Genomic DNA, 57671 nt, shown 5'->3' with positions numbered 1-57671 from the left:
GCAGCGTGTTCGTCCACACCAGGAACCGCGGCCAGTCGGCGTCGGGCACGCCCATCAGCTGCGCGATGGTGATGATCGGAAGTGGTTCGTTGAGCCCGGAGACCAGGTCCCGGTTGTCCGTCCGGACCATCTCGTCGAGCAGGTCGTCGACCACCTTCTCCCAGCCGTCGCGCAGCCCCCTGACCCGCTTGGGGGTGAAGGCGAAGGTGAGCGCCTTGCGCAGCGGGGTGTGGCGCGGCGGATCGGAGTTGGCCAGGTGGTTGCTGATCTCGTCGGCGGGCTTGATCTCCTGGCCGAGCTGCTTGCCCAGCGCGGCGTAGAGCTTGCCGATGTCCCGGCCGAGCCGGGGGTCGGAGAGCGCGTCGCGGACGTCGTCGTAGCGGCTCACCACCCAGGCCCGCACCCCGTCCGGGGTCTCCACCCGGCACACCGGCTGTTCCGCGCGCAGCTGGGCGAGGAAGGGATAGGGGTCCTGTGTGTACTCGTCGCTGAACATCCAGTAGCGGGACAGCGTGCCGGTGTTGGTCACCAGTACTCCCTGAAGTCGCGGTGCGGGTGGCGGGCCCGCGGGCGCTTGACGGCACGCGGCCGAACCGATGACAGCACGGCCGGACCGGGTCGGTCAGCGGCAGTGCGAATTCTTCGAAGTGGGCCGCTGGAGCGCCACGCGCCGCGCAAAACGAAGTTTTTGCAGCGCCGTTGTCGGGCGGACCGGCCGGAGATGAGACTCGGCGATCCAGGCTGGTGGCAGGCGACCGAGCCCTTTTGTCGGCGACCCCGGAATGACGAGTGGAGATTTCCATAATGACGCGAGCAGCCATCGACGACGTCCTTCCGCTGTGGCCACTGCAGGAAGGTCTGCTGTTTCAGACCCTGTACGGGGAGCAGAAACTCGATGTCTACGTCGCCCAGATCCTGATCGACCTCGACGGCCCCCTGGACGCCGGGGCCATGCGCGACTCGGTGGCCACTTTGCTGCGCCGGCACCCCAATCTGCGGGCCAGTTTCCGGTACGAGAAGCTGAGCCGGCCGGTGCAGGTGATTCCGCGGGAAGTCCTGCTTCCCTGGCGGGAGTTCGACCTCACCGGGCTCGACGAGCCGGCCCAGGAGCGGGAGCTGGAGCGGCTCGCCGCCGAAGAGGCGGCGCACCGGTTCGACCTGGGGACCGGGCCGTTGCTGCGCTTCACACTGATCAAGCTGGGTCCGCGCACCAGCCGGCTGATGTTCAACTCGCATCACATCCTGCTCGACGGGTGGTCCACCGCCCAGCTCATGTTCGAGCTCTTCGAGATCTACCACCGTCGCGGCGACGGCTCGGGCCTGCCGCCGGTGACGCCGTACCGCGAAGCCTTGAGCTGGCTGGAACGGCAGGACCGGGCGGCGGCGGAGAACGCCTGGCGCACCGTGCTCGCCGAGGTGGAGGAGCCCACGCTGATCGCGCCCGGCGACACCGGGGCGCGGATCGCGCCGGCCGAGCAGGTCATCGCCATGCCCGATGAGCTGGCCGCCCGGGTGCGGGAGACCGCCCGGCGCAACGACCTCACGCTGAGCGCGGTGTTCCAGGGCTGCTGGGCGCTGCTGCTGGGGCAGTTGACCGGCCGTGACGACGTGGTGTTCGGCTCGACCGTATCGGTGCGCCCCGCCGAGCTGGCCGGCGCGGACCAGATGGTCGGCCTGTTCATCAACTCGGTGCCCGTCCGGGTGCGGATGCGCCCGCAGGAGAGCCTGCTGTCCCTGCTGACCGGGGTGCAGCGGCAGGCGGCCGGAATGGTCGAACACCACCACCTCAGCCTTCCGGACATCCAGCGCGCCGCCGGGCACGGCACCCTGTTCGACACGCTGACCGTCACCGAGAACTACCCCATGGGCGGGGACGACCTGCCCGAGCTGCCCGGTGACCTCACGCTGACCGCCGCCAAGGGCACCGACGCCAACCACTACCCGCTGAGCATCGCGGCGCTGCCGGGCGACGGGCTGCGGCTGCACTTCGGCTACCGGCAGGAGATCTTCACCCGCGAGGACATCGAGGTGCTCGGCGAACGCTTCCGCCGGCTCTTCGCGGCCTTCGCGGCCGACCCGGAGCAACTGATCGGCCGACTGCCCCTGCTGAGCGACGCGGAGTCGAGGCGCATGCTCGCCCTGGGCATGCCCGCTCAGCCGCTGCCGGGCGGTGACGTCATCCCCGCGCTCTTCGCCGAACAGGTACGGCGGCATCCGGACGCCGTCGCCCTGGTCCACGAGGACACCACCCTCTCCTACGCCGAACTGGACCGCCGCGCCAACCGCCTGGCCCGCACCCTGATCGAGCGGGGCGCGGGGCCGGAGCGGGTCGTCGCGCTCGCCCTGCGGCGCTCTCCCGAGCTGGTCGTCGCCATGCTGGCGGTGCTCAAGGCGGGCGCGGCCTATCTGCCGGTGGACATCTCCTATCCGGCCGACCGGATCGCCTATCTGCTCACCGACTCCGACCCGGCGCTGGTCCTGGCCACCTCCGCGTCGGCAGAGGTGATTCCGGACGGCTGCGCCGCGCCGCGGGTGCTGCTGGACGACCCGGCCACCGTCCGCGAGACCGACGCGAGGCCGGACAGCGATATCGAGCCGGGCGAGCGGCGGGGGGCGATGACGTCCGCCAACCCCGCCTACGTCATCTACACCTCCGGTTCCACCGGCCGTCCGAAGGGCGTCATGGTGACGCACTCCGGTCTCGCCGGTCTGGTCGCCACCAATGTCGAGCGGTTCGAGGTGGGGCCCGGCAGCCGGGTGCTGCAGTTCTCCTCGCCCAGCTTCGACGCCGCCGTCTGGGAGACCTACACCGCCCTGCTCACCGGCGCCGCGCTGGTGCTCGCCCCCGCGACACGGCTGCGGCCCGGCCGGGCGCTGGTCGACCTGGTCGCCGAGCACCAGGTGACGCACGCGCTCATCCCGCCCGCCGCGCTGGCCGTGCTCACCGAGGGCGATCTGCCGTCGATACGCCTGCTGGTGGTCGGCGGTGAGGCGTCCGCGCCGGAGCTGGTCGAGGCGTGGTCCGGCGGCCGGACGATGATCAACGCCTATGGGCCGACCGAGAGCACCGTCTGCGTCACCCTCAGCGAGCCGCTCTCCGGCGCGGTGGCGCCGCCCATGGGCACCGCCCTCGGCACCGCGCGGCTGCGGGTGCTCGACGGTGCGCTGCGGCCGGTGCCGCCGGGTGTCACCGGGGAGCTGTACGTCTCCGGCCCCTGCCTGGCGCGCGGTTATCTGAACCGGCCCGGTGTGACCGCCGAGCGCTTTGTCGCCGATCCGTATTCGGGCGGCGGGATACGGATGTACCGCACCGGTGACCTGGTGCGCTGGAACACCGAGGGCGACCATCCCGTGCTGGAGTTCGCCGGCCGGGCCGACGACCAGGTCAAGATCCGCGGATTCCGGATCGAGCTGGGGGAGATCGAGTCGGTCCTGGCCGCGCACGAGCGGATCGACCGTGCGGTGGTCGTGGTGCGTGAGCCGACCCCGGGCGACAAGCGGCTCGTCGCCTATCTGGTGCCGGTCAGCGGTGGAGAGGTGCCCGCCCCCACCGTGCTGCGCGAACACGTGGGCGCCTCGCTGCCCGAGTACATGGTGCCCGGGGCGTTCGTCGCCCTGGACGCGCTGCCGCTGACTCCCAACGGCAAACTGGACCGCAAGGCGCTGCCCGAGCCCGGCGCGGCCGGGCCGGCCGGGCGCGGACCGCGCACCCCGCAGGAGGAGATCCTGTGCGCGCTCTTCGCGGAACTGCTCGGCGTGGCCGAGGTGGGGGTGGACGACGACTTCTTCGACCTCGGCGGCCACTCGCTGCTGGCCACCCGGCTGGTCACCAGGACCCGCGCGGTCTTCGGCGAGGAGCTGTCGCTGCGCGCGGTGTTCGAGACGGCCACGCCCGCCGGGATCGCCCGCCGGCTGCACCAGGCCGTGGACGGCCGGCCGGCGCTGGAGGCGGGGCCGCGTCCCGAGCGGGTACCGCTGTCCTTCGCCCAGCGCCGGCTGTGGTTCCTGGACCGGTTCGACGGCGCCAAGCCGATCTACAACGTCCCGCTCACCGTGCGGCTGACCGGTGAACTGGACCTGGACGCGCTGCGCCATGCCTTCAGGGACGTCGTGGCCAGGCACGAGAGCCTGCGGACGGTGTTCCCGGACGTGGACGGCGACCCGTATCAGCGGGTGCTGGATCCCGCGGAGGCCGAGCTCGACCTGTCCCTGGTGGATCTGAGCGCGGCACCGGAGCGGCTGGACGAGGCACTGAAGGAGGAGGCGGCCGCCGGGTTCCGGCTGGCCGACGAACTCCCGCTGCGGGTGCGCGTCTTCCGCACCGGCGACCGTACGTACGTCCTGCTCGTGGTGATGCACCACATCGTCGGGGACGGCTGGTCGCTGGGCGTCTTCGGCCACGACGTCTCGCTCGCCTACGCGGCCAGGCTGAAGGACGCCGCGCCGTCGTGGGAGCCGCTGCCCGTGAGTTACGTGGACTACACCCTGTGGCAGCAGCGCGTACTGGGTGAGGAGGCGGACGAGAACAGCGCGATCGCGAGGCAGTTCGCCTACTGGTCGGATGCCCTGGCCGGGATCCCCGACGAGCTCAACCTCCCGGTGGACCGGCCGCGCCCCGCGGTGGCGAGCTACGCGGGCGACACCGTGACGTTCCACCTCACCGAGGAGCTGCACAAGCGGCTGCTCACCATCGCCCGCACCTCCCAGGCCAGCCTGTTCATGGTGGTCCAGGCCGGTCTTTCGGTGCTGTTGTCGCGGTCCGGCGCGGGCACCGACATCCCCGTGGGCACGCCGATCGCCGGTCGTACCGACGACGTCCTGGACGGACTGGTCGGGTTCTTCCTCAACACGCTGGTGCTGCGCACCGACACCTCCGGCAACCCGACCTTCCGCGAGCTGGTCCAGCGGGTGCGGGAGACCGACCTGGCCGCGTACGCCAACCAGGACGTGCCGTTCGAGCGGCTGGTCGAGCAGCTCAACCCCGAGCGCTCCCTGGCGCGCCACCCGCTGTTCCAGGTGATGTTCACCGTGCAGAACAACCGCCCGGCCGAGCTCGTGCTGCCGGGCCTGCGGGTGGACCCGTACGACCACCTCGGCGACATGGCCAAGTTCGACCTGTTCGTCGGGCTGATGGAGCGGCGCACACCCGACGGCGCACCGGACGGTATGGCCGGGTGGATCGAGTACAGCACCGATCTGTTCGACCGGGAGACGGTCCAGCGGCTCGCCGACCGTCTGATCCGGGTGCTGGCCGGGGCGGCCGAGGACCCGAAGCGGCCGATCGGCGCCCTGGACCTGCTCGACCCGATCGAGCGGCACCGCCAGCTCACCACCTACAACGACACCGGGCACCAGCTCGACGGGGCCTTCCTCCCGGAACTGCTCGAGCGGCAGGCCCACGCGCTGCCCGACGCCCCGGCCGTGGTGCACGGCGACACGCGGATGTCGTACGCCGAGCTGAACGCGGCGGCGAACCGGCTGGCACATGCGCTCATCTCACGGGGCATCGGGCCGGAGAACACGGTCGGCATCGCGCTGCCGCGCTCGGCGGAGCTGCTGGTGGCGGTGTGCGCGGTGCTCAAGACCGGAGCGGCCTATCTGCCCATCGACCCGGAGTACCCGGCCGAGCGGGTCTCCTTCATGCTGGCCGACGCGGCGCCCTCGCTGGTGCTGACCAGGGACGGGGTGCTGCCGGGCGGCCACCGGGCCCCGGTCCTCGCCCTCGACACACCGCAGGCCGCCGACCTCCTGGCCGGCCAGGCGGAGACCGACCCCACCGACGCGGATCGCACCCGTCCGCTCCACCCGGCCGCCCCGGTCTACGTCATCTACACCTCCGGCTCCACCGGCCGCCCCAAGGGCGTCGTGATGCCCGCGGGCGCCATGGCCAACCTGGTCGCCTGGCACCACGGTGAGATCGGTGGCGGGGCCGGGACGCGGGTCGCGCAGTTCACCGCGATCAGCTTCGACGTCTCCGCCCAGGAGATCCTGACCACCCTGCTCACGGGCAAGACGCTGGTGGTCCCGGACGACGCGGTGCGCCGCGACGCCGCCGCCCTCACCCGGTGGCTGGAGGAGCACCGGATCAACGAGCTGTACGCCCCCAACCTGGTGGTGGACGCCGTCGCGGAGGCCGCCCTCGAGGGCGGTGCCGCCCTCGGCGAGCTGCGGGTGATCGCCCAGGCGGGCGAGGCGCTGGCGCTCACCCCGCGGCTGCGCGCCTTCTGCGCCGAACGCCCGTGGCTGCGGCTGCACAACCACTACGGCCCCACCGAGAGCCATGTGATCACCGCCACCACCCTGCCCGCCGACCCGGCGGAGTGGCCCGCCGCGGCGCCCATCGGCCGCCCGGTGTGGAACGACCGGGTCTACGTCCTGGACGACGCCCTCGGCCCGGTGCCCCCGGGGGTCGTCGGAGAGCTGTACCTGGCCGGCGCCGGGCTGGCCCGCGGCTATCTGCGGCGGCCGGGCCGCACCGCGGAGCGCTTCGTCGCCGACCCCTTCGGCCCGGCCGGGTCCCGGCTGTACCGCACCGGTGACCTGGTGCGCTGGGGCAAGGACGGAGCGCTCCAGTTCATGGGGCGGGCCGACCACCAGGTCAAGGTGCGCGGCTTCCGGATCGAGCTCGGCGAGATCGAGACGGCGCTCGCCGCCCATCCCGACCTCGCCTCGGTGGCCGTCCTGGCCCGGCAGGACCGGCCCGGCGCGCCCCAGCTGGTCGGCTATCTGGTCCCGTTGGCCGACCGGACCGCCCCGGCCCCGGCCGAACTGCGCAAGCACCTGGCCACCACCCTGCCCGAGTACATGGTGCCCAGCGCGTTCGTCGCCCTGGACGCGCTGCCGCTGACCCCCAACGGCAAGCTGGACCGCCGGGCGCTGCCCGCTCCGGTACGGGTGGACGCCGAGCGGCGGGAGCCCGCCACGCCACAGGAGGCCGCGCTGTGCGGGCTGTTCGCCGAGGTGCTCGGGGTGCCCGAGGCCGGGGTGGACGACAACTTCTTCGACCTCGGCGGCCATTCGCTGCTCGCCACCCGGCTGACCAGCCGGATCCGTACGATCCTGGGCGCCGAGCTCAGTGTGCGCGACCTGTTCGAGTCGCCGACGCCTGCCGGCCTTGCCGGGCTGGTCGGCGACGCGGGCGGGGCGCGGCGGGCGGTGACCGCGCGCGAGCGGCCCGAGGAGGTGCCGCTGTCCTTCGCCCAGCGCAGGCTGTGGTTCCTGGGCCGGTTCGAGGGGCCCAGCGCCACCTACAACCTGCCGATGGCCCTGCGGCTGACGGGTGAGCTGGACCGGGAGGCGCTGCGCGCGGCGCTGGCCGATGTGGTCGCCCGCCACGAGAGTCTGCGCACCGTCTTCCCCGAGGTGGCCGGCCGCCCCCGCCAGGTGGTGCTGGACGTGGTGCCCGAGCTGCCGGTGGCCGAGGTCACCGAGGCCGGTCTGGAGGCGGCGCTCACCGAGGCCGCCGGGTACGCGTTCGACATCGCCACCGAGATCCCGGTACGGGCGCGGCTGTTCGCGCTCGGCCGGACCGAGCACGTACTGGCGCTGGTGGTCCACCACATCGCGGGCGACGGCTGGTCCATGGCCCCGCTGGGCCGCGATCTGTCCGCCGCCTACGCGGCCCGGAGCGCCGGCCGCGCCCCGGAGTTCACCCCGCTGCCCGTGCAGTACGCCGACTACACGCTCTGGCAGCACGAGGTGCTGGGCAGCGAGGACGACCCGGAGAGCACCATCTCCCGGCAGGCCGCGTTCTGGCGGTCGGCGCTGGAAGGGGCGCCGGAGGAGCTGGCGCTGCCCGCCGACCACCGCCGTCCGCCCGCCATCAGCTACCGCGGCGACATGGTCACCTTCCGCTTCGACGCCGAGGTGCACCGCGGCCTGCGCGAGCTGGCCATGGAGCACCGGGCCAGCCTCTTCATGGCCGTACAGGCGGGACTCGCGGCGCTGCTCAGCAGGCTCGGCGCGGGCACCGACATCCCGCTCGGCACGGCGATCGCGGGCCGCACCGACGACGCCCTGGACGACCTGGTCGGCTTCTTCGTCAACACGCTGGTGCTGCGCACCGATGTCTCCGGCGACCCGACCTTCGCCCAGCTGCTGGAGCGGGTGCGGGAGACCGACCTGGGCGCCTACGCCCACCAGGACCTGCCGTTCGAGCGGCTGGTCGAGCTGATCAACCCCGAGCGCTCGGCGTCCCGGCATCCGCTGTTCCAGGTGATGCTGGCGTTCCAGAACACCGCCGAGGGCCGGGTCGACCTGCCCGGGGTGGTCGCGGCGCCGCAGCCGATCGGCCATGACGTGGCCAAGTTCGACCTGTCCTTCACCCTGTCGGAGACCCATACGGACGACGGCGCGCCCGCGGGGATCGAGGGGGCGCTCACCTACAGCACCGACCTGTTCGAACGGGACACGGTGCGGATGCTGGTGGACCGGCTGGCGCGGCTGCTGGCCGCCGCCGTCGCCGATCCGTCCGCCCCGGTGGACCGGCTGGACGTGCTGCTGCCCGGGGAGCGCCACCGGATCGTCGAGGAGTGGAACGACGCCGCGGTCCGCGAGGTGCCCGCCGCCACCATGGCGGAGCTGTTCGCCGGGTGGGTTGCCCGCACCCCGGACGCACCGGCCCTGCTGACCGAGGAAGGGACCTGGACCTTCGCCGAACTCGACGCGAGGGTCGAGCGGATCGCCCGGGCGCTGGCCGCGCGGGGAGCGGGACCGGAGAAGCTGGTGGCGGTGGCGCTGCCGCGGTCACCGGAGCTGATCGTCTCGCTGCTCGCGGTGGTGCGGGCGGGGGCGGCCTATCTGCCGATCAACCCGGAGCTGCCGAGCGACCGCATCGGGTACATGCTCGACGACGCCGAGCCCGCCCTGCTGCTGACCTCCGGTTCCGTGGCCGGACGGCTGCCGCGGACCACCGTGCCCACGGCGCTGTTCGACACGCTGGACGGGGTGGCGGCCGCTGACACGGCCGACGTGTCCGTGCCCCCCGGCGCCCTGTCGCCCCAGCACCCCGCCTACGTCATCTACACCTCCGGGTCGACCGGCAGGCCCAAGGGTGTGACCGTGACCCACGCCGGAGTGGCGCAGCTGTGCGCGACGCTGGTGGAGCGGGCGGGCGTCGGCCCGGGTGCCCGGGTGCCGCAGCTGGCCTCGGCCAGCTTCGACGCGGCGTTCCTGGAGCTGGCCATGAGCCTGCTGGTGGGCGGCGCGCTGGTGGTCGTCCCGGCCGAGCGGCCGACGTCCGGACAGGCGTATCCGGACCTGTGCGCCGAGTACGGCGTCACCCACGCCTTCATCACCCCCGCCTCCCTGGCCGCGCTGCCCGAGGGCGGGCTGCCCGAGGGCATGGAGATCGTCGTCGGCGGTGAGTCCTTCGGACCGGAGCTGATCGGCCGGTGGCGGGACACGGTGCGGATGCACAATGTGTACGGCCCGACCGAGACCACCTGCGTGGCGGCGATGAGCGGGCTGCTGACCGACGACGCCGTACCGGCGCTCGGCGCGCCCGTCGCCGACTCGCGGCTGCATGTGCTGGACGAGCGGCTCCGCCCGGTACCGCTCGGCTGCGTGGGCGAGTTGCACATCGCGGGCGTCTCGCTGGCCCGCGGCTACCTCAACCGCGCCGGACTGACCGCCGAGCGCTATGTGGCCGACCCGTTCGGGCCGCCCGGATCGCGGATGTACCGCTCCGGCGACCTGGTGCGCCGGCGCGCCGACGGCGAGCTGGAGTTCATCGGGCGCACCGACGACCAGGTGAAGCTGCGCGGGCTGCGGATCGAGCTGGGCGAGATCACCGCGGCCCTCTCCGACCACCCCGAGGTGCACCGCGCCACCACCATCGTGCGCGAGGACCGCCCGGGGGTGCGGCTGCTGACGGCCTATGTGGTGCCCACCGCCGGGGCGGACGACCTCGACATCGACGCACTGCGGGCCGGGCTGGCGCGACGGCTGCCCGACTACATGGTTCCGGCGGCGTTCGTCACGCTCGACACGCTTCCGCTGACCACCAGCGGAAAGATCGACCGCAAGGCGCTGCCCGCACCGGAGCAGGGCGGCACCTCCCGTGCGCCGAGCGGCGCCCGTGAGGAGACCCTGCGCCGGCTGGTCGCGGAGGTACTGGGGCTCGGGGTCGAGGAAGTCGGCGTCGACGACAGCTTCTTCTACCTGGGCGGCGACAGCATCGTCTCGATCCAGCTGGTGGCCAGGGCGCGCGCCGCGGGGCTGGTCTTCACCCCGAAGGACGTCTTCCGCCACCAGACGGTCGCCGCCCTCGCGGCCGCCGCGGGCACCGTCCCCGAGGCCGAGGCGGAGGACCCGGACGCCGGTATCGGGGAGATCCCCGCGATCCCGATCCTGCACTGGCTCAGCGAGCGGAACGGGCCCATCGACCGGTTCCACCAGTCGATGCTGCTCCAGACGCCCGCAGAGCTGGACCTGGACCGGCTGGTCACCGCCGTGCAGACGCTGCTGGACCACCACGACGCCCTGCGGGCGCGGCTGAACCGGACCGAAGGGGACTGGTCGCTGGAGGTGGCGGCCCGCGGCGCGGTCCGCGCCGCGGACCTGATCCGGCGGGTCGACCTCACCGGCCTGGACGACGCGGCGCGCAGCGCCCGCCTCGCCGAGCACAGCGACGCGGCGGTGGGCCGGCTCGCCCCCGAGGACGGCACGATGGCCCAGTTCGTGTGGTTCGACGCCGGGCCCGGTGAGCGCGGCAGGCTGTGGTTCTCGCTGCACCACCTCGTCGTCGACGGCGTCTCCTGGCGGATCCTGCTGCCCGACCTGGCACGGGCCTGGGAGGCGGTACGGGACGGGCGCACCCCCGCACTCGACCCGGTGGGCACCTCCTTGCGCCGCTGGTCGCGGACGCTGGCCGAGGAAGCCGTGACGCCGGAGCGGATCGCCGAACTCCCGGTCTGGCGCGGCCGCCTCGCCCAGGCCCCGGAGCCACTGGCCGAGCTGACCATCGACCCGTCCCGGGACCTCACCCGCACTCAGCGCGCGATCACCATGGCGCTGTCCGCGGACACCACCCGGACCCTGCTCACCCGGCTGCCCGAGATGTTCCGCGCGTCCGTCAACGACGTGCTGCTCACCGGGCTGACCCTGGCGGTGGCCGACTGGCGCCGCCGGCACTTCGGCGGGGCCACGGGCGGGCTGCTGGTGGCCCTCGAGGGCCACGGCCGCGAGGAGATCGCCGAGCACACCGAACTGTCCCGTACGGTCGGCTGGTTCACCAGCATGTACCCGCTGTTCCTGGACCCCGGGCGGATCGACTGGGGCGAGGTGTGGACCGGTGGGGCGACCGTCGGCGACGTCCTCGCCCGGATCAAGGAGCAGCTGCGCCAGGTGCCCGACAACGGCGTCGGCTACGGCCTGCTGCGCCATCTCAACCCGGACACCGCGCCCTCGCTGCGGGGCCTGGCCGAGCCGCAGATCGGGTTCAACTACCTGGGGCGGTTCAACTCCTCGGGCACGCCCGAGGCCGCCGACTGGGCGCTCGCCCCCGAGGCGGGCGCGGTCGGCGGCGAGGATCCGGACATGCCGGTCGCCCACGCGCTGGAGGTCACCGCGTCCACCCAGGACGGCCCGGAAGGCCCCGAGCTGTCGGTGCTCTGGCAGTGGCCCTCGGCGCTGCTGGAGGAGGCCGTGGTGCGGGACCTCGCACAGGCGTGGATCCGGGCGCTGGAGGCGCTGGCCCGCCACGCCGACACCCCGCAGGGCGTCCGCCACACCCCGTCCGACATGGATCTGATCGAGGTCAGCCAGGACGAGTTGGACCAGCTCGCGAGCGAACTGGACAACTGGCAGTAGCCCACTTCGGAGTTGTTTATGTGCGGCTTTCGCCGGGCCGCAGCGCCATTACGGTCGGATCGGCGGGCCTCGCCGACGGGCGAGAAGGGCCCCGCCGATCCGACTGCGCACTCGTCACACATCGCATTACGAAGACGCCCAGGGAGCCTGTGCAGTGAAGCAGACACGTATCGAGGACCTTCTGCCTTTGTCGCCGCTCCAGGAAGGGCTGCTCTTCCACGCGCAGTACTCCGAGGACGCGGACGCGCTCGACGTCTACACGGTGCAGCTGGCGGTGAGGATCCAGGGCCCGGTGGACGCCCCGGCGGTGCGCCGCGCGGCGGCCACCCTGATACGGCGGCATGCGAGCCTGCGCGCGGGATTCCGGCGTCGTACGACCGGCGACCCGATGCAGGTGATCCTCCGGGACCTCGAACTCCCGGTCACCGAGCTGGACTTCAGTGACCTCGCCGAGGAGGAGCAGCGGGCGAAGGTCCGGGAGTTCGCCGCCGGGGACCGCGAGCGGCGCTTCGACATGGAGCGGCCGCCGCTGCTGCGGGTCACCATGATCAAGGTCGCGGCCGACGCCTTCTGGCTGGTCCTCACCGCCCACCACATCCTGCTGGACGGATGGTCCGCCCCGCTGGTGATGCAGGAGCTGTTCCAGCACTACCGCGCGGGCGGCGAGGACACCACCCTGCCGCCGGTCACCCCCTACCGCACCTATCTCGCCTGGCTGGCCCGGCAGGACAAGGCCGCGGCGAAGCGGGCCTGGCAGGAGGCGCTCGCGGGGGTGGACTCGGCCACACTCCTGGTGCCCGATGCGGGCCCCGGCGCGGAGGTGCTGCCCGAGGACCTGGTCGCCGAGGTGCCCGCGGACCTCACCGCCCGGCTCGGTGAACTCGCCCGCTCCGCCGGTGTCACCCTGAACACGCTGGTGCAGAGCGCCTGGGGCGTCCTGATCGGCCGGTTGACCGGCCGCGGCGACGTGGTGTTCGGCGCCACCGTGTCCGGGCGCCCGGCGGACATCCCCGGGGTGGAGTCCATGGTGGGGCTGTTCATCAACACCCTGCCGGTCCGGGTGCGGGTGGACCACGGCGCTCCCTGGACCGAGCTGCTGACGGCGGTCCAGCGACAGCAGGCCGCGCTGCTGGACCACCACCACCTGCCGCTGTCCGCCGTGCAGGAGTCCACGCCGGTCACCGGTGAACTCTTCGACACGCTGGTCGTCTTCGAGAACTACCCGCTGGACTCCGACGGCATCACCGAGCCCATCGACGGGCCGCGGATCACCGACATCACCGGCCAGGACGCCACCCACTACGCGCTCACCCTGTTCCCGACCCCCGGCCCCACCCTGCGGCTGCGCCTGGGCTACCGGCCCGATCTGTACCCGGCCGAGCGGGCGCGGGCCCTGCTGGACGGCTTCTGCCGCATGCTGGAGCGGATCGAGGCGGACCCGTCCCTCCCGGTGGGCCGCACCGAAGTGCTCGCGCCCGAGCTGCTGCGCACCGTCCTGGACGGCTGGAACGAGCCCGACGCCGGGGCCCCGGACACCTCGGTGCCCGCGCTGTTCGAGGCCGCGGTGGCCGCCGACCCGGCGGCGGTGGCCCTGGTCGCGGACGGGGCCGAGGTGTCCTACGGCGAACTGGACGCCCGCGCCAACCGGCTGGCCCGGCTGCTGTCCGGGCTCGGCGTCGGCCCCGAGACGCGGGTGGCGGTGGCGCTGCCGCGCGGGGCGGACCTGGTGGCCACGCTGCTCGCGGTGGGGAAGACCGGCGGTGCGTACATCCCGCTGGACCCCGAATACCCGGCCGAGCGCGTCGAGTACATCATGACCGACGCCGCGCCCGCGGTGGTGGTGACCGACTCCTCGGTGACCTCGGTGCCCGCGGCCGGTGGCGCGGCGCGGGTGCTGCTGGACGACCCGGCGGTCCGCGACCGGCTGGCCGCCCTGTCCGGCGAGTCCCCGGGGCTCGCCCCGGTGGCGGGGGACCACCCCGCGTACACCATCTACACCTCGGGTTCCACCGGCCGGCCCAAGGGGGTCGTCGTCACCCGGGACAACCTCACCAACTTCGTCCAGGACATGCGGGACCGGTTCGCCCTGCGGCCCGGGGACCGGCTGGCCGCCGTGACCACCATCGCCTTCGACATCGCGGGCCTGGAGCTGTACACCCCGCTGGTCTCCGGCGCCGGGGTGGTCCTGGCCACCCGGGACGAGGTGATCGACGTCCCCGGGCTGGCCGCGCTGCTGAAGAGCACCGGCGCCTCGGTCATGCAGGCGACCCCCACCCTGTGGCAGGCACTGGTGTCCCAGCACCCCGAGGCGCTCTCCGGGCTGCGGGTGCTGGTCGGCGGCGAGGCGCTGCCCGCCGGGCTCGCCTCCCGGCTGTGCGAACTCGCCCCCGAGGTGACGAACCTGTACGGCCCCACCGAGACCACCGTATGGTCGACCGCCGCCCGCCTCGCCGAGGTGTCCGGCCCCCCGGCCATCGGCAGGCCCATCGCGAGCACCCAGGTCTATGTCCTGGACGCCGGACTGTCACCGGCCCCGCCCGGGGTCCTCGGCGACCTCTACATCGCCGGGCGGGGCGTGGCGCGCGGCTACGCGGGCCGTCCGGACCTGACCGCGGAGCGGTTCGTCGCCTGCCCCTTCGGCGCGCCCGGCACCCGGATGTACCGAACCGGTGACGTGGCCCGGTGGACGGACGACGGGGAGCTGGAGTTCGCCGGCCGCACCGACGACCAGGTCAAGGTGCGCGGCTTCCGCATCGAGCTGGGCGAGATCGAGACCGTGCTCGCCGAACTGCCCGAGGTCGCCCAGGTGGCGGTCGTGGCCCGCGAGGCCGGGTCGGGCGAGCAGCGGCTGGTGGCGTACGTCGTCGCGGCCCCGGGCGCGGCGGTGCCGGTGCCCGCGCTGCGCCGGTCCGTCGCCGCGCGGCTGCCGGAGTACATGATGCCCTCGGCGTTCATGGTGCTGGACGCGCTGCCGTTGACCCCCAATGGCAAGACCGACCGCAAGGCGCTGCCCGCGCCCGACTTCGGCGAGCTGTCCACCGGCGCCGCCCCGCGCACCCCGCAGGAGGAGATCCTGTGCGGGCTGTTCATGGAGACGCTGGACCTGGACGCGGTCGGCATCCACGACGACTTCTTCGAGCTGGGCGGGCATTCGCTGCACGCCACCCGGCTGGTCAGCCGGGCCCGGGCGGCGTTCGCCGTGGAGCTGCCGCTGCGGGTCCTGTGGGAGGCCCCCACGGTGGCCCGGCTGGCGGCCCGGCTGCGCGGCGCCGACGCGGCCCGGCCGCCGGTGCGCGCGGTGGAGCGGCCCGAGCGGATCCCGCTGTCCTACGCACAGCGCCGTCTGTGGTTCCTCAACCGGTTCGAACACGGCGCCGCGGCCCACAACATCAGCATCGGCCTGCGGCTGAGGGGACGGCTGGACCAGGAGGCGCTGCGGGCGGCCGTCCGCGACGTCACGGCCCGGCACGAGACCCTGCGCACGATCTTCCCCGAGACCGACGGGGCGGCCCGGCAGCTGATCCTGAGCCCGGAGCGGGGGGCGACCGACCTGGTCGTCACCGCCGTGGACGAGCGGGACCTGGACACGGCGATCGCGGAGCAGGCGGCGCGCGACTTCGACCTGGCGACCGAGACCCCGCTGCGGGTGACCCTGTTCCGGATCGGCCCGGAGGACCACGTCCTGCTGCTGCTCCTCCACCACATCGCGGGCGACGGCTGGTCGGTCGGCCCGCTGGCCGGCGATCTCACCTCCGCCTATCTGGCCAGGGCCCAGGGAGCGGCACCGGCCTGGGAGCCGCCGCCCGCCCAGTACGCCGACTACACGATGTGGAACTACGAGGTGCTGGGCGAGGAGGATGATCCGGAGAGCCCGGTCGCCCAGCAGCTCGACTTCTGGCGCAAGCGGCTGGAGGGCATCCCCGATGTGCTGGCGCTGCCGACGGACCGCCCCAGGCCCCCGGAGGCGGACTACACCGCCGAGACGGTCGAGATGGACATCTCCCCGGAGCTGCACCGGGCGCTGACCCTCGTCGCGCGGAAGACCGGGACCAGCCTCTTCATGGTGCTCCAGGCCGGTCTGGCCTCGCTGCTCTCGGCGCTCGGCGCGGGCTCCGACATCCCCATGGGCTCGCCGATCGCCGGGCGCAACGACAAGGCGCTCGAGGGGATGATCGGCTTCTTCGTCAACACGCTGGTGCTGCGCACCGACACCTCCGGCGCCCCGACCTTCCGGGAGCTGCTGGACCGCGTCCGCGAGTACGACCTCGCCGCGTACGCCAACCAGGAGGTGCCCTTCGAGCGGCTGGTCGAGCTCCTCAACCCGGAGCGCTCGCTGGCCTGGCACCCGCTGTTCCAGATCTGGCTGAACGTGCAGAACGTCGAGGCCGCGGGCAGCGCGCCGGTCGGTCTGCCCGGGGTCGACGCCGAGGCGTATCCGGTGCCGGTGAACGCCACCCAGTTCGACCTCGCGTTCACCTTCAACGAGCGGACCACCGCCGACGGCGGCCCGAACGGGATGCAGGCGCTGGTCGACTTCCGGCTGGACCTCTTCGACCGCCGGACGGTCGTGGACCTCTTCGGCCGGCTGGAGCGGCTGCTGGAGCGGGTGGCCGCCGACCCCGAGCTGCGCGTACAGGACCTGTCCGTGCTGACCGAGGACGAGCGGACGATGCTCTCCCGGGTCAACGACACCGGCCGCCCCGGCCTCGGCCGGGCCACCTTCCCCGAGCTGTTCGCCCGGCAGGTGGCGAAAGACCCCGACGCCCCCGCGGTGGCCTTCGAGGGCGGCGAGCTGTCCTACGCCGAACTCGACCGCCGGGCCAACCGGCTCGCCCACGTCCTGTGCGCCGAAGGCGCCGGACCCGAGGGGTTCGTGGCCCTCGCGCTGCCCCGCTCGCAGGAGTGGCCGGCCGCGGTGCTGGCGGTGCACAAGGCCGGCGCGGCCTATCTGCCGCTGGACCCGGCCTATCCCGCCGAGCGCCTGGCCTACATGCTCTCCGACGCCCGCCCCGGCGTGGTCGTCACCACCCGGGCCATCGCGGCCACCCTGCCGTCCACCGGCTCGGCCACGGTGCTGGTCCTCGACGACGAGGCCACGGCCGCCCGGGTCGCCGGGGCGGCGGACACCGCGCCCCAGGTGTGGGTGTCGGTACGCCACCCCGCGTATGTGATCTACACCTCCGGGTCCACCGGCAGGCCCAAGGGCGTGGTGGTCTCGCACACCGGTGTCGCCGCCCTGGCCACCGGCTACGCCGAGGCGCTGGGGCTGGGCCCGGGCAGCCGGGTGCTGCAGTTCGCCTCGCCGAGCTTCGACGCGGCGTTCGCCGAGCTGTGCCAGTCGCTGCCGGTCGGCGCGACCCTGGTGATGGCGCCGCCCGAGCGCCTGGACCCGGGCGCCCCGCTGGCCGGGCTCCTCGCCGAGCAGCGCGTCACCCAGGCGACCATTCCGCCCGCCGCGCTCGGGGTGATGGGCGACGGCGAGGTGCCGGCGGGCACCACCCTGCTGGTCGCCGGTGAGGCGACCCCGCCGGAGCTGGCCGGCCGCTGGTCGGCCGGGCGGCGGATGGTCAACGCCTACGGCCCGACCGAGACCACGGTGTGCGCCACCATCAGCGCACCGCTGTCCGGGGTGGCCGAGCCACCCATCGGCACGCCGATCCCGAACACCCGGGTCCATGTGCTGGACGCCGAACTGCGGCCGGTGGCCACCGGTATGGCCGGTGAGCTCTACATCGCGGGCGACGGGCTCGCCCGCGGCTACCTCGGCCGCCCCGGCACCAGCGCCGAGCGCTTCGTCGCCGATCCGTCCGGCCCGGCCGGCAGCCGGATGTACCGCACCGGCGACCTGGCCAAGTGGACCCGTGACGGGCGGCTGATGTTCCTCGGCCGCGCCGATGAGCAGGTCAAGCTGCACGGCTTCCGGATCGAGCCCGGCGAGATCCGCTCCGTCCTGCTGAGCCGCCCCTCGGTGGCGCAGGCGGAGGTGCTGGTGCGTGAGGACCGCCCGGGGGACCAGCGGCTGGTGGCCTATGTGGTGCCCGAGACGGGCGCCGCACCGCTGGACGGCGCCGAGCTGCGCGCCCACGCGGCCACCGCGCTCCCGGACTACATGGTGCCCGCCGCGGTGGTGGTGCTCGACGCGCTGCCGCTGACCCCCAACGGCAAGACCGACCGCAAGGCGCTGCCCGAGCCGGAGTACGTGGGCGCCGCCGCCCCGACCGACGGGCCGCGCACCCCCCGGGAAGAGCTGCTGTGCTCATTGTTCGCGGAGGTCCTCGGGCTGGAGCGGGTCGGCATCCACGACAGCTTCTTCGACACCGGCGGGGACAGCATCATGTCCATCCAGCTGGTGCGCCGGGCGCGTGACGCGGGCGTCAAGCTGACGCCGCGGGATGTGTTCGAGCACAAGACGGTGGCCGGCCTCGCCAAGGCCACGGCCGGCGAGGACGCTCCCGCGGAGGCCGCGGCCGAGCCCGTGGCTGCCTCCGCGGGGATCGGCGACGTACCGCTGACGCCGATCATCCACTGGATGCGCGAACGGGGCGGCCGCCCCGACCGGTTCAGCCAGACCAACGTGGTCATGGTCCCGGCCGGCCTCGGCGAGCAGCGCCTGCGGGCGGGGTTGCAGACGGTGCTCGACCACCACGACGCGCTGCGGATGCGGCTGCGCCGCACCGGTGGCGTGGTGTGGAACCTGGAGGTTCCCGAGCGTGGCGCGGTCCGGGCGGCGGACTGCCTGCGCCGGGTCGATCTGACCGGGCTGGACGAGGAGCGGGCCCGGGCCCGTATGGCGGAGGAGACCAAGGGCGCCTGGGACCGGCTCGACCCCGAGGCGGGGCTGATGCTCCAGGCCGTCTGGTTCGACGCCGGCCCGGACGTCGCCGGCAAGCTGCTGCTCACCATCCACCACCTGGCGGTCGACGGCGTTTCCTGGCGCATCCTGCTGCCGGACCTGACCACGGCGTGGTCGCGGACGGACGGCGGAACCTCCGGGCTCGACGCCGTCGGCACCTCGTTCCGGGAGTGGGCGCAGCGGCTCACCGACGCCGCCCAGCGGCCGGAGCGGATCGAGGAGCTGAAGTTCTGGCTGGACACCCTCGCCGAGCCCGACCCGGCGCTCGCCGACCGGCCGCTCGACCCCGCCCGGGACATCACGGCGACGACCAGGCGGCTGATCCTCACGCTGCCCACCGAGCAGACCTCGGCCCTGCTCACCACCGTGCCCGCCGCGTTCCACGCCCGGATGAACGATGTCCTGCTGAGCGCGTTCGCGGCCGCCGTCACCCAGTGGCGCGCACAGCGGGGCCACCGAGCCGGCCATCTCCTGGTCAACCTGGAGGGCCACGGCCGTGAAGAGCTCGACGAGGGCATCGACCTGTCCCGGACCGTCGGCTGGTTCACCAGCCTGTTCCCGGTACGGCTCGACCCCGGCCCGCACGACTGGGACGAGTACCGCGCGGGCGGTCCGGCGACCGGCCGGGTGCTCAAGCGGGTCAAGGAGCAACTGCACGCCCTGCCCGACAACGGGATCGGTTACGGTCTGCTGCGGTACCTCAACCCGCAGACCGCTCCGGTGCTGTCGCGGCTGCCCGAGCCCCAGATCAGCTTCAACTACCTGGGCCGCTTCCCCGCCGCCGTGGCGACCGCGGAGGCCACCTCGGCCGAGGGGCCGGCCCCGGACGGCTTCGACCTCGACGGCGGCAGCGACCCCGAGCGCCCGCTCGCGCACACCGTCGACATCACCGCGATGACCCAGGACCTGCCGGACGGCCCTCGTCTGGTCGCCGATGTGTCCTGGGCGGGCGAGCTGCTGAGCGAGGACGAGGTCCGCGAGCTGGGCCAGAACTGGCTGACCGCGCTCACCGCCCTGGTCAGGCACGCCGAGGGGCCGCAGGCGGGCGGCTACAGCCCCTCCGACCTGACGCTGGTCCCGCTGACCCAGGACGAGATCGAGGCGGTCGAGTCCGCGGGGGCGGAGCGGCTGGAGGACGTCCTGCCGCTCACGCCGATGCAGGAGGGGCTGCTCTTCCACGCCCAGTTCGACGAGGACGAGCCCGACCTCTACACCGTGCAGCTCGGCATCGACCTCGCGGGCCCCCTGGACGCGGACAGGCTGCGCGGCGCGGCGCGGACCCTGCTGCGGCGCCACGCCAACCTGCGCGCGGGCTTCCGCCAGCAGGGGCTGAGCCGCCCCGTGCAGGTGGTGGCGGGCGACCTCGACCTGCCCTGGACCGAGCTGGACTTCGGCCATCTGCCGGAGGCGGAGCGGGCCGCCCGGCTGGACGCGCTGATGGACGAGGACCGGGTGCGCCGGTTCGACCCCGAGCGGCCGCCGCTGCTGCGCTTCACCCTGATCCACATGGGCGACCGGCTGGCCCGGTTCCTGATGACCAATCACCATCTGCTGCTCGACGGCTGGTCGGGACCGCTGCTGATACGTGAGCTGTTCGCGCTGTACGAGGCGGACGGCGACGAGTCGGCGCTGCCGGACGTCACCCCGTACCGCGACTATCTCGCGTGGCTCGGCCGGCAGGACAAGCAGGCGGCACGCGAGGCATGGCGCACGGTGCTCTCCGGGGTGGACGGTGCGACGCTCATCGCGCCCGACAGCGACGGACGGACCGCCGAGGTCCCCGGCGACCTGCTGGTGGAACTCCCCGAACGCACCACCACGGATCTGACCGCGCTGGCCCGACGCCACGAGGTGACCCTGAACACGGTCGTGCAGGCGGCCTGGAGCGTGGTGCTGTCCGGGCTGACCGGCCGGACCGACGTGGTGTTCGGCGCGATCGTCTCCGGCCGCCCCGCGGACCTCCCGGGTGTGGAGACCATGGTCGGCCTGTTCATCAACACCGTCCCGGTCCGCGCCGAGCTGAAGCCGGCCGACACCTGGACGACGCTGCTGGAGCGGCTGCGGGGCCAGCAGACGGCGGTGATGGACCACCACTACCTGGGCCTCCAGGACGTGCTGCGCCTGGTCGAGCCGGACACGCTGTTCGACACGATCGTGGTGACCGAGAACTATCCGCTGGAAGGCGACGGAATGCCGGCCGTCGAGGACGGTCTGCGCATCATCGGCACCTACGGCTCGGACGCCAACCACTACCCGATCAGCCTGGTGGCGATGCCGGGACGCGCCCTGCGGCTGCGACTGGGCTACCGGCCGGACGTCGTGGACCGCGACGCCGTGGAGGCCATCGGCGACCGGCTGGTGCGGGTATTCGACGCCATGATCGGCGCGCCGGGGCAGCCGGTGAACCGGGTCGATCTGCTGGCCACGGACGAACGCCGCACGCTGCTGGAGGAGTTCACCGCCACGGCCCGGCCCGCGCCCGGCGCCCTGGTGCCCGAGCGCTTCCAGGCCCAGGCCGCCCGTACCCCCAACGCCCCGGCGCTGCTGGACGCGGACGGCACCCGGCTCAGCTACGCGCGGCTCGACGCGGCCGCCGACCGCCTGGCCGCCGAGCTGATCGGGGCCGGGGTGGGCCCCGAGCGGCTGGTGGCGCTGGCCCTGCCGCGCTCGGCGGACCTGGTGATCGCCGCCCTCGCGGTGCTCAAGGCGGGCGGCGGCTATCTGCCCGTGGACCCGGGCGACCCGGCCGACCGGCTGGCGCACGTCCTCACCGACGCGGCTCCGGTGCTGGTGCTGACCCGCTCGGAGATTGCGCCCGGCCTGCCGGAGACGGCGGCGCCGGTGCGGCTGCTGGACCGGCCCTCGGACGCGCCCGCCCCTGCCGTCCCCGCAGGTCGGCGGTGGCATGCGGAGAGCCCCGCGTATGTGATCTACACCTCGGGGTCCACCGGGCGGCCCAAGGGCGTCGTGGTGGAGCACCGTTCGTTCGCCCAGTACCTCGACTACGCCGCCGAGGCGTACCCCTCGCTCGGAGAGCGGGCCCTGCTGCACTCGCCGGTCTCCTTCGACATGGCGGTCACCTCGCTGTTCGGCCCGCTGACGACCGGCGGCTGTGTGCAGGTGGCGGAGCTGGAGCAGCCCGCGGAAGGGCGGGTCCGGCCCGCGTTCTGCAAGGTCACCCCGTCGCATCTGCCGCTGCTGGCCGGTGTGGACCCGGAGTGCTCCCCGACCCGTGAGCTGGTGATCGGCGGTGAGCAGCTGCTGGGCGAGGCGCTGGCCCCCTGGCGCGCCGCCCACCCGGACGTGGCCGTGGTGAACGAGTACGGGCCCACCGAGGCCACCGTCGGCTGCGCCGTGCTGCGGCTGGAGCCGGGCGAGGAGACCCCGTCCGGCGCGGTGCCGATCGGCCGGCCCACTCCCAACACCCGGCTGTATGTGCTCGACGCGGGGCTGCGGCCCGCGCCGCGCGGCGCCGTCGGCGAGCTCTACATCGGCGGCGGCCAGCTGGCCCGCGGCTATCTGGGCCGGCCCGCTCTGACGGCGGCCCGGTTCGTGGCCGATCCGTTCGGCGCGCCGGGCGGCCGGCTGTACCGCACCGGCGATCTGGCGCGCTGGAACGCGGACGGGCAGCTGGAGTACCTGGGCCGGGTGGACGAGCAGGTCAAGGTCCGCGGCTACCGCGTGGAACTCGGCGAGATCGAGGCCGCGCTGGCCCGGGACCCCGAGGTGGGCCGCGCCACGGTCGTGCTGCGCGGCGACGAGGGCGCGGGCAAGCGGCTGGCCGCCTATCTGGTGCCGGCGGCGGGCAGCGGGCTGGACACCGCGGCGGTCCGTGAGCGGCTGGCCGCGGCCGTACCGGACTACATGGTCCCGGCCGCGTTCATGGTGCTCGACGAGCTGCCACTGAACGCCAACGGGAAGGTCGACCGCAAGGCGCTGCCCGCACCCGACTACAACCCCCGCGACTGGAGCGGCCCGCGCACCCCGCAGGAGGAGATCCTGTGCGGGCTGTTCCGGGAGGCGCTGGGTCTTGACGTGGTGGGCGTCCACGACAGCTTCTTCGACCTGGGCGGCGACAGCATCATGTCGATGGGCTTGGTCAACCGGATCCGGTCGGCGTTCGGCGTGAAGCTCGGCATGCGGACGGTGCTGACCGCGCCCACCGTCGCCGAACTGGCCCAGAAGCTCGGCGGCGACGCGGAGCAGGATTCGCTCGATGTGCTGCTTCCGCTGCGCGAGCACGGCAGCCGCACCCCGCTGTTCTGTGTCCACCCCGCGGGCGGGCTGAGCTGGAGCTACTCGGCGCTGCTGCGGAGCGTGGACGCCGAGCACCCGGTCTACGGGCTGCAGTCCCGCGGCCTGGGCGGCGAGGCGGACGCGCTCCCCGCGACCCTGGAGGAGATGGCGGCCGACTATGTCGCCCAGATCCGCCGGGTCCAGCCCACCGGACCGTACGCCCTGCTCGGCTGGTCGCTCGGCGGCACGGTCATCCACGCCATGGCGGCGCTGCTGCAGGCCGCGGGCGAGGAGGTGGCACTGCTGGTCAACCTGGACGAGTTCCCGCTCGACCGCTCCCAGCCGCTGCCCGACCGGCTGCCGGACGAACAGGACGCGCTGCGGGTGCTGCTGGACTTCGAGGGCTACGACGTGGATGCCCTGGGGGACGCGCGGCTGACGCACGGCCAGGTGGTGACCATGCTGCGGGACCGGCAGTCCGTGCTGGCCAGCCTGGACGAGGACAACGTGGCCGCCCTGGCCCGTGCCTTCGCCAACAACCGCCGGCTGTTCATGGCCTATGAACCGGCCCCCTACCGGGGCGACCTGCTGGTGCTGGTGGCCGAGGAGGACCCGTCGGTGCCCGCGGCCGACCTGGCCGCGCGCGCCGAGCGGTGGCGGCCCCATGTCGACGGACGGATCGAGTACCGGCGGATCGGCTGTGCCCACCCGTACCTGATGCGGCCCGAACCGGCCGCCGAGATCGGCCGCGTACTCAACGAGAAGCTCCGGGAACTCAAGTGACCCGATTGGTGGAGAGATGAGCGTGCAGACAGCGACGAGCCGCGACGAGATACCGGAGGAGATCTCGGCCATCAACCTGGTCGATACCCGGACCTACCTCGAGCACGACATGGACGCGTACTGGCGCCGGCTGCGCGCCGACCACCCGCTGTACTGGCATCCGCCGGTCGACGGCAAGCCCGGCTTCTGGGTGGTCAGCCGCTACGCCGATGTGATGGCGCTCTACCGGGACAACCAGCGGCTCACTTCGGAGAAGGGCAACGTCCTGGTGACGCTGCTGGCGGGCGGCGACTCGGCCGCCGGCCAGATGCTGGCGGTGACCGACGGCCGGCGCCACAAGGACCTGCGCAACGTGATGCTCAAGGCGTTCTCGCCGCGAGCCCTGTCCAAGGTCGCGGCGCTGGTCCGGGTCAACGCCCGCCGGATGATCGCCGAGGCGATCCGGCGGGGGGAGGGGGACTTCGCGGCCGAGGTGGCCTCGGTGATTCCGCTGACCACCGTGGGCGGTCTGCTCGGGGTGCCGGTGAAGGACCACTCGTATCTGCTGGGTCTGACCAAGTCCTCGCTCAGCTCGGACGAGGCGGACCAGGCCCCGGAGGAGGCGTTCCTGGCGCGCAACGAGATCCTGCTGTACTTCAGCGACCTGGTCGCCGAGCGGCGCGCCGATCCGCAGGACGACGTGATCAGCACGCTCACCGCCAGTGAGATCGACGGGGTGCCGCTGACCGATCAGGACATCGTCTTCAACTGCTACAGCCTCATCCTGGGCGGCGATGAGACCAGCCGGCTCACGATGATCGACTCCCTCTACACCCTCAGCCGTGAGCCGGAGCAGTGGAAGCGGCTCAAGGAGGGCTCGGTGACGCTGGAGTCGGCCACCGAGGAGGCCTTGCGCTGGGCCACCCCCGCGATGAACTTCGGCCGTACCGCGCTGGTCGACATCGAGATGGCCGGGGGGACCATCAAGGCGGGGGACGTGGTGACGCTGTGGAACACCTCGGCCAACCGCGACGAGTCGGTCTTCGACGACCCGTACGTTCTGGACCTCGGCCGTTCGCCGAACAAGCACATCACCTTCGGCTACGGTCCGCACTTCTGCCTCGGCGCCTATCTGGCGCGGGTGGAGGTGAAGGAGATGCTGGACGCGATGCGGACCTTCAGCGACGGTATCGAGCTCACCGGTGAGCCGCGCCGGATCCACTCCAATCTGATGGCCGGGATGTCGACCCTGCCGGTCCGGTTCCGGCCGGACGAGGCGGGGCTGGCCACCGCCGACGACTGACCGGCCCCGGACCCGGACGAACGACCGCCCGGCGCCCCCACGAGGGGACGCCGGGCGGTCGTGTGCTCGCCGGGCCCGTCAGACCGTCAGCCCGTCCGTCAGACCGTCAGCCCGTCAGGGCGGGCCCCGGCCTCCTGGGACTCGACGGCCGCGGGCCGGGCGGCGCGCCGGCGCCGGTAGTAGTGCACCGTCAGGACGCCGAGCAGCGGTCCCCAGGCGACCAGCGGCGCGTACGCGATCCAGAAGGCCACGGACTGCCAGCCGTGGATGGCCAGCCCGAGGGGCTCTCCGTCGATCTTCATATCGAGGGCGATCATGACCAGCGCGTAGGGGAAGATCAGCAGCGCCACCGAACCGAGGCCGGCCGGGATGACGGCCGCCAGGGTCGGCACCCGGCGCCCGCGCAGACCGGGCATCCAGTTCGGCCACACCTCGCCCCACCGGGTGACCAGCCCGAAGGAGAGGAACGCCAGCGCCTCGCTGAAGACGCTGAGCCCGATGACGTACCACCAGCCGCCGCCGAACATGTCCGGGGTGTCCGAGGAGCCCGAGGCCGACGAGTTGTGCTCCAGCAGCGGCGCACCCAGGTTGACGCCCGCGATCCGCCAGATGCAGGAGGGCAGCGTGACCAGGGTGATGGCGTAGGCGGTGCGCACGGCCCAGCGGGGCACGCCCGCGGCCACCCGGCCGTGCATCTTCGTCAGGATGGTGCGGGCGGTCATGGGCGAATCCTCCTCGTCCGGATGCCGGGTCGGTGTGCGGAGGATCGGGTGCGTCCGCCGACCCGGCCGGCGGTGCCTGCCTGTGGCTCTTCAAAGATCGCAGCGGTTCGATGCCCCGCACATCCACCGCAGGAAGGGCCCGGCTCAGCCGTGTGGGGGAGGCGGTCTGCACCGCACGCAGGAGGGGTGCCCGGGCCGCCCGCGCGGGGTCCGGCACCGGGCGTACTCAATTCTTTGCACTGTCGTTGTCGCACCTCACGGGCGTCGGAGAGGCTGCGAAGCGTGAAGGCTGTTCAGCCGACCGTCTCCTTTCTCCCATCGAATGTGGAGTGAGTGCATGTCTCTCCCGCAGGGTGTTCGATTCCGCTTGACCGACGGCCAGCGGGGAATCTGGTACGCCGTCCAGGGCGACTTGGCCAATCCGCTCTTCGGCCTGGCGGAGCGGGTGGACATCCAGGGCCCCGTCGACACCGGGCTGTTCGAGGCCGCCCTGCGGCGGGTGGTGGACGAGACCGAGGCCCTGCGGGTGTCCTTCGGCGAGGACGCCGACGGCCCCTACCAGGTGGTGGCGCCCGCACTCGACTGGCCGTTCCACCTCGTGGACGTGGCCGGAGCGGACGATCCCGAAGCCGCCGTGCGCGACTGGACGTCGGCCGACCAGAGGCGTCCGGTGGACCTCTCCGCCGGACCGCTGTTCACCTTCGCGCTGTTCCGGCTCGCCGAGGACCGTTACGTCTGGTACCAGCGCCATCACCACATCGCGCTGGACGGTCTGAGCGTGGGCATGGTCGCCCGTCGGGTCGCCGCCGTGTACTCGGCCGCGTCGGCGGGGGAGCGGTGCCCGGAGTCCGGCCACGGTGGTCTGCGCGAGCTCATCGAGGCCGACGCCGCGTACGGCGAGTCCGAGGAGATCGCCGGCGACCGGCGCTACTGGGCCGAGCAGTTGGCCGACCGCCCCGAGGCGCATGGCCTGACCGCACAGCCCACCCGCTATCCGGACGGCCCGCTGCTGCGGGTCGTGTCCACGCTGGAGCCCGCCGCCGTCGAGTCGATCCGGTCGCTGGCCCGCGAGGCCGGTACGGCCTGGCCGACGGTGGCCGTCGCCGCCCAGGCGCTGTATCTGCACCGGATCACCGGCCGCACCGATGTCGTCCTCGCCCTCCCGGTCGCGGCCCGCCCCGGCGGCGACGCCGCCAACGTGCCCGGCATGGTGTCCAACCTCGTGCCGCTGCGGCTGTCCGTACGGCCCGGGGACACCGTCGCCGAACTGCTGGGCCAGGTCTCCCGGCGGATGCGCGGCGCCCTGCGCCACCAGCGCTACCGCTACGAGGAGCTGCGCCGCGACGTCGGCGCGCTGGCCGACGGCAGGCGCCTGGTCGGCCCGCGCGTCAACATCATCATGTTCGACTACGACCTGGACTTCGGCGGCCACCCGGGCGTGGTGCACAACCTGACCATCGGCCACGACGACGATCTGACCGTCGTCGTCGACAACCGGGCGGGCGACGGCGGGCTGCGGGTGGAGCTCAACGCCAGCCCCGAGCTGTACTCCGCCGCCGAGGTGGAGCGCCACGGCGAGCGGCTGACCGGACTGATGCGCGCCCTGGGCGCCGGTGCGCCGGACCGGGCGCTCGGAGCGCTGGACATCGCCACCGAGGCCGAGCGCCGGCAGGTGCTGGCGGACTTCGACGGCGCCGAGGCCCAGGCAGCCACCGCCGCCCTGGCCGCCCGGCCGGACAGCGACGGGGCCGCCACTGCCACCCTCGCCGAGCTGTTCGAGGCGCGGGTGCGGGAGTGCCCCGAGGCGGGGGCGGTGTCCCTCGGCGCGGACACGCTGACCTACGCCGAGCTGAACACGCGGGCGAACGCGCTGGCCCGGCTGCTGGCCGAGCGGGGCGCGGGGCCCGGCCGGTTCGTGGGCCTGGTGCTGCCCCGCTCGATCGACCTGGTGGTGGCGCTGCTGGCGGTGGTGAAGTCGGGCGCCGCCTATGTGCCCATCGACCCCGCGTATCCGGCGGACCGCATCGCGTACACCATCTCCGACGTGGACCTGACCCTGCTGATCACGGACAGGCGGGTCGAGGTGGCGCTCCCGGAGGGCGTGGAGCGGGTGGTGCTGGGCGACGAGGAGGCGCGGGCCCGGCTCGCCGCCCTGCCCGGCACCGATCTGACCGACGCCGACCGGCCCTCGCCCCTGCTGCCGGTGGCCCCCGCGTACGTCATCTACACCTCCGGTTCCACCGGGCGCCCCAAGGGCGTCGTGGTCTCCCACCGGAACGTGGTCCGGCTGTTCGCCGCCACCCGCAGGTGGTTCTCCTTCGGCGCCGACGAGGTGTGGACCCTGTTCCACTCCTACGCCTTCGACTTCTCGGTATGGGAGCTGTGGGGGCCGCTGCTGCACGGCGGGCGGCTCGTGGTGGTCCCGTTCGAGGTGTCGCGGTCGCCGGAGCGCTTCCTGCGGCTGCTGGCGGACGAGCGGGTGACCTTCCTCAACCAGACCCCGTCGGCGTTCTACCAGCTTGTCCACGCCGACCGGGAGGACCCTGCGACCGGCGACCGGCTGGCACTGCGCCATGTGGTCTTCGGCGGCGAGGCGCTGGACCTGGGGCGGCTGGCCGACTGGTACGAACGGCACGGCGCGGGCGCCCCCTGCGCACCGCTGCTGGTCAACATGTACGGCATCACCGAGACCACGGTGCACGTCAGCTATCTCGCCCTGGACGCCGAACTCGCCGCCTCGGGCGCCGGTTCGCTGATCGGCCGGGGCATCCCCGATCTGCGGGTGCGGGTGCTGGACGGCGCGCTGCGCCCGGCGCCCCCGGGCGTGGCCGGGGAGATGTATGTGGCGGGCGCCGGTGTCGCGCAGGGCTATCTGAAGCGGCCCGGCCTGAGCGCCTCCCGGTTCGTGGCCGACCCGTTCGCGGGCGACGGCAGCCGGATGTACCGCACCGGTGACCTGGCGCGCTGGAACGCCGACGGGCTGCTGGAGTACCTGGGCCGCGCCGACGACCAGGTGAAGATCCGCGGATTCAGGATCGAGACCGGTGAGATAGCGGCCGCGCTGTCGGCCTGCCAGGGCGTCGCCGACTGCGCCGTGGTCGCCCGGGACGACCGGGGCGGTGAGCGGCGGCTGGTGGCGTATGTGGTGCCGCAGGCCCCCGGCGAGGCGCTGGATTCCGGACTGCTGCGCAAGAAGCTCGGCGAGTCGCTACCGGACTACATGCTGCCCGCCGCGTTCGTCACCCTGCCCGCGCTGCCCCTGACCCCCAGCGGCAAGCTCGACGCACGGGCGCTGCCGGAGCCCGAGGTGGCCGGCGGGGCGGCCGGACGCGACGCCCGCACCCCGGGCGAGCAGGTGCTCGCCGGGCTGTTCGCCGAGGTGCTCGGCGTGCCCCGGGTCGGCGTGGACGACAACTTCTTCGCCCTCGGCGGCCATTCGCTGGCCGCCACCCGGCTCGCCGGCCGGGCCCGCTCCGTGCTCGGCGTGGAACTCGCCGTGCACGAGGTGTTCGACCGGCCCACCGTGGCCGCGCTCGCCGAGCTGCTGGACACCGCGAGGGCCGCGCGGACCGCGCTGGTCCCGGTGGACCGGCCCGACCCGATGCCGCTGTCGTTCGCCCAGGCCCGGCTGTGGTTCCTCGACCGGCTCGACGGACCCAACCCCACGTACAACATCCCCTTCCTGCTGCGGATGTCCGGCGATCTGGACGTCGCGGCGCTGCGGGCGGCGCTGCGCGATGTGCTGCTGCGGCACGAGAGCCTGCGCACCGTCTTCCCCGACACGGCGGGTGAGCCCCGGCAGCACCTGGTGGCCGCCGACGAGCTGCCGCCGCTGCCGTACGCGTCCGAGGTCACCGCCGCGGACCTGCCCGCCGCCCTCGCGGCCGCCGCGAGCCACAGCTTCCGGCTCGCCGGCGAACTGCCGCTGCGCGCCGAGCTGTTCCACCTCGGCGGCGGCGAGCATGTGCTGTCCGTCGTCGTCCACCACATCGCCGGGGACGGCTGGTCCCTGGCGCCGCTGGTGCGCGATCTGTCGGCCGCCTACACCGCCCGCTGCGACGGCCGGGCCCCCGGCTGGGAGCCGCTGCCGGTCACCTACGCCGACTACACCCTGTGGCAGCGGTCGCTGCTGGGCGAGGACTCCGACGAGACCAGCCCGCTGGCCCGTCAGCTGGCGTACTGGAAGAGCGCGCTGGCCGGTCTCCCCGAGGAGCTGGCCCTGCCCACCGACCGGCCGCGGCCCGCCGTGGCGAGCCACCGCGGCGCCGTACTGGACTGCGAGATCGGCCCCGAACTCCACCGTGAGCTGCTCGCCGTCGCCCACGCGGGCGGCGCCAGCGTGTTCATGGTGCTCCAGGCGGCGCTGGCCGTGCTGCTGTCCAAGCTCGGCGCGGGCGACGACATCCCGGTCGGCAGCCCGATCGCCGGACGGACCGACGAGGCCCTGGACGACATGGTCGGGTTCTTCGTCAACACGCTGGTGCTGCGCACCGACACCTCCGGGCGGCCGACGTTCACCGACCTCGTCGACCGGGTCCGCCGGGCCGACCTGGCGGCCTACGCGCATCAGGACGTGCCGTTCGAGCGGCTGGTCGAGGTGCTCAACCCGGACCGCTCGCGGTCCCGGCACCCGCTGTTCCAGATCCTGCTGAGCATGCAGGACCACCCGGACCGCACGCTGGACCTGCCCGGTCTGACCGCCTCGGTGACCCCGGGTGACCTCACCATCGCCAAGTTCGACCTGCAATTCGACTTCCAAGAGCGCCGGGACGAGGCGGGAGCGCCCGCCGGGATCGGCGGGCAGGTGCTGTACGCCACCGATCTGTACGACGCCGAGACCGTCGGCCGGATGGTGCGGCGGTTCCTGAAGGTGCTGGAGTCGGCCGTCGCGCGGCCCGGGACGAGCATCGCCGAGATCGACGTCCTGGCGCCCGAGGAGACCCGCCGACTGGCCGTGGAGTGGGCCGGCCCGGTCCGCGAGGTGCCCGCGCTCACCGGCTCGGTGCCCGCCCGGTTCGCCGAGCGGGTGGCCGCCGCCCCGGACGCGACCGCGCTCATCGCCGCCGACGGCACCGAGATCAGCTACCGGGAGCTGGAGACGCGCGCCAACCGGCTCGCGCACCGGCTGCTCGCCGCGGGCGCCGGCCCGGAGGCGCGGGTGGCCGTGCTCCAGCAGCGCTCGGTGGAGCTCGTCGTCTCCCTGCTCGCCGTGCTCAAGGCCGGTGCCGCGTATGTGCCGCTGGACTCGCGCGCCCCGCAGAGCCGCTGGGAGCAGGTGATGGAGCGGACCGAACCGTCGGTGCTGCTCGTCGACCGGGCCCAGCCGGAGCTGGAGTTCGGCCACCGGGCCACCACCGTCGTGGTCGACGGCGACCTCGATGACCTCGCCGGGCAGCCGGACCAGCCCCCCGCGGTGGCCGTCCACCCCGAGCGGCTCGCGTATGTGATGTTCACCTCCGGCTCGACGGGCCGCCCCAAGGGCGTCGCGGTCACCCACCGCGATCTGCTGGCGTTCGCCCTGGACGGCTGTTTCGCCGCCGACGCCCACCGCCGGGTGCTGCTGCACGCGCCGCACGCCTTCGACGCCGCCAACTACGAGCTGTGGGTGCCGCTGCTCACCGGCGGCACGGTGGTCATCGCCCCGCCGCAGGACATGGACGTCCGCACCCTGCGCCGGATGATCGCCGAGCACGGCATCACCGGACTGCACCTGACCGCCGGGCTGTTCCGCGTCGTGGCCGAGAACGACCTGGACTGCCTGACCGGTGTGCGGGAGCTGCTGGCCGGCGGCGACGTCGTGCCCGGTACGGCGGTGCGTGCCCTGCTCGAGCGCTTCCCCGGCATGGTGTTCAAGGACACCTACGGCCCGACCGAGACCACCTCCTTCGCCACCTTCCACCGGGTGACCTCCGCCGACCGGGTGCCCGACGTCGTACCGATCGGTGCCCCGCTGGACAACACCCGGGCCCAGGTCCTGGACGGCCAGTTGCGCCGGGTGCCGCCGGGCGTGGTCGGCGAGCTGTACATCGCCGGCGAGGGACTGGCGCGCGGCTACTGGCGCGCGCCCGCGCTCAGCGCGGAGCGGTTCGTCGCCGATCCGTACGGTCCGGCGGGGAGCCGGATGTACCGGGTGGGCGACCTCGCCCGCTGGACCGGCGAGGGGGTGCTGGAGTTCGCCGGCCGCGCCGACGATCAGGTGAAGATCCGGGGCTTCAGGATCGAACCCGGTGAGGTCGAGGCCGCGGTCGCCCGTCGGCCCGGTGTCGCCTCCGCTGCCGTGATCGTGCGCGAGGACCGCCCCGGGGACAAGCGGCTGGTCGCCTACGCGGTGCCCGCCCCGGGCCACCGCCTCGATGCGACCGCGCTGCGCGACCAGCTCGCCGAGGAGCTGCCCGACTACCTGGTGCCCTCCGCCGTACTGGCGCTGGACACCCTTCCGCTCACCCCGAACGGCAAGCTCGACCGCGCGGCGCTGCCGGAGCCGGAGCTCACCGGCGAGGGGGCGGGCAGGCCGCCGCGGACCCCGCAGGAGCAGGTGCTGTGCGGACTCTTCGCCGAGATCCTCGAACTGGCCTCGGTGTCGGTGGACGACAACTTCTTCTCCCTGGGCGGGCACTCCCTGCTCGCCACCCGGCTGGTGCTGCGCATCCAGGCCGTCCTGGGCGTCGATGTGGCGGTGCGCGACCTGTTCGACGCGCCGACCGTCGCCGAGATGGCCCGGCTGGTCGACCGGGCCACCGGGGCGCGCACCCCGCTGACGGCCCGGGAGCGCCCCGAGGCGGTGCCGCTGGCGTACCCGCAGCGCGGACTGTGGTTCATCAACCAGATGGACCACGCGGACGGCACCTACAACCTGGGTGTGTCGCTGCGCTTCACCGGACGGCTGGACCGCGGCGCGCTCTACGCCGCGCTGCACGACGTCATCGCCCGGCACGAGAGCCTGCGCACCCTCTTCCCCGACCGCGACGGCGTGCCCTCCCAGGTGGTGCTGGACGCCGACGAGGCCCGGGCCGAGATCCAGGTCTCCGAAGTGGCCGAGGAGCGGCTGGACGAGGCGCTGTCGAAGGTGGCGCGGCGCGGTTTCGACCTCGGCGCCGAACTGCCGATCCGCGCGGACCTGCTGGTGCTGAGCCCCACCGAGCACGTCTTCCTGATCGTGGTGCACCACATCGTCGCCGACGGCTGGTCCTTCGGCCCGCTGGTGGACGACCTGGTCGCCGCCTACACCGCGCGGCGCACCGGATCCGCCCCCACCTGGCGGCCGCTGCCGGTGCAGTACGCGGACTACACGCTGTGGCAGGCCGAGCTGCTGGGCGCCGAGGACGACCCGGACAGCCTGCTCGGCCGTCAGCTCGACTACTGGAAGCGGACCCTGGCCGGTCTGCCCGAGCAGCTGGAGCTGCCCACCGACCGGCCCCGCCCGGCGGTGCTGGGCAACGACGGCGACCGGCTGCCGCTGTCCCTGAGCCCCGAGCTGCATACCGCGCTGACCGACATCGCCCGCTCCAGCGGCGCCAGCCTCTTCATGGTGGTGCAGGCGGCCCTGGCCGGGCTGCTGTCCCGGCTGGGCGCGGGCGAGGACATCCCGATCGGCACGGCCATCGCGGGCCGCAACGACGAGTCCCTGGTGGACGGCATCGGCTTCTTCGTCAACACGCTGGTGCTGCGCAACGACGTGTCGGGCGATCCGACCTTCCGGCAGCTGGTGGAGCGGGTCCGGGAAGCGGACCTGGCCGCCTACGCCCACCAGGAGGTGCCGTTCGACCTGCTGGTGGAGACCCTGAGCCCGGACCGGTCGCTCTCCCGGCACCCGCTGTTCCAGACGATGCTCACCTTCGAGAACATCCCCGAGCTGAAGCTGCGCTTCCCCGGTCTGGACACCCGGCTGCACCCCGCCAACAACCGCACGGCCAAGTTCGACCTCGACTTCGCCATCGGCGAGACCTTCGACGCGGGCGGCACCCCGGCCGGGATGACCGGCACGCTGGTCTACAACACCGACCTGTACGACCGGGCCGGCGCGCAGACGCTGGCCGACCGGTTCGTACGCCTCCTGGAGACGGTGGCGGCCAACCCGGCCGTCCGCGTCACGGAGATCGACCTGCTCTCCGAGGCGGAGCGCCGGCGGGTGCTGGTGGAGTGGAACGGGGACGCGGCCGGTGAGGTCGCGGCCACCCTTCCGGAGCTGTTCGAGGCGCGGGTGCGGGAGTATCCCGGTGCGCGGGCGGTGTCCCTGGGCGGGGACGCGCTGACCTACCGGGAGCTGAACGAGCGGGCCAACGCGCTGGCGCGGTTGCTGGTCGAGAAGGGCGCGGGGCCGGGCCGGTTCGTGGGTCTGGTGCTGCCGCGGTCGGTGGATCTGGTGGTGGCGCTGCTGGCGGTGGTGAAGTCGGGGGCCGCGTACGTGCCGATCGACCCCTCCTATCCGGCGGACCGTATCGCCTACACGGTCTCGGACGTGGACCTGGCGCTCGTGGTGACGGACACCCGGGTCGAGGTGCCGCTGCCAAAGGGCGTGGCGCGGGTGGTGCTGGGCGATGAGGCGGTCGCGGGGCGGCTCGCCGGGCTGCCGGGCACGGACCTGACGGACGCCGACCGGATCGCGCCGCTCGTGCCGGGAGCGCCCGCGTACGTGATCTACACCTCGGGTTCGACGGGGCGTCCCAAGGGCGTGGTGGTCTCGCACGGCAATGTGGTGCGGCTCTTCGAGCACACGCGGCAGTGGTTCGCGTTCGGCCCGGACGATGTGTGGACGCTGTTCCACTCCTACGCGTTCGACTTCTCGGTGTGGGAGCTGTGGGGGCCGCTGCTGCACGGTGGCCGGCTCGTGGTGGTGCCGTTCGACGTGTCCCGTGCGCCGGAGCGTTTTCTGCGGCTGCTGGCGGACGAGCGGGTGACCTTCCTCAACCAGACGCCATCGGCCTTCTACCAGCTCGTCCACGCCGACCGGGAGGATCCGGGGACCGGCGATCGGCTGGCGCTGCGCCATGTGGTCTTCGGCGGCGAGGCGCTGGACCTGGGACGGTTGACGGATTGGTACGAACGGCACGGTGCGGGCGCCGCCTGTGCGCCGCTGCTGGTGAACATGTACGGCATCACCGAGACCACGGTCCACGTCAGCCATCTGCCGCTGGACGCGGAGCTGGCGGCCTCGGGCGCGGGCTCGCTCATCGGCCGGGGCCTTCCGGACCTGCGGATCTATGTACTGGACGGTGCGCTGCGCCCGGTGCCCCCAGGAGTGGCGGGGGAGATGTACGTGGCCGGTGGCGGCGTGGCGCAGGGGTATCTGAAGCGGCCGGGGCTGAGCGCGTCGCGGTTCGTGGCCGATCCGTTCGCCGGTGATGGTGCGCGCATGTACCGGACCGGCGATCTGGCCCGCTGGACCGCGGAGGGTCTGCTGGAGTATCTGGGCCGGGCGGATGACCAGGTGAAGATCCGGGGCTTCCGGATCGAGACGGGGGAGATCGCCGCCGTGCTCTCCGCCTGCCGGGGCGTGGCCGACTGCGCGGTGGTCGCCCGGGACGACCGGAGCGGCGAACGCCGGCTGGTCGCCTATGTGGTGCCGCAGGACCCGGATGAGGCACCGGAACCGGGCCCGCTGCGCGACACGCTCGCCGCGTCGCTGCCCGACTACATGCTGCCGTCCGCGTTCGTGGAGCTGGAAGCGCTGCCCTTGAACGCCAGCGGCAAGCTCGACCGCAAGGCGCTGCCCGCCCCGGAGTACGCGCCGGCGTCGGCGGGCCGCGCGGCGGGCACACCCCGCGAGGAGATCCTCTGCGGGCTGTTCGCCGATGTGCTCGGCGTGCCCGCGGTCGGCGTGGACGACAACTTCTTCGACCTGGGCGGCCATTCGCTGCTGGCGGCAAGGATCGTCAACCGGATCCGTTCGGTGCTGGCCGTCGAGCTGTCCGTCCGCACGCTCTTCGAGGCCCCGACCGTGGCGGCGCTGGCGAGGGCCCTGGACGGGGAGGCGGCCGCGCGGCTGCCGCTGACCGCCCGCGAGCGGCCCGAGGTGCTCCCGCTCTCGTCCGCCCAGCGCAGGCTGTGGTTCCTGGGCCGGATGGAGGGGCCGAGCGCCACCTACAACGTGCCGGTGGTGCTCCGGCTGTCCGGGGCGCTGGACCGGGCCGCGCTGGAGCTGGCGCTGTCCGACCTGATCGGCCGGCACGAGAGCCTGCGCACGGTCTTCCCCGAGACCGACGGCTCGCCCCGGCAGCAGGTGTGGGACCCGGACGCGGTGCGCGTGCCGCTGACCGTGGTGGAGACGGCCGAGGCCGCGCTGCCGGAGCTGCTCCGGGCGACCGTCGCCCGGGGTTTCGACCTGACCGTCCAGCTCCCGCTGCGCACCACCTTGTTCGCGCTCGGCGAGAACGAGTACGTCCTGGCCGTGGTGATCCATCACATCGCCACCGACGGCTGGTCCACGGCGCCGCTGGTGCGCGACCTGTCGGCCGCCTACGCCGCCCGCTGCGACGGCCGGGCCCCGGCCTGGGCGCCGCTGCCGCTGAGCTACGCCGACTACACCCTCTGGCAGCGCGACCACCTCGGCGACGAGGACGACCCGCAGAGCCTGGCCTCCCGTCAGCTCGCGTACTGGCGCCAGGCGCTCGCCGGGCTGCCGGACGAGCTGACCCTGCCCACCGACCGGCCCCGGCCGGCCGTGGCCGGGCACCGCGGCCGCACCCTGGACTTCGCGATCGAACCCGGGCTGCACGACCGGCTCACCGCGCTGGCCCGGGCCCGCGGGGTCAGCACCTTCATGGTGCTGCAGTCGGCGCTGGCCCTGCTGCTGACCAAACTGGGCGCCGGAGAGGACATCCCGGTCGGCAGCCCCATCGCCGGGCGCTCCGACCAGGCCCTGGAGGACCTGATCGGCGTCTTCCTGAACACGCTGGTGCTGCGCACCGACACCTCGGGCGACCCGACGTTCGACCGGCTGCTGGACCGGGTGCGGCGCACCGCGCTGGACGCCTACGCCCACCAGGACCTGCCGTTCGAGCGGCTGGTGGAGGTGGTCGACCCGGAGCGGTCCCTGGCCCGGCATCCGCTGTTCCAGGTCATGCTGATGGTCCAGAACATGCCGGCCGCCGAGACCGCGCTGGGTGAGCTGGCCCTGCGGCCCGAGCTGGTCGACCTGGGCGTCGCCAAGGTCGATCTGAGCTTCGCCTTCGGTGAGCGGCCGGAGCGGCCGGGCGCGCTGTCCGGCGTCTGCGAGTACAACACCGATCTGTTCGACGAGGACAGCGTGGAGACGCTGGTCCGGCGGCTGGTCCAGGTGCTGGAGGCGGTCACCGGTGACCCGGGGCTGCGGATCAGCGAGGTCGATGTGCTCTCGGCGGCCGAGCGCGAGCGGGTGCTGGTCGAGTGGAACGACACCGCGCGGCCGCTGCCCGCACGCCGGGTCCATGAGCTGTACGAGGCGCGGGCCGCCCGTACGCCGTCGGCCGTCGCGGTGGTCTCCGGCGGTGTCGAGCTGACCTACGCCCAGCTGGACGAGCGGGCGAACCGGCTCGCCACGCTGCTGACCGCCCGCGGTGTGGGCCCCGAGCGTCTGGTGGCCGTGGCGATGCCGCGCTCCGCGGACCTGCTCGTCGCCCTGCTGGCCGTGCTCAAGACCGGGGCGGCCTATCTGCCGCTGGACCCGGACCACCCGAAGGACCGGATCGGCTACACCCTCCAGGACGCCCGCCCCGCGCTGGCACTGGTCACCTCCGGCACCGCGCCGCTGCTCACGGCGGGCGGCGGGGACGGCGACGGGGAGGCGGCCGCCACCGGTGATGCGGCGGGCGGTGGCGTACCGGCTCTGGTGCTGGACGATCCGGCCACCGTCGCCGAGCTGGCGGCGGCGCCCACGGCCGCGCCCGGTGTGGTGTGCTCGCCGGACCACCCGGCGTATGTCATCTACACCTCCGGTTCGACCGGCCGCCCCAAGGGCGTGGTCGTCCCGCACGGCGCGCTGAGCAACTTCCTGGACGACATGGCCGAGCGGTTCGGCCTCGGTCCCAGCGACCGGCTGCTCGCGGTCACCACCGTGTCGTTCGACATCGCGGCGCTGGAGCTCTATCTGCCGCTGCTGTGCGGCGCGGGCGTGGTGATCGCCGACCGGGACACCGTGCGCGACCCGGCCGCGCTGCTGCGGATGGCCGAGGAGACCGGGGCCGGCATCGTCCAGGCGACACCGTCGCTGTGGCAGGCCATGGTCACCGCGTCGCCGGAGGGCGTACGCGGGCTGCGGGTGCTGGTCGGCGGTGAGGCGCTGCCGGAGGCGTTGGCCGCGCGGCTGCGTACGTCCGCCGCCGGGCTGACCAACCTCTACGGGCCGACCGAGACCACCATCTGGTCGACGGCCGCGGACCTGACGGACGGCCACGGCGTGCCCTCGATCGGCACTCCGATCGCCAACACCCAGGTCTATGTGCTGGACGACCGGCTGCGGCCGGTCGCCCCCGGGGTGCCGGGCGAGCTGTACATCGCCGGCGCGGGCGTCGTGCGGGGCTACCACAACCGGCCCGCGCTGACCGCGGAACGGTTCGTGGCCTGCCCGTTCGGCGGCCCCGGCGAGCGCATGTACCGCACGGGCGACATCGTCCGCCGGACCGCCGACGGCCGGCTGGAGTTCTCGGGCCGGGCCGACCACCAGGTGAAGGTGCGCGGTTTCCGGATCGAGCTCGGGGAGATCGAGACGGTGCTGACCGCCCATGAGGCGGTCGGCCAGGCCGTGGCGCTCGCCCGCGCCGACCAGGGCGAGGCCGCGCGGCTGGTCGCCTATGTGGTGCCGCGGACCCCGGGTGAGGAGCTGGATCCCGGGCTGCTGCGCACGAAGCTCGGCGAGTCGCTGCCGGAGTACATGATCCCGTCCGCGTTCGTGGTCCTGGACCGGCTGCCGCTCACCCCGAACGGAAAGCTGGACCGCAAGGCGCTGCCCGCGCCGAGCTTCGGCGCGGCGGCCGATTCGCGGCCCCCGCGGAACCCGGTCGAGGAGGCGCTGTGCGCGGTCTTCGCCGAGGTGCTCCGGCTGTCCTCGGTCGGCATCGACGACAGCTTCTTCGAACTGGGCGGCGACAGCATCGTGTCGATGCAGCTCATCGCCCGCGCCCGCGCGGCGGGTCTGGTCCTCGCCGTCAACGACGTCTTCGAGCACAAGACGGTGGCCGGGCTCGCCGCGGTGGCCGAGGTGCTCGACGACGCGGTCTCCCGTGAACCGGACAACCCCGTCGGCGAGTTCGCCCCCACGCCGATCATGCACTGGCTGCGTGAGCGCGGTGGTGCGATCGACTCCTTCAGCCAGCCGATGCTCGTCCGGACCCCGGCGGGCCTGGACCTGCCGACGCTCACCACCGCGCTCCAGGCGCTGCACGACCGGCACGATGTGCTGCGCGCCCGGCTGGGCGAGGACGGCGAGGGCGGCTGGCGGCTGAGCGTGCCACCGGCCGGGTCGGTGTCCTGTGCGGAACGCGTCCGCCGGGTCGGCATCGCCGAAGCCGCGGCCGGGGACCTCGCCCCGCTGCTCGACCGCGCCCTCACCGAGGCCCGTGCGGAACTGGCGCCCCGGGACGGCGAGATGGTGCGCGCGGTGTGGTTCGACGCCGGTCCCGGACAGCCGGGACGGCTGCTGCTCGTCGCCCACCACCTGGTGGTCGACGGGGTGTCCTGGCGGATCCTGCTGCGGGACCTCGCCGACATCGCGACGGCCCTCGCCGCCGGACGGGAGCCGGAGCTCACCCCGGTGGGCACCTCGGTGCGCCGGTGGAGCGAACGGCTGGCGGCCGAGGTGCGCAGGCCGGAACGGCGGGCGGAACTGCCGCTGTGGACGGAGATCCTGTCCGCCCCGGACGTCCAGCTCGGCGCCCCGGACACCTCGTCGGGCGGGGTCACCCCGGGCCCCGGGCGCGACCCGGCCGGACCGGTCGCCCGCGTCACCATGACGCTGCCGGCCGCACGGACCGCGCCGCTGCTCGACCAGGTGCCGTCGGTGTTCCACTGCGGTGTGGACGACGTGCTGCTGAGCGCGCTGGCGCTGGCGATCGCCGACCGGCGCCGCCGGCTGGGCTCGACGGCCACCTCGGTGCTGGTCGCCGTGGAGGGGCACGGACGGGACGAGAGTGTCGGGGGCGTGGATCTGTCCCGCACGGTGGGCTGGTTCACCAGCCTCCACCCGGTGCGGCTGGACCCCGGCCAGGTGCAGTGGGGCGACCTGTGGTCGGGCGGCCCGGCCACCGGGCGGGTGGTCAAGCGGATCAAGGAACAGCTGCGCGCGGTGCCCGGCACCGGGATCGGCTACGGACTGCTGCGCCATCTGGACCGGGAGACGGCCGCGGAGCTGGCCGGGTCGGCCGTGCCGCGGATCGGCTTCAACTATCTGGGCCGGGTCGAGTTCCACGACGGGCCCGGGGGCGACTGGCTCCCGGCCTCGGAGGCGCTCGGGCTCGACCTCGGCGACGGTCCGCTCACCCCGTACGGACTGGAGCTGAACGCCGTCACCATCGACCGCCCCGGCGGCCCGGAGCTCATGGTGACGTGGACCTACGCCCAGGACGTGCTGTCCGAGGCGGAGGTACGGGAGGTCGGCGAGGCGTGGCTGCGCGCCCTGGAGGGGATGGCGCTCCATGCGGCCGGACCCGGCGCGGGCGGCCACACCCCCTCGGACCTCGCCCTGTCGAATCTGGAGCAGGAGGAGATCGAGTTGCTGGAGGACGAGTGGTGAAGCGTCGATGACCATCACCTCTGAGGAGTTCACCCGGACCATGGCCCGGGTGCCGGCCCCCGTGACGGTGGCCACGACGGTCGACGCGTCCGGGCGCAGATGGGGGTTCACGGGCAGCTCGTTCAGCTCGCTGTCCCTGGCCCCGCCCCTGGTGCTGATCTGCCTGGGCAAGTCCGCGAGCACCCATGAGGCGTTCACCACCGCCGGAAGTTTCATGATCAACGTCCTGGCGGAGGGACAGGCGGACATCGCGAGGCGCTTCGCCGCCTCCGGTGTGGACCGGTTCGCGGCGGGGGACACCCTGCCGATGGAGCTGGGGCTGCCGGGCATACCGGAGGCGGTCGCCCGGGTCGCCTGTGCACTGCACCGCGTGGTGGACGGCGGCGACCACTCCGTCCTCATCGGCCGGGTGGTGGCGGCCCACGTCGGTGAGGACGCCCCGCTGGTCTACTACGACCGGTCCTTCCAGCGCCCGGTGTCGGTGGCCGAGACGGCCCCCGGGGCCGCGGTCTGGTGAGCGCGGCCCCGGGGGCCGGGGACGGATCGACCGCGGGGGCTCAGTGCCCCCGCGCGATCCACTCGTCCAGGTGCGGGGCCTCGTCCCCGATGGCCGTGGAGTCGCCGTGGCCGGTGCGGACCAGCGTCTCCGGGGGCAGCGTCAGCAGCCGCTCCCTGATCGACTCGACGATCGTCGGGAAGGACGAGTAGGAGCGCCCGGTCGCGCCGGGGCCGCCCTGGAAGAGGGTGTCCCCGGAGAAGACCGTGGTCAGCGCCGGGGCGTGCAGGCAGACCGCACCGGGGGAGTGGCCGGGGGTGTGCAGCACCCGCAGCTCGGTCCCCGCGACGGTGAGGACGTCGCCGTCGGCCAGCGGCTTGTCCGGGGCGCGGTCCGGGTGGCGCATCCGCCACAGCACCTCGTCCTCCGGGTGCAGCAGGATCGGCGCGCCGGTGCGCTCGGCGAGGGCCGGGGCGGCGTCGATGTGGTCGTCGTGGCCGTGGGTGCAGATGATGCCGAGCAGCCGGCGGTCGCCGATGGCGTCCGCGATGGCGTCGGCGTCATGCGCGGCGTCGATCACGTACACCTCGTGGTCGTCGCCGATCAGCCACACGTTGTTGTCCACCTCCCAGGTACCGCCGTCCAGCGAGAAGGTGCCGGAGGTGACGAGGTGGTCGACGCGTACGGGCGGAGGGGTCATCAGAACATCACCACCGAGCGGAGCACCTCTCCGCGGTGCATCTTGGCGAACGCCTCCTCGATGTCCTCCAGCCCGATCGTCTCGCTGACGAACGCGTCCAGGTCGAGGCGGCCCTGCTGGTAGAGGTCGATCAGCATGGGGAAGTCGCGGGACGGCAGACAGTCCCCGTACCAGGAGGACTTGAGCGCCCCGCCGCGCCCGAAGACGTCCAGGAGCGGCAGCTCCAGCTTCATCTCGGGGGTGGGGACACCGACCAGGACGACCGTGCCGGCCAGATCGCGGGCGTAGAACGCCTGCTGGTACGTCTCGGGGCGGCCCACCGCCTCGATGACGACGTCGGCGCCGTTGCCGTCGGTCAGCTCCCGGACGGCCTCGACGACGTCGACGCTGCCCGCGTGGAGGGTGTGGGTGGCGCCCAGTGAGCGGGCCCACTCCAGCTTCCGCTCGTCCAGATCCACCGCGATGATCTTCGCGGCCCCGGCCAGCCGTGCCCCGGCGACCGAGGCGGCGCCGACACCGCCGCAGCCGATCACGGCGACCGAGTCGCCGCGCTGGACATTGCCGGTGTTGAGCGCGGCGCCGATGCCGGCCATCACGCCGCAGCCGAGCAGCCCGGCCGCGGCGGGCGAGGCCGAGGGGTCGACCTTGGTGCACTGCCCGGCGGCCACCAGGGTCTTCTCGGCGAACGCGCCGATGCCGAGCGCCGGGGTCAGCGCGGTGCCGTCGGTCAGCGTCATGGGCTGCTTGGCGTTGTGGGTGTTGAAGCAGTACCAGGGGCGGCCGCGGCGGCAGGCCCGGCACTCGTGACAGACGGCCCGCCAGTTGAGGATCACGAAGTCGCCGGGGGCCACCTCCGTGACGCCCTCGCCCACGGACTCCACGATGCCCGCCGCCTCATGGCCGAGCAGGAAGGGGAACTCATCGTTGATCCCGCCCTCCCGGTAGTGCAGATCGGTGTGGCAGACGCCGCACGCCTGGACCTTCACCACCGCTTCGCCGGGGCCGGCGTCCGGCACCACGATCGTCTCGATCCTGACCTTCTCGCCCTTGCCGGGGGCCACCACGCCGCGTACCTGTTGAGTCATGACAGCAGCGTAAGTGGCGACCAGCGGCTACGACAGGGATGACGGGGCACGCCCGGAACGGGCCGCACCGGTGTTCCCCGGTGCGGCCCGTCACCGCTTGGGCGGACCGCTTACTTCACGTTGATCGCGGTCCAGGCGGCGGCGACCGCCTTGTACTCGGTGGAGTTCGCCCCGTAGAGGTCGGACGCGGCACTGAGGGTGCCGGTGCGGGCGCCCGCGTACTTGGTCGTCGAGGTCCAGTACGTGGTCAGGGCCCGGTACCAGATCTTGATGGCCTTGTCCCGGCCGATCCCGGTGACGGTCGAGCCGTTGTAGGTCGGGCTGTTGTAGCTCACGCCGTTGATGACCTTCGCGCCGCTGCCCTCGGACAGCAGGTAGAAGAAGTGGTTGGCGGGACCGGAGGAGTAGTGGACGTCGATGTTGCCGAGCGTCGAGGACCAGTAGTCCTTGGACGCCCCGTCCTTGCTGGGCTTGTCCTGGTAGCGCAGCGGGGTGCCGTCCCCATTGATGTTGATCTTCTCGCCGATGAGGTAGTCACCGACGTCCGCGGAGTTGCCGGCGTAGAACTCCACCGCGGTGGCCATGATGTCGGAGGTGGCCTCGTTGAGACCGCCGGGCTCACCGGCGTAGTTGAGGTTCGCGGTGGCCGCGGTCACGCCGTGGCTCATCTCGTGGCCGGCCACGTCCATCGAGGTCAGCGCGTTGGCGTTGCCGGAGCCGTCGCCGTAGGTCATGCAGAAGCACGAGTCCTGCCAGAAGGCGTTCACGTAGTTGTTGCCGTAGTGGACGCGGGAGTACGAGCCCACGCCGTTGTTCTTGATGCCGTTGCGGCCCAGGAACTCCTTGTAGAAGTCCCAGGTCTCGGCCGCGCCGTAGTGCGCGTCGACGCCGGCGGTCTGGCGGCCGCCGCCCCATACGTCGTCCGCGTCGGTGAACAGGGTGCCGGTTCCCGAGCTGCCCTGATTCAGGTCATAGGTCTTGTGGTTGCCTCGGGCACCGTCTGTGAGGCTGTAGGTGGAGCCGCTCTTGGTGGTGCCCAGGGGCACCGTGCCGCTGTACTTGCTGGTGCCGGTGCCGGTCTCGACACCCTCCCACTGGGACAGCTTCGCGCCCGTGGTGGCGTCGGTGACGACGTGCAGCTCGCTCGGGGTGCCGTCGGCCTGCGTCCCGGTGACGACGGTCTCCCAGGCCAGGACGGGCTTGCCGGTGGCCGCCCAGACCACCTTCCGCGGCGACTTGGCCTTCTCGCCGGTGGTCGCCTTCGGCGCGGCCTTCAGGGCGGTGCCGGAGGCGGCCTGCGGGGCCACGGCGGCGTCGGTGCTCTTGACGGCTATCCGCGCGCCGGTGGCCTTGTTGACGGAGCGCGCGCCACTGGTCTTCTCGTGGACGACCAGGTCGCCACCGAGGACCGGCAGCCCCGCGTAGGTGCGCTCGTAGCGGGTGTGAACGGTTCCGTCCGCGTCCTTGATGACGTCGCGGACGAGGAGCTTCTCCTTGGCCCCGAGTCCGAGGGACTCGGCCTGCGCGGAGGCGTCGGCCTGGGCCGCCTTGATCGCGGTGGCGCGCTCGGGGGCGGTCAGCGGAAGCGCCGTGGCGCCCGCCTCGCGGGAGCGCTCCGGCTGGGCGCTGGCCTGGCCGGACTGCACACCGATGACGACCATGGCGGCGGAGGCGACGAGCGCCGCCACGCGGACGGTCTTCTTACGGGGGGAGGAAGCGATGGGTCTCACTCGGTCTCCTTGCCTTGGGGCCGCCGGGTCGCGGCCCTGTGTAGGGGGTACGGACGGCCATGGGTGGGCCCTCCGGTCGAGCAGGAGTGGTGCGAGTGGTGCACATTGCGCTGCGAGAAGGCCCTACCGCGGAGTCAGAGGACGCGCAGCGGGCCGACCAGAGATTGTCATCGAACGATCGATTCGGGTAGGCGCGTAACAAGAATTTGACTCGACGTTGTTCAAGTGGGGGCGAATTCGGTCAGCGAGGCATGAGGCAACAACAGTTGTTTGATGCCGACTTATGGCGCTACGTCATGCCCCTGTTGGATCGGCGCCTCCGGCCGCTCCGGGGGCCGGTACCGGCCGATCGCCCAGGTGGCGAGCGCGGCGGGCCGCTCGGCGGCCCCGGAGGGCGGCGTTGCTGTGTACGCGACGAGAAGACGATCTGTGTGCCCAACGGCGCGCAACACCCTCACCCCGGGCACCGGCACCGGCCCAGCCGCTGGGCGGAGCGGCGGCGGGGGGGAGCTCAGAACTCCAGCACGGCGCGGTAGCGCGCGCGTCCGTGGCGGACATGGTCGAGCGCCTCGTCCATGCGCGCGACCGGGAAGGTCTCGACGGCCGGGCGGATGCCGTGCCGCGCCGCGAAGTCCAGCATCTGCCGGTTCTCCGCCGGTGACCCCACGAGGCCGCCGACCAGCCGCTTCTCGCCCAGCAGAAGGCTCAACGGCCGGAAGCCGAACGGCCCGTGGGGAACGCCGACCACGCACAGCGTCCCCTGCGGCCGCAGCGCCGCGAGATACGCGTCCCACGGCAGATCGGCCGAGACGGTCGAGAGGATGAAGTCGAACGAGCCCGAGACCCGCTCGAGCCCCTCCTCCGCGGCGACGAACTCATGGGCGCCGAACCGGCGGCTGTCGTCCGCCTTCGCCGCCGTCGAGGAGATGGCGGTCACGTGGCAGCCCCATGTGGCGAGGAACTGGATCGCGAGGTGGCCCAGGCCGCCCACCCCCACCACGGCGACCCGGTCGGTGGGCCGGACCCCGTTCCGCGTGATCGCCGAGAACACGGTGATCCCGGCGCACAGGAGCGGCGCCGCGTGCTCGGAGGCGAGGGAGTCGGGGATCGGCTGGACATACCGCCAGTCGCTCGCCCGCACCCGGGTGGCGAACGCGCCGCGGTGGCCGCGCAGCACCGTGTCGTCCTTGTCCGCGCACAGATACTGCCGACCGCTGAGGCACCACTCGCAGGCGAAGCACGCCCCCGCCACCGCGCCGACGCCCACCCGCCGGCCGACGGCAAGCTGTCCGCCGTCGACAGCGCTGCCCACGGCCTCGATCACCCCGACCGCCTCATGGCCCGCGACCAGCGGGAACCGGGAGTAGCCGTGCGCGTCGTCGACCATGCCGACGTCGGTCCGGCAGACGCCGCAGTGCGTCACGGCGACGTCGACCTCCAGGGGTCCCAGGGGCTCCGGCTCGTACTCGAGCGCCTGAACAGGGCCACCGGCCCGCTCCACCGCGTAGGCGCGCACGGTCATGCGCCCCACCTCATTTCTAACTAACTAGTTGGTTGGTTTTTGTACGCTACGCGGCAGCGCCCGCGCTGGCAACTAACCAGTTGGTAACCTGAGCCCCGTGTCTCCCCGGAAAAGCGATGCCACCCGCCGCCGCCTGCTCGACGCGGCCACCGCCGACTTCGCCGCCCATGGCATCGCGGGCGCCCGGGTCGACCGCATCGCGGCCGCCGCGGGCATCAACAAGGCGCAGCTGTACGCCTACTTCGGAGACAAGCTCGGCCTCTTCGGCGCCGTCTTCCGCCTCCACGCCGATGTCGTCGTCGACTCCGTGCCGTTCACGGCCGACGACCTCCCCCAGTACGCCGTGCGGCTGTACGACACCGCCATGGAACGGCCGGAGCTGATCCGCCTGGCCACCTGGGCGAGGCTCGAAGGAGTGGCCACCAACAACCTGGTGACCGAGTCATCGGCCACCGTCGCCACCAAACTCCAGGCGATCGCCGACGCCCAGCGCGACGGCCGGATCACCGACTCGATGGACCCTCAGGACGTCCTCGCACTGCTGATCGCCATGGCCCTGACCTGGTCCGCCTCCGGCCTCTCCGCGACAGCCGCCCCGGACGACCCGCCCGCGGCCCACGACCGCCGCAAGCAGGCCCTCTCCCGGGCGGTCTCGGGCGCCTTCGGCGCGCGGGGCTGATCGTCCTCCGAAAGGGTGACTACGGGCCGGACCGCCCGGGACCGCTCGCCTACGCTGGAAGCATCGCTCCGTACGAAGGAGGTCCACCGTGGTACTGACGGCCCCCGAGCGCGAGGCGCGCGCGGACAGTGGCGAGAGCACCGCTTCATCGGTCGAGGAAGCCTTCGTGGCGTTGAGCGCGGCAGCCCCCGAGGGATGGCGCGTGGAACTGATCGAAGGAGAAATCCACGTGGTGCCTCCCGCTAACGGTGAGCACGAAGAGATTGTGTCGGAAGTGACTGGGCAGGTACGCGACCACAGGAAAGACCTGGGGCGCTACACGGGCATCGGACTTCGTGTTCCGGATGCGTCACCAACCGGCAAGGTCGTTCCTGATTTCGTCATCGCGCCGAAGGGGAGCTTCGGCGACTCCTTGGAGTATCACGACCCCGGCGCGGTGATGCTCGTCGGCGAGGTCACCTCGCATTCGACCGCCGACAACGACCGGGGGCCCAAGCTGCGGGGCTATGCGGCGGCGGGCATTCCGTTCTACCTGCTGATCGACCGGGAGCGGAAGCAGGCCGTGCTGCACTCCCTGCCCGCCGGGAAGAGGTACACCCGCAAGGTCGAGGTCGACATCTCCCAGCCGCTGTCGCTGCCCGAACCGCTCGGGTTCGACCTGGACACCAGCGAGTTCTGACCCGGTTCCCTTTGTAAGGGCCACATAAGGGCCTTATGAGTGCCTTATAGGCGTCGGTATGGCGAGGGCCGCCCCTGGTGTGGGGCGGCCCTCAGTGTTTCCGCGCCGGTGAAACCTCAGACGTTGACGCCGAAGTCCTGGGCGATGCCCACGAGACCGGCGGCGTAGCCCTGGCCCACGGCACGGAACTTCCACTCCGCGCCATTGCGGTACAGCTCGCCGAAGACCATGGCGGTCTCGGTCGCGGCGTCCTCGCTCAGGTCGTAGCGGGCGATCTCGGTGCCGCCGGCCTGGTTGACGATGCGGATGAACGCGTTCCGCACCTGGCCGAAGTTCTGGCTGCGGGACTCGGCGTCGTAGATCGAGACCGGGAAGACGATCTTCTCCACGTCGGCCGGCAGACCGGCCAGGTTGACGTTGATCTGCTCGTCGTCGCCCTCGCCCTGGCCGGTGACGTTGTCACCGGTGTGGACGATGGTCTGGTCCGGGGTGGACTTGTTGTTGAAGAACACGAAGTGCTGGTCGGAGTAGACCTTGCCGTTCGCGTTCACGGCGATGGCACTCGCGTCGAGGTCGAAGTCGGTGCCCGTGGTGGTGCGGACGTCCCAGCCGAGGCCGACCGTGACGGCGGTCAGGCCCGGTGCCTCCTTGGTGAGCGAGACGTTGCCGCCCTTGGACAGGCTTACAGCCATGGGGAGTCCCTTTCGTGGTCTCGATGATTCGAGGCGACGGGCGAAGCCGTCGTCACCCTCCACAACGCCACGAACAGCCCGACAGGTTCCAGCTCCCTTTACTTTCTTTGCCAAACCCTGATGCGGCGGTGTGACGAGATAACCGGATGACGCCGCCGGGGTCGGCGGGCGACCATGGACGCATGCCCGCGCCCTATGTCATCCGAGGTTCCGTCTCCCTGCCGGAGGCCGAGCTGGTGTGGCGTTTCTCGCGGTCCTCCGGGCCCGGGGGGCAGCACGTCAACACCAGCGACAGCCGGGTCGAGCTGCGCTTCGACCTCGCCCGCACCGAGGCGCTGCCGCCCGTATGGAAGGAGCGCGCGCTGGAGCGGCTGGCCGGCCGGCTGGTGGACGGGGTGGTGAGCGTACGGGCCTCCGAGCACCGTTCGCAGTGGCGCAACCGCGAGACGGCCGCCGTAAGGCTCGCATCGCTGCTCGCGGAGGCGACCGCGCCACCGCCCAAGCCGCGCCGCCCCACCCGGATCTCCCGGGGCCTCAACGAGCGGCGGCTGCGGGAGAAGAAGCAGCGCAGTGACGTCAAGCGGGGGCGTACGGGGCGGGGCTGGACGTAGGACGTAGCACCGGGCCGGGGCCGACTGGGCCCCCGCTCCTTACTCTTCGGCCTCCCCCCGGCCGCCCTCACCCCAGCGCCCGGTAGCGCCCCCTGAAGTACGTCAGCGGCCCGCCCTCCGCGGCCGGTGTCGCCGCGTCCAGCACCCGTGCCACCACCAGCGTGTGGTCCCCGGCCGTCACCCGCTGCTCGGTGCGGCACTCCAGCGTCGCCAGCGCGCCCACCGCGAGCGGGGCGTCCGTGTGCTCGCCCCGCACCACGGGCATGTCCTCGAACAGCAACCTGTCGCTGATGCGCCCCTTCATGGCGAATCGTCCCGCGATGTGCCGCTGACCTTCCGACAGGACCGATACCGCCCAATGCGGCTGTCGCTCCAGCAGCTCATCCATCCGCGAACCGTTGCGAACGCTCACCATCACCAGCGGCGGGTCAAGTGACACTGACATGAACGCGGTGGCCGTCATGCCGACGTCCTCGCCGCGCGGCCCCTCCTCCGGATCATGTGCGGTCACCAGCACCACGCCCGCGGTGAGCCGGGACAGCGCGGCACGGAACTCGTCCTCACTCACCCCACCAGCATGGGGGACGGAGGGCTCGGCTGGACTGGAAGGAGTCGTCGGGAACACCCTTCGACGCTAACCGCCCCCGTCCCCTCCCCGCATCGGGCCCGGGGACCACGGCGGGCTTAGGCCATCGGCCGTAGGCCGGGCGCCGGCCGGAAGGCGCCCGGCCTATTCGGGCGGCCGCCTTGCATGGCCAGGTATCTCCGTTCCGGAATTTGCGTTCACAAAAACTAGGAGCGCTCCCACCCCCTCTGTCAAAGAAGTGAATACGTTCTGTGACATGAGTCACAGCAGGCAGTAATTGTTGACCCTGTGTACCGAGTGAACAGCTCGCTGTGATTCAGTGGCCGTGGCAATCGGACGACAAGACGCCAGGAGTTTGCTGTCGAGGTCTCGGGGGAGTGCGATCGATGGAGACCGAGTCGGAGCCGTACATCCGCCTTGCGACACTGCGGCAGCTGCACCAGGTAGTCGCCGATCTGAACACCGCCCGCAGCCTCGCCGACACGCTTCAGGCCGTCGCCGACGGCGTCATCGCCGGGCTCGGGTTCGAGCTGTCGGCCGTCAACCTCGTCCGCCCCGACGGAGACCTCGTCGTCGCCGCCGTCGGCGGCAGCGCCGGGGCCGAGGCGCTGATGGCCGGGCGGGTCGGCTCCCGCTGCTCCTGGGAGCGCAGGCTGTCCATGGGCGACCGCTGGGGGGATCTGCGCTTCATCCCGTACAGCGAGGGCTGGGTCCTCGACGACGACGATGTCCCGCAGTGGCACACCCCCGGCCCCGCGCCCCGCTTTCCGGACGAATGGCACCCCATGGACCGCCTGTTCGCCCCGCTCTACGCGGCGGGCGCCTCCGGCGGCGAGCTCATCGGCGTCATCTCGGTCGACAAACCGCGCAACGGCCGCCGCCCCGGCGCCTGGGGCCGCGAGGCGCTCCAGATGTACGCCTTCCACGCCGCCGTCGCGATCGGCAACGCCCGGCTGCGCGGCAATATGCAGCGCGCCCTGCTGCGCCTGGAGCGTGAGCAGCAGGCGCTGCGCGCCAGCGAGGAGTCCTTCCGGCAGGCGTTCGAGTACGCGCCCAGCGGTATGGCCATCGCCGAGATGGGCGGCGATCAGCACGGCCGGCTGCTGCGCACCAACGACGCCCTGTGCCGGCTGCTGGGCCGCCCCGCCTCCGCGATGCGCCGCTTCTCCTTCTCCGACCTCGTCCACCCCGAGGACATCGGCACCCTGCTGCGCACCTCCGCCGAGGGCGGCCGCGCCGAGCTGCGCCTGGCCCGCCGCGACGGTTCGTACGTCTGGGTCTCGCTGCGCAACTCGGTGGTGGCCGACGCCGCCGACGGCCCGCGCTTCCTGCTCACCCATGTCGAGGACATCGAGGAGCGCAAGCGCCATGAGCTGCAGCTCGCCCACCGCGCCAGCCATGACTCCCTGACCGGTCTGCCCAACAGCGCCGAGCTGCGCGCCCGGCTCGCCGCCCGGCTGTGCGCCACCCCGCCCCGGCCGGGCGGGGGCTACGACGAGGAGGCCGCCTCGTCCGACGGCACGGACGCCGGCGGGGTCTATGTCGACGCGGCGGGACATCTGCACGGCTTCGACGACTTCGAGTGCTTCGGCACCCCGCCCCCCGCCGAGAGCGTCCCGTTCGACGGCCATGTGCACACCATCCCGCCCAATGAGGACTCCAACGCCGACGACGGCCATAAGGGGCTCGCGGTGCTCTTCTGCGACCTCGACGGCTTCAAGTCCATCAACGACCGCTTCGGGCACCACGCGGGCGACGCCGTGCTGATCGAGGTCGCCCGCCGGCTGACCAACGGCGTGCGGGAGGGGGACACGGTCGCCCGCCTCGGCGGCGACGAGTTCGTCGTCCTCGCCGACGGCCTCGGCCGGGCCGACGCCCAGGACCTGGCCGTGCGGCTGCGCAATGCGATCACCCCGCCCATCCGGGTCGACGGCCGGGCCGTCCGGGTGGGTGCCAGTTTCGGCATCGGCTGGGCGGGCTGCGGAATGTCGGCCGAAGAGGTGCTGCACTCCGCTGACCAGCGGATGTACATCGAGAAGCGGTCCCGCTCCAAGGAGCGCCGCCGGGCCGGGTAGCTGTGCCGGTGGATGGTTGTGAGATATATCGGGGGGTGGAGGGGTGCACCGACCGGCCGAATGAGGTGTGGGAGCGGTCGGTCGCGGTAGGCTGCGCCGATGCGGCCCTGCCGCCGACAGTGAACCGATCGTGAATATTGGCCATCCGGACAGCACACGCCCTGTTGAGGCCCTCTCGACCCTGATATGAGCTGTCGTGGCGCGTTCTGATCCTGCGCCGATGGCCATATGCATAGGGGAGTGACGAGGGATGACGGCCGGCAACAACGGCTCGGGCACACCGGAGAACGACGACCCGTTCGCCTACCTGTACCGCTCGGAAGGCGACCAGGGGGACCAGGGCGGTCAGTCGGGTCAGCCGGGTGCCGCCCCCCGCGCCGGTGGCTACGGCTACCCGGGTCCGGCCCAGCCAGGGGTTCCGCGCACCTCCTACAACCAGGTCCGTGCGGTGGGCGAGCGCAACTACGGCCAGCAGATCCCGAACCAGCAGCCGCAGGGGTACGGCCAGCAGGGCGGCTACGGCCGGCAGAACGCCCACTACGCCGCCCCCGAGACCCTGCCCGGCGGGGCACCCCGCCAGCCCGGTGCGGACGCCCCGCGCGGCGGCCATGGGGGAGGCGGCCGCGGCCCCAACAACAGGGGGCTGCTGATCGGTGCGATCGCCGTGGTCGCGGTGGTCATCGTGGGCATCGGCGTCGCCATGATCACCAACGGTGACGACAAGAAGGACGACCAGGCCGATCCGACGAACCAGCCCACGGCGGGCTCCAGCGTCGGGCCCGGCGAGTCCTCCGGGCCGTCCAGGGCCCCGGACGAGAACCTGCCCAGCGAGGACGCCGCCAAGATGCGGCTGACCGGCGGCGCGGCCCCCGCGAGCGCCATCAAGGGCGCCAAGGCCGACGGCGGCTCCTACGTCGGCGTCAACGCCCCGGGCGCGTCCGCGACCTGGAGCGTGGACGTGGCCAAGGCGAAGTCGTACCGGCTGTACGTCACGTACGGCGTGCCCGGCGAGGACCAGAGCATGTCGCTGACGATCAACGGCAAGAAGGAGGCGCGGCCGCTCAACATGAAGAACTTCGCGGGCGCGCCGAAGGGTGACTTCGAGAAGGGCTGGACGGAGACCTGGTCGATCGTCCAGCTCAGCAAGGGCACCAACACGATCACCGTGTCGTGTGAGAACGGCGACAAGTGCAACGCCAACATCGACCAGATGTGGCTGGCCAAGGCCAAGGGCTAGGCCGGGGCGACCGCCAAGGGCCGGGGCCCCGGAGCGGCTGCGGGGCTTCCGGGCGTGCGGCGCCGTTCACGGCGGCCTCGCGCCGCCGTGGGCCTCACGCCGCCGCCGGGTGCTCCGTCACCTCGACGCCCGCCAGCACCTCGTCGTAGACCGCCCGGTCGAACTCGCCCGCCACCGGGGCCCGTACGGCCGCCGCCGACAGGGCCACCGCGCGGGCGAGCCGGTCCGGCCACGGCGCCTCCTCGACCAGCCCGGACAGCAGCCCCGCGACCGCCGCGTCCCCGGCCCCGGTCGGATTGCCCGCCAGCCGGCGCGGCGGGGCGGCGCGCCAGGCGCCGTGGGCGGTGACCGCGAGCATGCCGTGGGGGCCGAGCGAGGCGGCCACCGCGCGCGCCCCGCGCCGCCGGGCGTCGCGCGCGGCGCGCAGCGGGTCGGTGGAGCCGGTGAGCCCGGCGAGCTCATCGATGTTGGGCTTGACGAGATGGGGGCGGGCGGCGATGCCCCGGCGCAGCGGTTCGCCGCTGGTGTCCAGCAGGGTGGGCACGCCCGCCGCATGCGCCTCCCGGATGAGCTGGGCGTACGTCCCGACCGGGACCCCGGGTGGCAGGCTGCCGCACAGCGCGACCGCCGACGCCTCGCGCAGCAGCCGGCCGTAAGCGTCCATGAAGGTGGACCACTCGGGGGTGGTGACGATCGGGCCGGGCTCGTTGAGCTGGGTGGTGTCGCCCGTGGTGGCGTCCACGACGCCGATGGTGCGCCGGGTGGTGCCGGCGATCGGGACCAGTGCGTCGGTGATCGTTCCGCGAGGTGCCTTGGGGCCGGTGCCGGGCACGGCGATTGCGCCGAGCAGTTGCCGCAGCACCGCGCCGGTGACCCCGCCGACGAAGCCGGTGACGACCGTGTCGTGGCCCAGGGCGGCCAGCACCCGGGCCACGTTGAGGCCCTTGCCGCCGGGCCGTTCGGTGACCTCGGTGACGCGGTGGGTGGCGTGTGGACGCAGTTCCGGCACCCGGTAGGTGACGTCGAGGGCGGTGTTGAGCGTGACCGTGAGGATCACCCTGGCATCCCCTCTCCCGTCCCCCCGCCGGACGGAGATTCCTGTGCTGAACGCGACTGTGTGCCGAGCCGTACCTACCCGTGCCTGGGCCCGCGCCCGTACCCGTGCCCGAGCGCGTGCCCGTACCTGAGCCCGTACTCGTGCCCGTACCTGAGCCCGTACTCGTGCCCGTACCTGAGCCCGTACTCGTGCCCGTGCCCGTGCCCGTGCCCGTGCCCGAGCGATCATGCCAAAGCGAGTGGCTTCGGCCCAGACCTCCGTGCCGTTCCGGACACCGTCATCGCCCCCTGAAATCAGGGCACTTCAGCCCAGTTCGGGATGGACCACCCAGCCGCCCCGGCGCATCACGCCCCGCAACCGGAAGTCGTCGTCGAGCACGACGAGATCCGCGTCCTTGCCCGCCTCGAGCGAGCCCACCCGGTCGGCGATGCCCAGCAGCCGGGCGGGGGTCGCGGACAGCGCCCTTACGGTCTGCTCCATGCTGAGTCCGTCGATCGTGACGGCCCGCCGGAAGGCCCGGTCCAGGGTGAGGGTGGAGCCCGCGATGGAGCCGGCCGTCGGCCCGTCGCTGATCCGCGCGACGCCGTCCTTGACCTCGACCTCCATGGGGCCGAGCGGATAGCGCCCGTCGTTCATGCCCGCCGCGCCCATCGCGTCGGTGATGAAGGCGACCCGGTCCGCGCCCGCCCGGTGGAACGCCAGCTCCAGCATGGCGGGGTGCAGATGGGTGCCGTCGTTGATCAGCTCGATGGTGACCCGCTCGTCCTCCAGCAGCGCGGCGATCGGGCCGGGGGCGCGGTGCAGCAGCGACGGCATCGCGTTGAACAGGTGGGTCGCCACGGTCGCGCCCGCCTCGACGGCCTCCCGCGTCGCCTCGTACGTCGAGTCGGTGTGACCGACGGCCGCGAGGACGCCGCTGTCGGCCAGCAGCCGTACGGACTCCAGCCCGCCCGGCAGTTCGGGGGCGAGCGTCATCATCCGCGCGGTGCCCCGCGCCGCGTCCACCAGCTTGCGCACATCCGCCGGATCGGGCGCGCGCAGCAGCGAGGGCTGGTGGGCGCCGCAGCGGTGGGGGGAGATGAACGGCCCCTCGAAGTGGATGCCCGCCAACTCGCCCTGCTCCACCAGCTCCGAGAGGACGGCGGCCTGCCGGGCGAGGTCGTCCAGGTCGCCGGTGACGGTGGAGGCGAGCATCGTGGTGGTGCCGTGCAGCCGGTGCGTACGGATGGCGGTCAGCGACTCCTCGGGGGTGCCCGCCGAGAACGAGGCACCGCCGCCGCCGTGCACATGCAGGTCCACGAAGCCGGGGACGATCCAGCGGCCCGGCAGGTCGAGCGCCTCCACCGCCTCCTCGCCCCGGCCGGACGCGGGATCGGCCGACGGTCCCGCCGCGGTGATGCGCGTGCCCTCGACCGTCACCCGCCCGTTGTCGACCACGCCTCCCGGCAGGACCACCCGGGCGCCTGTGAGAACCGTTCGCTGGACCATCAGGCGGTTACCTCCGTGGAGAGTCGATCCCAGGCGAGCAGACCCGCGCCCAGGCAGCCGGCGGTGTCCCCGAGGGCCGCCGGGACGATACGGGGAAGCTGCTGGAAGGTGAGCCGCTCCTCGACCGCGGTGCGCAGCGGCGCGAACAGGGTCTCCCCGGCCTCGGCCAGCCCACCGCCGACGATCAGCACACCGGGGTCCAGCAGGGTGAGGCCGGTCACCAGACCGTCGGCGAGCGCGCTCACCATCTCCCCCCACACGGCCACGGCCCTCGGATCCCCGGACCGGACGGACTTGGCGCAGTCGGCGGCGTCGGCCGCCGGATCGCCGCTCGCACCGGCCCAGGCGCGGCCCACCGCCGCCGCCGAGGCGAGCGTCTCCAGGCAGCCGGACTGCCCGCAGCCGCAGGCGGGGCCGCCCGGCCGGACGACGATATGGCCGATCTCGCCGGAGGAACCGTGCGCTCCGGGGTCGATCCGCCCGTCGATGCCAATGGCGCCCGCGATGCCGGTGCCGACGGAGACGAACAGGAAGCGCCGTGCGCCCTCGCCCGCTCCTATCCGCCCCTCGGCCAGTCCGCCCATCCGGACGTCGTGCCCGAGCGCGACCGGGATCCCGCCCAGCCGCTCGGTGAGCAGCGCGCGCAGCGGGACGTCGCTCCAGCCGAGGTTGGCGGCGAAGACGGCCACCCCGCGGTCCTCGTCCAGGACCCCGGGCACGCCGACCCCCGCGGCCACCGGGGGTTCGCCGAACCGCCGCTCGCCGATCTCGCGCAGCTCGGCGGCGAAGTCGAGGATCGCGGCGACGACCGCCTCGGGTCCGCGCTCCCGCTCGGTGGGCCTCCGGGCCTCGTGGAGGAGTGTGGTGTCCGCCCCGATCAGGGCGGCCTTCATACCGGTGCCGCCCACATCCAGGGCGATGACGTGTTTCACATGGAACAGTCTCGCGCGATCCACCATGAGAGGTCTAGTCCACTCGCCGCTTCTCGTCAGGAGATCACGCCGTTGCCGGTAAGGGAGTTGGTATGAACCTGCCCTTCCGTTTGTGAGTGGGTGACACATCGCACTTTGGCGTGTAACAACCTGCTCACCTGGGCAAGTGGACCGCCGATATCGAAGCGATATGCCCATGGTGTAGACCTTGTGGAGGTTTGCAAGGCAGACTCGCTCGCCTCGGGGGAGGACCCTGGAGGATGAAACAAGCCATAGGGTGGGAAAACAGCGGTGCAGCGGCGACGGTTCTTGGGTCTGACAACGGCGGGTGTCGCGGCGGTGACGACGGCACCCGGGCTCACGGCCTGTGGCAGCGGCAGCTCCGGCTCGGACGGTGACACCACGTTGAAGGTGGTCGCGGCCGACTACGGCGACAGCACCGCCAACAGCTCCCAGAAGTACTGGAACAAGCTGGCCCGGGCCTTCGAGGCCAAGAACAGCGGGATCAAGGTCGACGTCAAGGTCTATAGCTGGACCGAAGTGGACCGGCGCGTCGCCGACATGGTCAAGAGCGGTCAGGCCCCGGATATCGCGCAGATCGGCGCGTACGCCGACTACGCCGCGCAGGGCAAGCTCTACCGCGCCGACGAGATGCTCGCCATCCCCACCCAGGCCGGTTTCATCACCTCGATCGCCCATGCGGGCGAGGTGCGGCGGGTGCAGTACGGGGTGCCGTTCGTGGCCAGCGCCCGGCTGCTCTTCTACAACAAGAAGCTCTTCGACCAGGCCGGTATATCCTCCGCCCCCACCAGCTGGGACGAGCTCAAGGAGGCGGCCGCCCAGCTCAAGGCCGGCGGGGTGAAGATCCCGTACGCGCTGCCGCTCGGCCCCGAGGAGTGCCAGGCCGAGACCATGATGTGGATGCTCAGCGGCGGTGGCGGCTACACCGACACCAACGGCAGCTACACCATCGACTCCTCCGAGAACATCGAGACCTTCGAATGGCTGCGGGACGAACTGGTCGGCGCGGACGTCACCGGCCCCGGATCCCCGGCCCGCACCAACCGGCAGGACGCCTTCGACGCCTTCACCCGGGGCGAGGTGGGCATGCTCAACGGCCACCCGACCCTGATGCAGCAGGCGTCCGGCCACGGCATCGACTACGGCACCGCGCCCCTGCCCGGCCGCAGGGGCAAGTCCCCGTCGACGATGGGCGTCGCCGACTGGCTGATGGCCTTCAAGCACAACGGCCACCGCACGCAGATCGGGAAGTTCCTCGACTTCGTCTACACCGAGAAGAACGTGCTGGACTTCGTCACCGAGTACGACCTGCTGCCGGTGACCACCGCCGTCGAGCAGACGATGCTCGGCGACCGTGAGTACAAGCGGCTGTGGCGGTTCCTCGACGAGCTGGAGAGCGCCGAGTTCTACCCGGCCGACAAGACCTCCTGGGCGGAGGTCAGCAAGCTGATCAAGCAGAAGATCGGCTCGACGGTGGCCAAGGGCGGCGACCCGACGAGCGTGCTGGGCCAGATCCAGCGCGAGGCCGACGCCATGGAGAATGCGGGGGCATGACAGTGGACACGCCCGGCCCCGGCCCTTCCGAAGACCCCGCAGACCGGGAGCGGGATGAGGGCCCGGAGGCTGGGCTGTCCGACCGCGACCAGGCCGTGCTCGCCGTGGAGCGCCGCGGCTGGCCGGGCCCGGGCGC

At 72.8% G+C, this 57671-nt stretch carries 23 protein-coding genes (2 of these 23 running past the window's edge); 12 read left to right on the top strand and 11 right to left on the bottom strand.

The window, feature by feature from the left end; translation table 11 throughout:
• Positions 1-529, bottom strand: partial view of a cytochrome P450 family protein gene (locus BLV72_RS14620; RefSeq protein WP_093462731.1) — the 5' portion only. It extends 689 nt beyond the left edge of the window; 529 of the gene's 1218 nt are visible here — the first part of the coding sequence; the start codon lies at positions 527-529; its stop codon lies beyond the left edge, outside the window.
• Positions 530-804: 275 nt separating this feature from the next.
• Between BLV72_RS14620 and BLV72_RS14615 the strand changes: the two genes are divergently transcribed.
• The 3 genes from BLV72_RS14615 (at position 805) to BLV72_RS14605 (ending at position 24965) form a co-directional block, all read left to right on the top strand.
• The gene (locus BLV72_RS14615; protein ID WP_093462730.1) at positions 805-11811 is read left to right on the top strand and encodes a non-ribosomal peptide synthetase; all 11007 of its coding nucleotides are present in this window, start codon (positions 805-807) and stop codon (positions 11809-11811) included.
• A 154-nt stretch (positions 11812-11965) separates the two neighbouring features.
• The gene (locus BLV72_RS14610) at positions 11966-23683 is read left to right on the top strand and encodes an amino acid adenylation domain-containing protein (protein ID WP_093462728.1); all 11718 of its coding nucleotides are present in this window, start codon (positions 11966-11968) and stop codon (positions 23681-23683) included.
• A 16-nt stretch (positions 23684-23699) separates the two neighbouring features.
• The gene (locus BLV72_RS14605) at positions 23700-24965 is read left to right on the top strand and encodes a cytochrome P450 (protein ID WP_093462727.1); all 1266 of its coding nucleotides are present in this window, start codon (positions 23700-23702) and stop codon (positions 24963-24965) included.
• 98 nt (positions 24966-25063) lie between these two features.
• On the opposite strand, the gene BLV72_RS14600 is transcribed toward BLV72_RS14605, so the two are convergent.
• The gene (locus BLV72_RS14600) at positions 25064-25687 is read right to left on the bottom strand and encodes a hypothetical protein (RefSeq protein ID WP_093462725.1); all 624 of its coding nucleotides are present in this window, start codon (positions 25685-25687) and stop codon (positions 25064-25066) included.
• A 367-nt stretch (positions 25688-26054) separates the two neighbouring features.
• Between BLV72_RS14600 and BLV72_RS14595 the strand changes: the two genes are divergently transcribed.
• Together BLV72_RS14595 and BLV72_RS14590 are read left to right on the top strand one after the other, a co-directional pair.
• Positions 26055-40391 (top strand): non-ribosomal peptide synthetase, encoded by a 14337-nt coding sequence (locus BLV72_RS14595; RefSeq protein WP_208905629.1) that lies wholly within the window; start codon positions 26055-26057, stop codon positions 40389-40391.
• A gap of 7 nt (positions 40392-40398) precedes the next feature.
• Positions 40399-40908 carry a flavin reductase family protein gene (locus BLV72_RS14590; protein ID WP_093462722.1) on the top strand — a complete coding sequence of 170 codons (510 nt, stop codon included), beginning with the start codon at positions 40399-40401 and terminating at the stop codon, positions 40906-40908.
• Between the two features lie 40 nt (positions 40909-40948).
• Here BLV72_RS14590 and BLV72_RS14585 read toward each other — a convergent pair whose 3' ends face one another.
• The 4 genes from BLV72_RS14585 to BLV72_RS14570 all read right to left on the bottom strand — a co-directional run bounded on the left by BLV72_RS14585 (position 40949) and on the right by BLV72_RS14570 (position 45924).
• The gene (locus BLV72_RS14585; protein WP_086706490.1) at positions 40949-41587 is read right to left on the bottom strand and encodes an MBL fold metallo-hydrolase; all 639 of its coding nucleotides are present in this window, start codon (positions 41585-41587) and stop codon (positions 40949-40951) included.
• Positions 41587-42672 (bottom strand): S-(hydroxymethyl)mycothiol dehydrogenase, encoded by a 1086-nt coding sequence (locus BLV72_RS14580; protein ID WP_093462720.1) that lies wholly within the window; start codon positions 42670-42672, stop codon positions 41587-41589. The genes BLV72_RS14585 and BLV72_RS14580 overlap by 1 nt, the downstream gene beginning before the upstream one ends.
• 110 nt (positions 42673-42782) lie before the next feature.
• Positions 42783-44402 carry a M4 family metallopeptidase gene (locus BLV72_RS14575; RefSeq protein ID WP_093462718.1) on the bottom strand — a complete coding sequence of 540 codons (1620 nt, stop codon included), beginning with the start codon at positions 44400-44402 and terminating at the stop codon, positions 42783-42785.
• A 511-nt stretch (positions 44403-44913) separates the two neighbouring features.
• Positions 44914-45924, bottom strand: coding sequence for an NAD(P)-dependent alcohol dehydrogenase (locus BLV72_RS14570; protein ID WP_093462716.1), 1011 nt, complete (start codon positions 45922-45924; stop codon positions 44914-44916).
• A gap of 97 nt (positions 45925-46021) precedes the next feature.
• On the opposite strand from BLV72_RS14570, the gene BLV72_RS14565 reads away from it, so the two are divergent.
• Together BLV72_RS14565 and BLV72_RS14560 are read left to right on the top strand one after the other, a co-directional pair.
• A complete protein-coding gene (locus tag BLV72_RS14565; RefSeq protein ID WP_093462714.1) occupies positions 46022-46603 on the top strand; it encodes a TetR/AcrR family transcriptional regulator in 582 nt (193 codons plus the stop codon).
• Between the two features lie 88 nt (positions 46604-46691).
• On the top strand, positions 46692-47282 hold the full coding sequence (locus BLV72_RS14560; RefSeq protein ID WP_185929641.1) for a Uma2 family endonuclease: 591 nt from the start codon (positions 46692-46694) through the stop codon (positions 47280-47282).
• Between the two features lie 116 nt (positions 47283-47398).
• On the opposite strand, the gene BLV72_RS14555 is transcribed toward BLV72_RS14560, so the two are convergent.
• Positions 47399-47974, bottom strand: coding sequence for a TerD family protein (locus BLV72_RS14555; RefSeq protein ID WP_059142734.1), 576 nt, complete (start codon positions 47972-47974; stop codon positions 47399-47401).
• Between the two features lie 182 nt (positions 47975-48156).
• On the opposite strand from BLV72_RS14555, the gene arfB reads away from it, so the two are divergent.
• Complete coding sequence (arfB, locus tag BLV72_RS14550) at positions 48157-48585, top strand: alternative ribosome rescue aminoacyl-tRNA hydrolase ArfB (RefSeq protein ID WP_093470346.1); 429 nt, start codon at positions 48157-48159, stop codon at positions 48583-48585.
• 67 nt (positions 48586-48652) lie between these two features.
• Here arfB and BLV72_RS14545 read toward each other — a convergent pair whose 3' ends face one another.
• Positions 48653-49153 carry a flavin reductase family protein gene (locus BLV72_RS14545; protein WP_425288375.1) on the bottom strand — a complete coding sequence of 167 codons (501 nt, stop codon included), beginning with the start codon at positions 49151-49153 and terminating at the stop codon, positions 48653-48655.
• A gap of 404 nt (positions 49154-49557) precedes the next feature.
• Between BLV72_RS14545 and cdgB the strand changes: the two genes are divergently transcribed.
• Positions 49558-51246: a diguanylate cyclase CdgB gene (gene cdgB / locus BLV72_RS14540; protein ID WP_093462710.1), complete on the top strand. Its 1689-nt coding sequence runs from the start codon at positions 49558-49560 to the stop codon at positions 51244-51246.
• Positions 51247-51496: 250 nt separating this feature from the next.
• Complete coding sequence (locus BLV72_RS14535) at positions 51497-52483, top strand: carbohydrate-binding protein (protein WP_093462708.1); 987 nt, start codon at positions 51497-51499, stop codon at positions 52481-52483.
• A gap of 94 nt (positions 52484-52577) precedes the next feature.
• On the opposite strand, the gene BLV72_RS14530 is transcribed toward BLV72_RS14535, so the two are convergent.
• From BLV72_RS14530 to BLV72_RS14520, 3 genes are all read right to left on the bottom strand, one after another.
• Complete coding sequence (locus BLV72_RS14530) at positions 52578-53540, bottom strand: 1-phosphofructokinase family hexose kinase (RefSeq protein ID WP_093462707.1); 963 nt, start codon at positions 53538-53540, stop codon at positions 52578-52580.
• A gap of 303 nt (positions 53541-53843) precedes the next feature.
• A complete protein-coding gene (nagA, locus tag BLV72_RS14525; protein WP_093462705.1) occupies positions 53844-55028 on the bottom strand; it encodes an N-acetylglucosamine-6-phosphate deacetylase in 1185 nt (394 codons plus the stop codon).
• Positions 55028-55960 carry an ROK family protein gene (locus BLV72_RS14520; protein ID WP_093470345.1) on the bottom strand — a complete coding sequence of 311 codons (933 nt, stop codon included), beginning with the start codon at positions 55958-55960 and terminating at the stop codon, positions 55028-55030. The genes nagA and BLV72_RS14520 overlap by 1 nt, the downstream gene beginning before the upstream one ends.
• A gap of 291 nt (positions 55961-56251) precedes the next feature.
• Between BLV72_RS14520 and BLV72_RS14515 the strand changes: the two genes are divergently transcribed.
• On the top strand, positions 56252-57535 hold the full coding sequence (locus BLV72_RS14515; RefSeq protein WP_093462704.1) for an extracellular solute-binding protein: 1284 nt from the start codon (positions 56252-56254) through the stop codon (positions 57533-57535).
• On the top strand, positions 57532-57671 hold the beginning of the coding sequence (locus BLV72_RS14510; RefSeq protein WP_244320765.1) for a DUF3263 domain-containing protein. 157 nt of this gene lie beyond the right edge of the window; only the first 140 of its 297 coding nucleotides appear in the window; the start codon lies at positions 57532-57534; its stop codon lies beyond the right edge, outside the window. The genes BLV72_RS14515 and BLV72_RS14510 overlap by 4 nt, the downstream gene beginning before the upstream one ends.

Origin of the sequence: Streptomyces melanosporofaciens (assembly GCF_900105695.1) — a bacterium.
In the GTDB taxonomy this organism is placed as follows: domain Bacteria; phylum Actinomycetota; class Actinomycetes; order Streptomycetales; family Streptomycetaceae; genus Streptomyces; species Streptomyces antimycoticus.
Note: the sequence above shows the minus strand (reverse complement) of the source record. Positions and strands in the feature narration are given on the sequence as shown.

What these genes read in the sequence shown, in the direction of transcription:
- BLV72_RS14580 (WP_093462720.1), bottom strand. Translation starts at nt 42,672, where the DNA reads ATGACTCAACAGGTACGCGGCGTGGTGGCCCCCGGCAAGGGCGAGAAG.
- BLV72_RS14555 (WP_059142734.1), bottom strand. Translation starts at nt 47,974, where the DNA reads ATGGCTGTAAGCCTGTCCAAGGGCGGCAACGTCTCGCTCACCAAGGAG.
- arfB (WP_093470346.1), top strand. Translation starts at nt 48,157, where the DNA reads ATGCCCGCGCCCTATGTCATCCGAGGTTCCGTCTCCCTGCCGGAGGCC.
- BLV72_RS14535 (WP_093462708.1), top strand. Translation starts at nt 51,497, where the DNA reads ATGACGGCCGGCAACAACGGCTCGGGCACACCGGAGAACGACGACCCG.
- BLV72_RS14590 (WP_093462722.1), top strand. Translation starts at nt 40,399, where the DNA reads ATGACCATCACCTCTGAGGAGTTCACCCGGACCATGGCCCGGGTGCCG.
- BLV72_RS14605 (WP_093462727.1), top strand. Translation starts at nt 23,700, where the DNA reads ATGAGCGTGCAGACAGCGACGAGCCGCGACGAGATACCGGAGGAGATC.
- BLV72_RS14600 (WP_093462725.1), bottom strand. Translation starts at nt 25,687, where the DNA reads ATGACCGCCCGCACCATCCTGACGAAGATGCACGGCCGGGTGGCCGCG.
- BLV72_RS14615 (WP_093462730.1), top strand. Translation starts at nt 805, where the DNA reads ATGACGCGAGCAGCCATCGACGACGTCCTTCCGCTGTGGCCACTGCAG.
- BLV72_RS14570 (WP_093462716.1), bottom strand. Translation starts at nt 45,924, where the DNA reads ATGACCGTGCGCGCCTACGCGGTGGAGCGGGCCGGTGGCCCTGTTCAG.
- cdgB (WP_093462710.1), top strand. Translation starts at nt 49,558, where the DNA reads ATGGAGACCGAGTCGGAGCCGTACATCCGCCTTGCGACACTGCGGCAG.
- BLV72_RS14585 (WP_086706490.1), bottom strand. Translation starts at nt 41,587, where the DNA reads ATGACCCCTCCGCCCGTACGCGTCGACCACCTCGTCACCTCCGGCACC.
- nagA (WP_093462705.1), bottom strand. Translation starts at nt 55,028, where the DNA reads ATGGTCCAGCGAACGGTTCTCACAGGCGCCCGGGTGGTCCTGCCGGGA.